We start from the raw sequence: 57156 nt of genomic DNA, 5'->3' as shown, positions 1-57156 counted from the left end.
ATACCTGGCAGCCCGGCGAAACCAAGACCATCACCTTCGCCGCGGGCGACAGCATAGACGCCAGCGGCATCGCCGCCAGCGCGCTGCGGGCGCAGACGCTGAACGGCGCCCTGGTGCTGGACGCCGCCGCGCTGGGCGCCCTCACGCTGCTGGGACCGGGCGGCGCGACGCTGCAGCTGGAGCTGCTGAAAGTCACGCTGTCCGGCGGCGGCCGTCTGCTGTACACCGCCTCCGGCTCGGTCCAGGCCGGCAGCGGCGGCGACTTCCTGCTGGGCGGCGCGCTGGACAACACCCTGTACGGCGGCGCCGGCAACGACATGCTGGACGGCGGTGCCGGCAACGACAAGCTGTATGCCTACGGCGGCAATGACACCGTCTACGGCGGCGCCGGCAACGACACCCTGGACGGCGGCGGCGGCAGCGACAAGCTCGACGGCGGCGACGGCGACGACTATCTGCAAAGCGGCCAGCTGTACGACAGCGCCACCGGCACCTTCTTGACCGACCTGCTGGGCGACGTCCTGAACGGCGGCGCCGGCAAGGACACCATCTTCGGCAGCGAGGGCAACGACGTCATCGACGGCGGCAGCGGCAACGACAAGCTCTACGCGCGCGGCGGCAACGACACCGTGTCCGGCGGCGACGGCGACGATGAAGTCTTCGGCGAAGCGGGCGACGACGTGATGAGCGGCGGCGCCGGCAACGACAAGCTCTACGCCGGCGCCGGCAAGGACACCGTCTCCGGCGGCGACGGCGACGACGAGCTGTGGGGCGAGGACGGCGACGACACCCTGGACGGCGGCGCCGGCGCCAACCTGCTGCTGGGCGGCAGCGGCGACGACACCTACCTCATCCGCAGCCGCTACGACCGCATCCAGGAAACCAGCGGCCAGGACAAGGGCGTGATCTACGCCGACTGGTACAAGACCAACAGCGCCGTGGAGCAATGGAGCTGGGCGCCCGGCGTGCAGAAGCTGCCCTACTGGATAGACGCGCTGACCTACGAAGCGGCCTTCACCACGGCCAACACCGTGCAGCACGTGGTGTACTACAGCTTCGCCCAGGCTGCGGCCAGCTTCTTCACCACAACCGACCTGGACGGCTTCCATCCCTTCAACGCCGAACAGAAAAGCTACGCCCTGCAAGCGATGGCCTACGCCAGCTCGCTGCTCAATGTGCGCTTCGTGGAAACCGCCTCCGCCGACACGCCCTACAGCATCGTGTTCGGCTACAACCGCCAGCCCACCTCGGGCGGCTACGCGGCCAGCATCTACAGCGGGCGCGGGTCGGTGCTGATGGTCGGCAGCACCAAGTGGACCGAGACGCCCGGCACCGACAACGGCAAGGAAATGTGGCGCATCCTGCTGCACGAGCTGGGCCACTCGCTGGGCCTGAAACACCCGTTCGACCTGCCGCCCGCCGTGCTGCCGGCGGCGGAGGACAAGACCAGCGTGTCCGTCATGAGCTACACCGAGGACCGCACCAGCAGCGACAGCTACCACGTCTACGCCCCCTTCGACATCGCCGCGCTGCAAGCGCTGTACGGCGTGGCGCCGCAGGCGCGCGCGGGCGACTCGGTATACGTGCTCGACGCGGGCGCCTCCAGCATGGTGTGGGACGGCGGCGGCAGCGACACCATCGACGGCAGCGCCCTGAAGCAGGACCTCACGCTCTACCTGGAAGCGGGCTACTGGAGCCATATCGGCGCCAAGGCCGCCACCATCACGGCGGCGGGCCAGGTCACCATCAACTTCGGCAGCGATATTGAGAACGGCTTCGGCGGCGCCGGCAACGACCGCCTGGGCGGCAACGCGCTGGACAACCGCCTGGCCGGCGCGGCAGGCAACGACGTGCTGACCGGCGGCGCGGGCAACGACAGGATGGACGGCGGCGCCGGACTGGACACCGCCACCTTCGCCGGCGCGCGCGCCAGCTACACCGTGCAGCGCCAGAACGGCGCGGTGGTGCTGGGCGACAAAACCGGCGCCGACGGCGTCGATACCCTGAGCACCATAGAACGGCTCAAGTTCAGCGACACCATGGTAGCGCTGGACGTGGGCGCGGGCGAGACCGGCGGCCTGGTGTACCGCCTGTACCAAGCCGCCTTCGACCGCCAGCCCGACCTGGTGGGCCTGGGCTATTGGATCGCCATGGCTGACCAGGGCCTGGCCATGCGCGGCATCGCCTCCAGCTTTATCGGCAGCCAGGAATTCGCGGACCGCTACGGCGCCAAGCTGAGCAACGAAACCTTTGTCGCCCAGCTCTACCAGAACGTGCTGCACCGCCCTTACGAACAGGCCGGCTTCGACTACTGGACCGGCGTGCTGAAGCTGGGCGTGACCCGCGAAGACGTGCTGCTGGGCTTCGCCGACAGCGGAGAAAACTATGCCCAGCTCGCCGTCACCATAGGCGACGGCTTCGCCTACACGCCTTACGGCTAAGCGGCCCGGCCGTCCCAAGCGATGGTATTTCACGGCGGTGACAGGCGATGACTATTTTGCATGGTCCGCGCACCCGGCACCGGCCCCGGCGCGTTTTTTCAGAGGGGCCTTATGTTAAAATACCGGCCTCACTGGCATACCGTCGAAGGAAGATTGAACATGGCTGGACACAGCAAATGGGCCAATATCAAGCATAAAAAGGCCGCAACGGACGCGAAACGCGGCAAAATCTGGACCCGCCTGATCAAGGAGATCACGGTCGCGGCGCGCATGGGCGGCGGCGACATCGCCACCAATCCGCGCCTGCGCCTGGCGGTGGACAAGGCGGCCGACGCCAATATGCCCAAGGACAACGTTCAGCGCGCCATCACGCGCGGCACCGGCGGCGAAGACGGCGCCAACTACGAGGAAGTACGCTACGAAGGCTACGGCATAGGCGGCGCCGCCATCATCGTCGACTGCATGACCGACAACCGCGTGCGCACCGTGGCCGAAGTACGCCACGCCTTCAACAAATACGGCGGCAACATGGGCACCGAAGGCTCGGTGGCCTTCATGTTCAAGCACTGCGGCCAGTTCCTGTTCGCGCCCGGCGCGGACGAGGACAAGCTGATGGAAGCGGCGCTGGAAGCCGGCGCCGAAGACGTGGTGGCCGACGAGGAAGGCGGCTTCGAAGTCATCTGCGGCCCGCACGACTTCTCCGCCGTCAAGGACGCGCTGGAAGCGGCCGGCTTCAAGGCCGAAGTGGCCGAGATCATCATGAAGCCCGCCACCGAAACCGTGTTCACCGGCGACGACGCGCTCAAGATGCAAAAGCTGCTCGACGCGCTGGAGAACCTGGACGACGTGCAGGAAGTCTACTCCAACGCCCTGATCGAAGACTGATCGCGGCCTGCAGCATTTCAAGCGGCCGCAGGGCCGCTTTCCCAGTTTTACATTCGGAAACGGTCTTATGAAAATTTTGGTAGTCGGCTCGGGTGGCCGCGAACACGCCCTGGCCTGGAAACTGGCCCAATCGGAACGCGTGCAGATGGTCTACGTTGCCCCCGGCAATGGCGGCACCGCGCTGGACGCGCGCCTGAAAAACATCAACATCACCGACCTGCACGAGCTGGCCGCCTTTGTTGAAAACGAACACATCGCGCTGACCGTGGTCGGCCCGGAAACCCCGCTGGCCGGCGGCATCGTCAACCTGTTCCGCGCGCGCGGCCTGAAAGTGTTCGGCCCCACCCGCGAAGCGGCCCAGCTCGAATCGTCGAAGGACTTCGCCAAGGCCTTCATGCAGCGCCACGGCATTCCCACCGCCGAATACCAGACCTTCTCGGACGTGAAACTGGCCCACGCCTACGTGGACGCCAAGGGCGCGCCCATCGTCATCAAGGCCGACGGCCTGGCCGCCGGCAAGGGCGTGGTCGTGGCGCTGACGCTGGAAGAAGCGCACCAGGCGGTCGACCACATGCTGGCCGACAACCGCTTCGGCGACGCCGGCGCGCGCATCGTGATCGAAGAATTCCTGGCCGGCGAAGAAGCGTCCTTCATCGTCATGTGCGACGGCAAGAACATCCTGCCGCTGGCCACCTCGCAGGACCACAAGCGCCTGCAGGACGCCGACCAGGGCCCCAACACCGGCGGCATGGGCGCGTACTCGCCGGCCCCCATCGTCACCCCGGCCATGCACGCGCGCGTGATGCGCGAAATCATCAACCCCACCATCGCGGGCATGCACAAGGACGGCATTCCCTTCACCGGCTTCCTGTACGCCGGCCTGATGATAGACGCGGCCGGCAACCCGAAGACGCTGGAATTCAACTGCCGCATGGGCGACCCTGAAACCCAGCCCATCATGGCGCGCCTGAAGACCGACCTGCTGGCGGTGATGGAGCACGCCGTCAACGGCACGCTGGACGCGGTGGAACTGGAATGGGACCGCCGCACCGCCGTGGGTGTGGTGCTGGCCGCCGCCGGCTACCCGGACAGCCCGGCCAAGGGCGACATCATCGACGGCATTCCGGCCGAGACGCCGGAATCGGTCACCTTCCACGCCGGCACCGCCGAGGTGGACGGCAAGCTGGTCACCAGCGGCGGCCGCGTGCTGTGCGTGGTCGGCCTGGGCGACAGCATCAAGATGGCGCAAAAGCAGGCCTACGAATCGGTCGACAAGATCCACTTCGACGGCATGCAATACCGCAGCGACATCGGCTGGCGCGGCCTGAAACACTAAGCACCACCACCGGGGTCAGTTCTGTCATCACGTCATGCTCCAGTGCATGACGCGATGACAGAACTGACCCCATGTTACAATCCCGTCCTTCAATTTCTTTTCCCGCCGCCGAATGTCGTCTTCGCCCTCCCCTGCCGCCGTCAAGGATTACCTGCTCGAGCTGCAGAACCGCATCGTGCAGGCGCTGGAGACGCTGGACGGCACGCCTTTCCTGCGCGACGCGTGGGAGCGCCCGGAAGGCGGCGGCGGCATTTCGCGCCTGGTGGAAGAGGGCAATGTGCTGGAACGCGGCGGCTGCAATTTTTCGCACGTGATGGGCGCGGCGCTGCCGCCGTCCGCCGCGGCGGCCCGCCCGGAACTGGGCGGCCGCGCCTGGGAGGCGACCGGGGTGTCGCTGGTGCTGCATCCGCGCAACCCCTACGCGCCCACGGTGCACATGAATGTGCGCTTCTTCAGCACCACGGCGGCCGACGGTTCGCCGGTGTGGTGGTTCGGCGGCGGCATGGACCTGACGCCCTACTACGGCTTCGAAGAGGACGCGCGCCATTTCCACCAGACCTGCGCCAAGGCGCTGGCGCCGTTCGGCGATGAACTGCATCCGCGCTTCAAGCGCTGGTGCGACGAGTATTTTTATCTGAAACACCGCAAGGAAGCGCGCGGCGTGGGCGGCATCTTCTTCGATGACTTCAACGCCGCCGGTTTCGAGCAAAGCTTCGCCATGGTGCGCAGCGTGGGCGACGCCTTCCTGGACGCCTACCTGCCTGTGCTGGTGCGCCGCAAGGACACCCCATACGGTGAACGCGAACGCGACTTCCAGGCCTACCGGCGCGGCCGCTACGTCGAATTCAACCTGGTGTTCGACCGCGGCACCCTGTTCGGCCTGCAGTCGGGCGGGCGCACCGAAGCCATTCTGATGTCGATGCCGCCGGTGGTGAAATGGCGCTACGACTGGCACCCCGAGCCCGGCTCGCCGGAAGCGGCGCTGTACACCGACTTCCTGCCGCACCGCGACTGGCTGGCGTAGTGCACACGGTGCCCGATGCCATGCAGCCCGCACCGGCCCGCCGCATCGCCCTGCTGGGAGGCACATTCGATCCGGTCCATAACGGCCACGTTGCCCTCGGCGCGCATTTCATGCGCTTGCTGCAGGCCGACGAGCTGGTGGTCTTGCCCGCCCTGCCCTGGCAGAAGGCGGCGCTGAAGGCCACGCCGGCCCAGCGCGCCGAGATGGTGGCGCTGGCTTTTGCCGGCCAGCCTTTCCCGGTGACGGTGGATAGACGCGAGCTGGAACGCGGCCAGCCGACGTACACGGTCGACACGCTGCGCGAGCTGCGCGCCGAACTGGGGCCGCAGGCGTCCATCGCTTTCCTGATGGGCGCCGACCAGCTGCAGCGGCTCGACACCTGGCATGACTGGCAGGCGCTGTTCGGGCTGGCCCACCTGTGCGTGGCGGCCCGCCCCGGCTTCCGGCTGGACGCCCTGCCGCCGGCAGTGGCGCAAGAATTCGCCCGGCGCGCGGCTGCGCCGGAGCAAATAGGAAAATCGCCGTCTGGACTGACGTGCATGGCGCCCGATCTGGCGCTGGACATCTCAGCCACCGGTATTCGTGCGGCATTACAACGCGGAACGCGGCCGGCTTTGCCAGCCTTACTTATTCCGCCGGTAGTGCTAGACTATATTGAACAACATAATCTTTACAAAGAATAATGGATATTAAAAAACTGCAAACCCTGGTCGTGGACGCCCTGGAAGACGTTAAAGGCCAGGAAATCGCCCTGTTCGACACCACCCACCTGACCAGCCTGTTCGACCGCATCGCGATCGTCTCCGGCACCTCGAACCGCCAGACCAAAGCGCTGGCCGCCTCGGTGCGCGACAAGGTGAAAGCCGCCGGCGGCGACGTGATCGGCATGGAAGGCGAGGACACCGGTGAATGGGTGCTGGTCGACCTGGGCGACATGATCGTCCACATCATGCAGGCGCCTATCCGCGCTTACTACCGCCTGGAAGAGATCTGGGGCGACAAGCCGGTGAAACTGGGCGCGGCCAAGCGCAAGTCCACCACCGAAGGCGCCGAAGCCGCCGCGCCGAAGAAAGTGTCGGGCCACCTGGCCGCCGGCAAGAAAGAGAAAGCCGCCGAGCCTGTCATCGAGAAGAAGGCCGTGCCTGCCCGCAAGCCTGGCGTGACCAAGGCCAAGCCGAAAGCCGCGCCGGTCGACACCGACGCCGTGGTGAAAAAGCCGCGCAAGAAAGCCGAGCCTGTCGATCCGTCCATCCCGGAAGGCAAAAAAGTGAAAGTGGGCGCCACCAAGTCGCTGACCGCTTCCACCAAGGCCAACCGCGAAGAAAAAGCCAAGGTCGCCAACAAGCTCAAGGCCGCTGCCGAAGCGCCGGCCAAGACCGTGATCAAGCGCCTGAAAAAAGCGGCAGCCGAATAAGGCCGGGGACGCAGTGCAGCTGATTATCGCCGCAGTCGGGCACAAGATGCCGGCCTGGATCGAGTCCGGCTACGCCGAATACACGAAGCGCATGCCGCCCGAGCTGCGCATCGTGCTCAAGGAAATCAAGCCGGTCGAGCGCTCCGGCAGCAAGACCGCCGCCACCGCCATGGCGCTCGAACGCGAGCGCATCGAGGCGGCGCTGCCCAAGTCGGTGCGCATTATCGCGCTCGACGAACGCGGCAAGGACTTGACCAGCGTGGGCCTGTCCCAGCAGCTGGAGCTGTGGCAGCAGGACGGGCGCGACACGGCCTTCCTGATCGGCGGCGCCGACGGGCTGGACCCGGCCCTGAAAGCGCGCGCCGAAGGCTTGATACGCATTTCCAGCATGACGCTGCCCCATGGGATGGTGCGCGTGATGCTGGCCGAGCAGCTCTATCGGGCGTGGACAATTACGCAGAACCACCCTTATCATCGCGTCTAGAACGATGAAAGCACAACATCATGAAACCGGTCGACAAAAAGATCTACCTGGCGTCTAAAAGCCCGAGGCGGCGCGAACTGCTGCGCCAGATCGGCGTCGATTTCGAGCTGCTGCTGCTGCGCAGCGACGGCCCGCGCGGCGCCGACGTGACCGAGGAGGTGCTGCCCGGCGAAAAGGCCTACGACTACGTGGGCCGCGTGGCGGCGGAAAAAGCGGCCTTCGCCTGGAACCTGGTGCAGCGCCGCCATCTGGTCTCGCGCCCGGTGCTGGCGGCCGACACCACGGTCACCGTGGACGGCGCCATCCTGGGCAAGCCGGCCAGCAACGCCGAGGCGGTGGCCATGCTGGAGCAGCTGTCCGGCCGCACCCACCAGGTGATGACGGCCATCGCCGTGCACCACCACAATATCGCGCTGCAGGTCACGCAAGTGTCCGAGGTGCGCTTCGGCACCCTCTCCCCCACCTCCATCCAGGCCTATTGCGCCACGCAGGAGCCTTACGACAAGGCCGGCGGCTACGGCATCCAGGGCCTCGCTTCGCTGTTTGTCGAGCATATCGAAGGCAGCCATTCGGGCATCATGGGCTTGCCGCTGTACGAAACGGCGCAGCTGCTGCGCCAGGCCGGACTGCCGCTGCCCTGACGGCCGGCGCGGCGCTCAGTTCTCCAGCCGGAAGCGGCCCATCACGCGCCGCAGTTCGCCGGTTTTCTCCATGCCGCGCAAGGCCTCGGACAAGCGCCCGGCCTCGTCCGCGTAGGCCGGCCCCAGCCAGATGTAGACCGGGACCTGGTCGATCCGGCTGGCATGCATCTGGGCGCCGAATTGCTCCTCCCCGGGCCATTTGCCGGCCTCGTCGCCGCGCAGCACGCAATAGTCCACCCGGGCCGCCAGCGCCATGCGCAGGCAGGAATCTTCCGAGTTGGTGATCTCGCGGACGGCCGCGCTGCCGGTGCTGAAAGCCAGCGTCTTGTAGCCCCGTACTATGGCCACGCTCTTGCTCTTCAGCTCGGCCCACGACTTGGGCAACGGCGCCTGCAAGGGCGCCACCACGAAGGAGTTGGCGTTGTACAGGTGCGGCTGGACCTGTATGGCCTCCGGAAACGCCTGGCCGAAGGTGGCTGCCCGGTTCGCGTCCCCGTCCCACTGTCCGGCCTTGAACTCGGCCAGCGCCAGCGGCCGCCGCTGCGATGCGCCCGGCGCCGCGTTGCGGGTGGGCTCGCACGGCGCTGCCGCGCTGCCCAGGAGCAAGACGGTGAAGATCAGCAACTTGCGCAAATCTGCCATGCGGGGGACGCCTCCATGAGCCGGCGGGCGGCGGCAACCGTGCCGGCCCGGACCTGTGCGGCCCATGATCACAGAAAATTAACATAAAGAAAAGCCCGGCGGCGGCGCGCCAGGCAAACGCCAGGTTTGCCGTTGCTCCGATGCCGTGTATGATCTTTTCTCAACACAATAGCGGCAACACTCCATGAACGAAGACATCCTCATCAACATCACCCCGCAAGAAACCCGGGTCGCCCTGATACTCCAGGGCGCGGTCCAGGAGCTGCATATCGAGCGCACGCTCACGCGCGGCCTGGCGGGCAACGTCTATTCGGGCAAGGTGGTGCGGGTGCTGCCGGGCATGCAGTCGGCCTTTATCGACATCGGCCTGGAGCGGGCCGCCTTCCTGCACGTGGCCGACATCTGGGAAGCGCGCCCGCACGACGGCCAGAACGCCGCCCCCACGCCGATCGAGAAGATCCTGTTCGACGGCCAGGTGCTGACGGTGCAGGTGATCAAGGACCCGATCGGCACCAAGGGCGCGCGCCTGTCGACCCAGATCTCGATCGCCGGGCGCATGCTGGTCTATCTGCCGCAGGACAACCACATCGGCGTGTCGCAGAAGATCGAGAAGGAGAGCGAGCGCGAGTCGCTGCGCACGCGCCTGCAAGGGCTGCTGCCGGCCGAGGAAAAGGGCGGCTACATCGTGCGCACGCAGGCCGAGGACGCGTCGGACTCCGACCTGGCGGCCGACGTGGACTACCTGCGCAAGACCTGGGGCGCCATCACCCACGGCGCGCGCACCCTGCCCGCCACCAGCCTGCTGCACCAGGACTTGAGCCTGGCCCAGCGCGTGCTGCGCGACTTCGTGCACGACGAAACGGCCAGCATCCAGGTGGACTCGCGCGAGAACTACATCGCGCTGACCGAATTCGGCAAGACCTACACCCCCAGCGTGCTGCCGCGCCTGCAGCACTACACCGGCGAGCGGCCGCTGTTCGACCTGTACGGCGTGGAGGAGGAGATCCTGCGCGCGCTGGGCCGGCGCGTGGACCTGAAATCCGGCGGCTACCTGATCGTCGACCAGACCGAGGCCATGACCACCATCGACGTCAACACCGGCGGCTTCGTGGGCGGGCGCAACTTCGCCGACACCATCTTCAAGACCAACCTGGAAGCGGCGCACGCCATCGCGCGCCAGCTGAGGCTGCGCAACCTGGGCGGCATCATCATCCTCGACTTCATCGACATGGAGAACGCGGAGCACCGCAGCGCGGTGCTGCTGGAGCTGAAAAAGACGCTGGCGCGCGACCGCACCAAGGTGTCGGTGAGCGGCTTCTCGGCGCTGGGGCTGGTGGAGATGACGCGCAAGCGCACGCGCGAATCGCTGGCGCATATCCTGTGCGAGCCCTGCCCGGCCTGCGCCGGCAAGGGCCAGGTCAAGACCTCGCGCACCATCTGCTACGAGATCCTGCGCGAACTGCTGCGCGAAGCCAAGCAGTTCAACCCGCGCGAATTCCGCATCCTCGCCTCGCAGGAAGTGGTGGACCTGTTCCTGGAAGAGGAGTCCCAGCACCTGGCCATGCTGGGCGATTTCATCGGCAAGAAGATCTCGCTGCAGGTGGAGAACTCCTACCACCAGGAGCAGTACGACGTGATCCTGATGTAGCAGCCGCCGTCCGGGGCTATTCGTCCCGCAGCTGGTACTTCTTGACGACGCCACTCCTGTCGAACAGGATGGACAGCTCCTTCCTGTTGTCCGCACTGTTCAGCACCAGATTCAGATACGGCAGCGAGTCGACCATTTTCGACAGGCCGATCTGGTAGAGCCACAGCTCGTAGCCGTTGTCGAAGCGGCTGACCTCCGCAGCGCCGAAGGCGGCGCTGATATCCGCCTTGGTCGACTTGCCGACGGCGATGGACTGCGCAGCGCCTTGCTGCGACAGCGTCCTGACCGTTCCGTTGCCGCTCGATGCGCAGCCGGCCAGCATGGCGGCGAGCGCAAAGCATGCCGCGGCCTGGAATTGTTTTCTCATTGCCTGCGCTCCTGTGTCTGCCCCTGTTCCTGCGCCTGCGCGGGCTGCTCGTCGTCCATATAGTCGAACTGCAGCAGGGTATCGTCCGGCCATCCCTGCTCGTACAGGGCTTTGAACTTCACCATGTACACGCGATCGCGCAGCTGCATCCAGTCTTCATAGTCCGGCATCATCGGAGCTGCAGCGCCGTGCAGCATGGCGGCCGGCATCACGCTGCGCCGCGCGCCGGCCAGCAGGGTGACACTGAACACGGGCCGGTCGGCGAAGTAGTACATATTGATGGGCAGCGTGCGGCACGGGTCCTGCAGCCTGGCCACCATCATGTTGATGGGATGATGGACATAGGCCACCAGGTCGCCGGCCATGGCCACTTTGCATTCGAGCAGCAGGTCGCCCAGGCGGCGCGTGTTGGGCGGCAGGCCCGGACTGCGCACGTCGGCCCGCCAGGCCAGGCTTTTGGCCTGCCGGTTGAAACGCACCATGGCGTCGCCGCCGGCGGCGTCCGCGTCGCGCGGCAATACGAAAGTCTGGTCGGCCGCCAACGGCACCGCGATCCTGCCGCGCGCACCGGCGATCTGCAGCGCCAGCCCTTCCATGGCGACGCCGGCCCGGCGCGGCAGCACCTTGAAGCGCAGGACGGCGGCGGGCGCCAGCGGGCGGTTTTTTTCAAATACGTCCACGCCCGCCAGCATGTCGCGGTAGGACTTCTCGTCCCGGTCCGGGCTGGCGCCGGGCACCGTCACGCTGGGCATGGCCGCATCCTGCGCCGCGCGGGCCGGATGCAGCGCCGCCAGCAGCGCCAGCAGCGCCAGCGCACCGCATACGCCCCAGCGCCCCGCGTTCCCCATGTACCCCACGTACCGCCGCCTGCCTGGTTCAGCTGTCATGTCCGGCCCTTTGCCTGTGCAATTGATAACGCATTCTATGCCGGCCAAGCTTGGGCAAAGCTTAAGGTTCAGCAGTTATACTTTCGGCATGCATATCCTCATCATAGAAGACGATCTCGCGCTGGGCGCGGCGCTGCAGCAGGCCTTGAAGCTGGATGGCATCAGCAGCGAATGGCTGCGCCGCGCAGCCGACGCGCCGCGCGGTTTTGCCGGAGCGGACTGGGACTGCGTGCTGCTCGACCTGACGCTGCCGGACGGCGCCGGCCTGGAGCTGCTGCGCCGCTGGCGGCGCCAGGGCAGCCTGGTGCCGGTCATTATCATCACGGCGCAGTCCGCGCTGGCGGACCGGCTGGCGGGCCTGGACAGCGGCGCCGACGACTTCCTCGTCAAGCCGTTTGCGACGGCCGAACTGGTCTCGCGGCTGCGCGCCGTGCTGCGGCGCTACGCGCAGCAAGCCAGCGACGTCTGGACGGTGGGCGAGCTGCAGCTGGAGCCGAAACGCTACCGGGCCAGGCTGGCGGACGCCGACCTGCATCTGTCGCTGCGCGAATTCCAGCTGGTGCTGGAACTAGCGCGCGAGCCCGGCGTGGTGATACCTAAAGGCGTGCTGGCGCAGCGCCTCGAGCCGCTGGGCGAGGCGCTGGACTTCGGCGCCATCGAAGTGCACATCTCCAACCTGCGGCGCAAGATAGGCGCCCAGCGCATCCGCACCGTGCGCGGTGTCGGCTATATGCTGGCGGCATGAGCTTGCCCTTTCCGTTTTACGGCCGCCGCACCCTGGTTCGGCGCGTCATGCTCGCCTTGCTGGCGGCGTTCTGCCTGGTGTGGATGGTGCTGCTGGCGCAGCAGTTTTCCGCCGAAACCGACAGCGCCGAATTCGACCGCCGCCTGCTCGTGCTGGGCCAGCGCCTCGGCGCCGCGCTGGCGGCGGCCGGCAGCGACGGCGAGGCGCGCGCCGTCACCGCCGCCACCTCCGACCTGGTCAACGACAGCTACCGCGCGCAGGGCGTGCCGGGCGCCGTGCTGATGCAGCTGTACGGCGCCGGCGCCCAACCCTTGTACCTGTCGCCGGAAAGCGCTGGCGCGCAGCTCGCCGCCGCGCCGCAGCAGCTGAGCAGCACCGTGGTGAACGGCCAGCCCTTCCGGCTCTACCAGCAGCAGGCCGGCGGCCGCACTTTGCGCGTGGCCGCGCCTGTCGTCAACCGGGTGTGGATACTGCAGCGCATGGGCGCGGAACTGGCGGGCCAGATGCTGATCGCGCTGCCGCTGGTGCTGCTGCCGCTGTGGCTTGCGGTGCGCAGCGGCCTGCGGCCGCTGCGGCAGCTGTCGCGCCAGATCGCGAGCAAGGGCGCAGGCGATCTGGCTGCGCTCAATGCCGCCCCCGAATACGAGGAACTCAAGCCGCTCGCCGCAGCGCTGGACCAGCTGCTGGCCCAGCTGCGCAGCAAGCTGGCGCGCGAGGCCAGCTTCGTGCACGACGCCGCGCACGAGCTGCGCACGCCGATGGCGGTGATCTCCGCGCAGGCGCACGTGCTGGCGCTCGCGCCGGACGCCGCCCAGCGCGCGGAGGCGGAGCGTCTGCTGGACCAGGCCATTGCGCGCGCTTCCCACCTGGTGCAGCAGATGCTCGACATGGCCACGCTCGAGGGCGGGCCGGAACAGCGTCCACCGCTGGCCATGCTGGACGCCGCCCAGCTGGCGCAGCAAGCCATCGCCGACGTGGCGCCGCTGGCCATCGGGCGCGGCATTGAACTGGCGCTGGAAGCGCCGGACACGCTGATGCATGCGCTGGACCGGCACGCCTTCCTGTCCATCCTGCAGAATCTGCTGCACAACGCGGTGCGCTATGTGCAGGAAGGCGGGCATGTGCTGGTTGAGCTGCGCCGCGCGCACGGCGCGTCCGGCGCGCTGCTGCTGACCGTCACGGACAACGGCCCCGGCATCCCGGACGCGGAAAGGGCGCTGGTGTTCGAGCGCTTCTATCGCCGCGCCGGACAGCATGCGCCGGGCTCGGGACTAGGCCTGGCCATCGTGCGGCAAGCGGCCATGCGGCTGCGCGGCGCCGTCGAACTGGACAAGGCGCCGCACTCCGGCGGCTGCCGCTTCGCCGTCGAGCTGCCTTAGCTGGTCTGGGAGACAGACGAAAAAAGGCCCGCACGCAGCGGGCTTTTCCATTCACTTTGACGCATGGCCCGGCGATCACCCTGGCTATCTGCCAGGTGTCATCGCCACCGCCCGCCCGCGCTATCTGCGCGGTGCCGGCGGTTGATACGAGCCACTGTCCCGCTAAACCATTTTCTCCGGGTTCTGGCTATCTGCCAGGTGTCCAAAGCCGGTTGGAGCGGGACCGCGTAGCAACAATCAGGACAGAACCTGGATGTTGCCGGCCTTTTCGCCTTTAGGACCAACGCTGCGCTCAAACGAGACGCGCTGGTTTTCGGACAGGCTCTTGAAGCCGGTCGACTGGATGTCGCCGAAGTGGGCGAACAGGTCCGCGCCGCCTGCGTCCGGCGTGATGAAGCCGAAGCCTTTAGCGTCGTTGAACCATTTAACGATACCGGTTTGCTGAGTACTCATGATGTATTCCTTTAGTTAAAACAATAGGCAACTTTGCCGTAAGGGCACTTGAAACCAAGAATTAAAACCGAAGGAAAAACTGAACGACCTGGGATAACAGCCATGCGGAATTGGGACCAACAAGATTACGACTTGATGCAAGTACGAGATGCAATATACGCGGCTTTGCACATATCACCTAGCTTTATATTAATTTAATTTTCCCGCGCTGCGCCGGCGGCGAACAGCACGTCGAGCTGCGCGAACAGGTCCGCGAACTGGCGCGAGGCGACACGGCAGGCGTCGCAGCCTTGCAGGTGGTGCGCGAGCTGGCTGTGCTGCGCGGGCGTCAGCGCTTCGTCGCGCGCGCCGCAGACCAGATAGGTGGTTTCGCGGCAGGTCAGTTTTTTTACTTCGTCGTTCATTGCTCTTCTCCCCAGGCCCGCACCGTGCATTCGCGCAGCCGCATGCGCGCGCGGTACAGCACCACGCGCAGATTGCCGCCGCTGATGGCGGCGCCTTGCTCTATTTCTGCCAGCTCCAGGCCCAGGTATTCACGCATCAGGAAGATGCGCGCGGTCTGCTCGGGCAGGCGCGCCATGCACAGCTCCACAATGTCGAGCAGCTGCCGCTGCGAGGCCTGCGTTTCGGCGCACACCGTGTCGATGAACACTTCCGGATGCCAGGCGTCTTCGGCCGTGAACAGGGCGTCGATGCTGAAGCCGTCGGCGTCTTCGGCGGCCGCCGCGTCGTCCAGCGGCGCCATGCGGCGCGCGCGGATGATGTCGATGATCTTGAAGCGCAGGATGCCGGTCAGCCAGCTGCGCACGCTGGCTTTGCCCGCGTAGCCGTCCCAGCCCTTGAGTGCGCCGAGCAGGGTCTCCTGCACGGCATCCTCCGCGTCGGCGGCCGAGGACAGCTGCAGGCGCGCGAGGCGCAGCAGGAAGGGGCGCTCGCGCGCCAGCTCCTGCCAGCCACCGCCTTTGCCGTCCTGCCCGTCCTCGCCGCTTGCCTTCATGCGCTGCGCTCCTTCCTCACTTGCCGCTGCTGCGCCGCGCCAGCGACACGGCGTAGGCCGCCGCGCGCGAACGCAGGATGGGGTCGTCGCTCATGGTGATGGAAGCGGGCAGATTGCCCGGCATGAAGACCACGCCGTCGCACGCGCCCGCGTCGTCCAGCGCCTGCACCGCCAGCGTGCCAAGCGACACCTTGGCGCTGCCCTGCCACGGCAGGCTCGGATCGGACAGGCTGTCGCCGGCGGCGGGCAGCTGGGCGTAGATGGTGTAGGCCACGCCCTCCTTGCCCAGGCGCTCGCGCAGCTCGGCCTGCAGGAACTGGTCCGGCAGGCTCTGTTCCTGTTCCGCGCTCAAGTAGTGCGTGCCGGCCTGCGGCGCCACCACGATGCGGGCGTGCTACTTGGCCTGCCCTTCGCCGCCGAACACGAAGGCGTTGTTGGAGAAGTACGGCGTGGTGGCGTAGGACTGCGGCGCGGCGTGCGCGGCCAGCAGCGCCGGCTGGCGCGCGCCATCAGGATAGGCGGCGTTGTGGGCGGCGATTTTTTGCGCGTCCGGTTTTTTGGTGACGGGATCGGGCACGCGCGCTTCCAGGAAGCTGACGAAGGAAGCCGGCGTGGCGGCGAAGAACACCGGCTCCGACAGCAGCAGCAGGTCGTAGACCTCGCCGCCGCCGCTCAGGCGCTTGGTCAAGCCGCGCACGCTGCGGCTCTTGTCCGACACACCGGGATTGCCGCCGCCAACCGAGAAGCGCAGCTGCGCGGCCACGCTGGACTGGCGGAACAAAGGACTGCCGGCGAAACCGGCGGCGCCGGCGGCCGGGGTGAACACGCCGGTGGCGCAAAAGCCCTTGGCGTGCGAAGCGCGCTTGCCCGCGTGCTTGCCGAAGGTGTTGTTCAATGCGTCGACCAGAGCGGCGGGAGACGGTTCGGCCTGGGCTGGCGTTTGGGCTTGGGCGTGGGCGACGAGCGAGATGGTCATGGCGAGTAAGCTCCTGTGGATAAGCGTGGCGTTCAAAACAGTTCTCCAAAAAAGTGGGGATATGCTGTTAAGTCGCCGCTCACTCGCCGATGTTACAACTATTTTTCAGGCGCCGCGCCTCATGGCGCCACGCCACTTACCCAATCCTCGACCCGCAGGCCCGGCACACGCATAAACTCGCGCCGATTGTTTGTTACGACGATCAAGCCCCGCGAGCGCGCGTGCCCTGCAATCATGCAGTCGTAAGGACCGATAGGAGTACCCAGTTTGGCCAACTCTGCGCGCACTTGCGCCGTATGCGCTGCGGCATCCTGGTTATAGTCGAGCACCTCGAGACGTGCGGCAAACCCTTCCACCACTGCTAAATTCTGCGCAGGGCTCGCAGACTTCTCGGCGCCATAGATTAACTCCATCAACGTGACTGTACTCATGCACATTTCACCGTGGTGCCGAGTGAATTTCTCCCGGACTTCTGCCGGCTTGTGCTTGATGGTGAAAATACAAGTATTCGTGTCCAGAATGAGCTTCAGCATTAAAACGCCTCCCGCTCCTGCTCTGCGGGCTGGCCACGTTCAGCCATAAAGTCATCGCTCACGCCAGGGGCGTCAAACCAGCTATCCCAGCACTCCCCGGCAGGAGAAATGATTCTCGTCCTGCCCAGCACCACGACATCGACCCGCTTCACGTCTTCCGGCAACGCAACAGCTTTAGGCAGACGTATTGCTTGGCTACGATTGCTCTGAAAAACAGCTCCCTGTTCCATACGGCCTCCTCGCATATACGTTTGGCATATACATTGTAGGCCTACATTTTAATCAGTCAATAGCCGCCAGCATGGGCTGCAGGGTCTGCCACACTTGCTGCGGCGCGATCTTTTGCATGCAGTCGTGGTGGCCCAGCGGGCACTCGCGCTGCTTGCACGGCGCGCACTCCAGGCGCAGGGAGATCGACGCGGCCACGTCGGAGAACGGCGGCGCGTGGCCGGGGTCCGTGGGGCCGTAGATGGCCACCACCGGCCGGTTCAGCGCCGAAGCGATGTGCAGCAGGCCGGAGTCGTTGCTGACCACCGCGCTGGCGTGGGCGATCAAGGCCACGGCCTCGGCCAGGCTGGTGGCGCCGGCCAGGTTGTACAGCGCGGCTGCGTTGCCCCCGGCGCCGGCCACCACTTCCGAACACACGTCCTTGTCCTTGGGCGATCCCAGCAGCGCAATCTGCACCTGCGGATGCGCCGCCACGATGGCTTGCGCCAGGCCGGCGAAATGGCTGGCCGGCCAGCGCTTGGCCGAGCCGAATTCGGCGCCGGGGGCGAAGGCCACCAGCGGGCGCTGCGGGTCCAGCCCGGTGCGCGCGCAGGCGGCGGCGATCTGTTCGGCGCTCGCTTGCAGCGCCGGGCGCGGCACCGGCTGCAGGGGCGCCTGCGGCGCGCGCGCCAGCGCCGCGTAGAACGGCACCATGGGGCGCGGCGGCACGTCGTCGCGGTGCATGACGTTGATCAGGCCATAGCGGCTTTCCCCTTTATAGCCCACCCGCTGCGGGATGCCCGCCAGCCAGGGGATCAGCGCGTACTTGAGCGTGTTGGGCAGCACATACGCCGCCGCGTAGCCGCGCCGGCGCAGCTCGCGCGCATAGCGCCAGCGCTCGCGCAGCTGCAGCGGGCCGTGGCGGAACGGGGTTTCCAGCACCTGGTCCACTTCGGCCATCTGGCGCCACACCGGCGCCACCTGGGGCGGCGCCAGCACGTCGATGGGCCGCTCCGGATGGGCCGCGCGCAGCAGCGCCAGCAGCGGCTGCGCCATGACGGCATCGCCTATCCAGTTGGGAGAAATCACCAGCGTGCGCGGCGGCAGCGGCGGCAGCGGCGGTACCTGGCTCATGGCGCTATCCTCTCGTCCTGCGCGTTCAGGCAAAAGCCCATCAGCAGGAACAGCATTTGTACGTAGAACATGGTGCTCAGGATGGACCAGAAGATGACCTCGGTCAGGCCGAAGCTGAAATAGCCGGTCACCAGCAGCATGCCCGCCAGCGCGGGCGCGATGACGGACGGGCTGGCCGACTCGTGGGTTTTCAGTATGCGCAGGAAGAACAGGAAGGGCGCGATCATGGTGAACAGGTAGACCAGCAGGCCGGGGATGCCGCCGTACACCAGCACGTGCATCATGTCGTTATGGAAGTGCTCGGCCTCCAGCACAAAGGGCTGCAGCCGCCCGGCCGCCACTTCCTGCTCCAGCTCCGCGCGGATCTCCTTGTGGGTGGAAATGCGCCACGGGTGCTGCGCGGCCAGCGCCAGCCCGCCCTTCCACAGCTCGAAGCGCACGCCCACATTGGTCAGGCGCACGGTGCCGTCGAAATAGGCCGTCACGTCGTACACGCCCTGCAGCACCCGGCCCCGGGTGCCGGTCTGGTCGATGAAGTAAGTGCTCACCAACAGCACCATCACCAGCGCCGCGAGCGCCTTGGAGACGCGGCTGCGCAGGAAATGGCCGTATTTGATGAACAGCACGGCGGCAAACAGGATGGCGACCCAGCCGCCGCGGGTGCCGGTGGCCACCGAGCCGAGCAGGCCGGCCAGCGCGCCCAGCGCCGGCCACAGCACTTGCCTGCCCTTGAAATCGAGCACCGCCGCCAGGCACATCATGCCCATGCACAGCGCGATATCGCCGAAGGTGATGGAGTTGATCAGGCCGCCGGGCCGGTCTATGCCCAGGCCCCAGCGCTGGTAGCAGATGAACACGGCGCCGCCCACGGTGCCGGCGATCAGGCCGGCCCACAGGGCCTTGCGGCTGGGGCGCAGCGCCAGCACGGCCAGCAGTACGGTGACGCTGAAAAAGATACGGCTGGGTTTCTCCAGTGCGCGCAATTGTATGTCGGGATGCAACAATAGACCCGCCAGCGCGAATGCGAAACTGATACCAAACGCTGTTAAAACCGTCCGAACCTCAGTAAGATGACGCAATAAGCCTGGTTTTGCTGCACGCCAGCAAAGCATGCCGGCCAGCAGGAACAGAAAGCCTACCGTGCTGACACTATTGCGCGTGATTAAGGCCAGGGCCGGCAGCAGGAAAATCAGACTGTGGATGAGATAAGATAGTGCGTTGTCTTGCAGAATGTTTTTTTTTGTAAAAGTATTATTCATTAATGTTTTGTGAGCTTATTCTTGCAAAAATCAGCACAGGCAGCATCCACTTCATGCAACAAGCGTCAAAAATATCCGTCATCATCACGACCTACAACCGGCCCGACGCCCTGGCGGCAGTGCTGGAGGCCTGCTTCTGCCAGGACGATAATCAATTCGAAATCATTATCGCTGATGACGGCTCCACCCACAACACGCGCCAATGCGTGGAGAACCTGAAGCGCCGCTCGCCGGTGCCGCTGCTGCACGTGTGGCAGCCGGATGAGGGCTTCCGCGCCGCGCGCGCGCGCAACCAGGGCATCCTGGCCGCCAGCGGCGACTACATTATTTTCCTGGACGGCGACTGCATGCCGCAGCCCAATTTCATCAGCCAGCACCGCAAGCTGGCCCGGCCGGGCTACCTGGTGACGGGCAGCCGCGTGCTGCTCAGTCCGGGCTACACGCTGCGCCTGCTGGCCGAGCGCCTCAGCCTGCGCGGCCTGACCGTGTGGGACAAGCTCAAGCTGCGCCTGACCGGCGACCTGAACAAATTCCTGCAGACCGTGCTGACGCTGCCCAACTTCGGCCGCGAAAGCCGCCGCTTCAGCTGGCGCCGCATCAAGAGCTGCAACCTGGGCGTGTGGCGCAGCGACCTGACCACCGTGAACGGCTTCGACGAGAGCTTCCAGGGCTGGGGCCATGAGGATTCCGACCTGGTGGTGCGCCTGTTCAATGCCGGCGTGATGCGCAAGGAAGGCGCCTTCGCCACCGAGGTGTACCACCTGTGGCACAAGGAGAATGAGCGCAGCCTGGAGGACCGCAACCGGCATATCGTGCTGCAGCGCGCCGCCGACAAGACCGTGCGCGCGGCGCAGGGGCTGCAGTCGCAGACCCCGGCCAACACGGCGCCGGGGCCGCAAGCCGTGCCGCCCGGCGTGCGGCCTGCCGCGCAGGCCAGCCTGGCCGCCGCCAGCAAGTAAATAAAATAAGTAAGTCCCGGGACCTCAGCCCTGGTCCAGCATGGCGATGCGCACCAAGTCGGCCACATTGCCCACCCCCAGCTTGGCCATGAGCCGCGCCTTGTGCACTTCCACCGTGCGCACGCTGATGCCCAGCTCCGGCGCGATTTCGCGGTTGTGCCGCCCCTCCACCACCAGCTGCATCACTTCCCGCTCGCGCGGCGTCAGCTCGCGCAGCAGCGCCAGGTGGTCGTCGCGCTCGCGGTTCTGGCGGCGCTGCCGCGCTTCCGACGAGAACGCTTCGTCGATGGCGGCCACCAGCTTGGCGTCGTCGAACGGTTTTTCCAGGAAGTCCAGCGCCTGCGCCTTGAAGGCGGCGCGCGCCAGCGCGACGTCGGCGTGGCCGGTGACGATGACGATGGGAATGCGGTTGCCCAGCGCGGCCAGGCGCTGCTGCACTTCCAGCCCGTCCATGCCGCTCATGCGGATGTCGATCAGCAGGCAACCGGCCCAGTCCGGCCGCCAGGCCTGCAGCAGCGCCTCGCCGCTGGCGAACACGGCGGTGCGGTAGCCGCGCACGCCCAGCAGCAGGCCGAGCGCGTCGCGCACGGCCGGGTCGTCGTCGACGATAAATACGGTCAGGTCCAATGCCACGCTATTCTCCAGTTTCGCCTTCCAGCGCCGGGAGTATAAAGCGGAATATGCCGTGTTCGGCCACCTCCGCCCACAATTTCCCGCCGTGCGCTTCAATAATCGCGCGGCTGAGCACCAGCCCCAGGCCCAGGCCGCTGGACTTGGTCGACACAAAGGGCTCGAACAGGCGCCGCGACAGCGCCTCGGACACGCCGGCGCCGCTGTCCTCGACCGTGATGCGCAGGCGCGCGCCGCCCAGCGCCTGCGCCGACAGCGTGATGCGGCGCTGGCCCGGCGCGCAGGCGGCCACCGAGTCGAGCGCGTTGGCCAGCAGGTTGCGCAGCACCAGTTCGACCTGCAGCCGGTCCGCCAGCACCGACACCGGCGGCGCCTGGGCCACCGCCAGCTCCACGCCCTGCTCGCGGCACTGGCTGAAGAACTGCTGCGTGATGGCGGCCAGCAGCGCGCTGGCCGGCACCGGCTCCAGGCGCAGCGCGCCGGTGCGGAAGAAGTCGCGCAGGCGCCGCACCACCTCGGCCGCGCGCACCGATTCGCTCACCATGCGCCCGATGGCGCCTTTCAGCAGCTCGCCGGTCTCGCCGCGCTCGAGCAGGTGCTCGCAGGCCTTGCCGTAGGCCGACAGCGCCGTCATCGGCTGGTTCAGCTCGTGCGCCAGCGCCGCCGCCATTTCACCGGCCGCCGCCAGCCGCAGCGTGTGCTTGAGTTCGTCGGCCACCTGGCGCCGCTCGTCGACCACGATGCCGATAAAGAAGGCCACCAGCGCCAGCACCGCGTCCAGCAGCTGCAGTTCGGCCACTTCGATGTCGACCGCGTTGTTCCAGCGCACCAGGGTGACGATGGCCAGCTGCAGCGTGAACACGATCAGCGCCGCGCCGTACACGCCCTGGCGGGTGGCGGCCCAGATCACCGGCAGGAACAGGAAGTAGAAATGCTTGAATTCGGCCCGCGCAATGTGGCCGAACACGGCCGTGAGCATGCACACGGCCAGCACCAGGTAGCCCAGGGTTTCCCAGCGCCAGGCGGCCGCGCGCAGGCGCGCGCGGCTCTCCTCCCCGGCCAGCATCCAGATCAGCGGCATGGACACCATGATGCCCACCATGTCGCCGATGGCGAAGCGCCACACCGCCAGCGCGCCCTGCCCGGCCGGAATCTGCCCGGCCGAGGACAGCAGCGCCACATAGGCCACGCCGTTCAGCAGGGCGCCGGCCGCCACCGCCACCAGCCAGGTCAGCAGGCGGTCGCGGTTGTCGAACATGGCGCCGTTGCTGAAGTTGCGCCGCAGGCCTTCGCCGATCAGGCCGTAGCCCAGGGTCAGGCTGAGCGCGCCCAGCAAGGTGTACAGCGGCCCGGCCGACATTCCTCTAAACAATATATCGCCCAGCAACAACGCGGCGAACCACGGCAGCGCGGCTTTTTTTCCGTAGCGCAGCCAGTACACCAGGCCCAGCGCCGGGTCCGGATTCCAGGGCGTGATATTGACGCCGTACAGCGGGTCGACATAGGTCAGCCAGTCGAGCAGCAGGTATAGCAACAAGAATAACGGCCCGTGCAAATTTGACCATGCCAATGCCGAGAAGCGCCTCATCGGGCCAAGCTTTCTGCCATGTAAGTGTTTCCCTTAAGCTATTTCGCGAATTGTCAGCGCTTGCGCGCACCGATATATTTCTGATTGTAACGTAGTGTTTCCCCGGCCCAGCCCTCGCCGCCCGCATTTATCACTGAACATCGCACTCTGGAGTACCGAACAACATGCAGGCTATCACCCTCCGCGCCGGGCTGGAACGGAAATCTTTGCCCTCCATGGCCTGTGCGGCCGTCAAGCTGCAAGTGCGCGCACTGGCCCATCCGCTGCTCACGCGCGGCTGGCTGCAGGCGCTCAATTCGCACCACGCGCTGCGCGAGCTGGCGCATATGCAGCCGCGCTTGCTGCACAAAATCTACCGTCCCTACCTGAGCAGCCGGCTGACCCAGCGCCAGCGCCTGGCGGCCCTGGTGTCGCACTACCGTTTCGTGCTCCAGCACGGCCTGGCGCCGGTGGTGGCGCAAGCCACGCGCGGCCGGGTGGAGCTGGCCAGCTTTGCCGGCAAGTCCGGCACCGTCTACCAGATCGACCTGCGCGCCATCGTGCCGATGGAGCGCGAAGGCGAACTGGTGCTCCAGCTGCGCTGCGGCGAGACGCTGGTGTCCTCGGTGGCCTTCTCCTTCCTCGCGGACGGCCACCAGGCCAGCGTGGGCATAGGCTGCCTGCAGGGGCCGCAATGCGGCGACGGCCTGGAGCTGGCGCGCGAGGCCACCCGCGACCTGCACGGCCTGCGCCCGAAAAACCTGCTGGTGCGCCTGGTGCAGCAGCTGGGCTACGCCTACGGCTGCAGCCAGTTGCTGCTGGTGGGCAACGACAACCGCGCCGTGCTGAAGCAGATCCGCAAAGGCCGCGTGCATGCGGACTACAACGCGCTGTGGACGGAGATGGGCGCCCAGCCGCGCAGCGACGGCGACTACGCCCTGGCTTGCGGCCCGCTGACGGCGCCGGTGATGGAGGAGATCGCCTCCAAGAAGCGTTCGGAAGCGCGCAAGCGGCACGAACTGCTGGTGGCCGTGGCGGCCAGCGTGGTGGACGGCATCGGCGCGCCGCAGCCGCAAGGCCAGCAGCAGCCGCTGCGGGAAATCGCACGGGAGCCGGTGCGCGCCGTCGAACTGGAGAGCACACTGGACACGGCGCTGGCGGCGGCCTGAATCGGCGCGGTGCGGTAGAATCGCCGCACCACCACCACAACCTGGGAGCATGCAATGCGACTGGATATCTACCGCCGGGCCGAACACGACGGCCTGTTTTCCTACCTGGCCGTGCCCGAAGGCAAACCCATCCCGCAGGAAGCCATCAATACCGACTGGGAAGCGGCCAGCATGGCGCTGGAAGTGGACGATGGCGCCGAGGCCCTGCCCGACTTCCATATCTCCCAGCCCCACCAGCAGATCGGCGTGAAAGGCTACGCCATCACCGGCCTGAAGGACCTGTAAGGCTTAAACGAAGGGCGTGTACTCGAAGCCGTTCTGGATGGCGCCTATCACCTGGGCGTAATTCTCCGGGCTGTCGCTGAACGAAGCCAGCACGGCGGCCTGCGAGGCCAGGCCCTTGTTGAGCACATTCAGCCAGTAGGCCGCACCGTCCGCGTCCGGCGCGCGATGCAGCACGTTGCTGTACAGCAGGTTGACCAGCGTGGCGTTGCTGGGCGTGGCGCTGCCGTACAGCTTGATGAACTCGGCGCTGGTCATGAAATTGGCGGCCACTTCGCCCAGGCCCACGCCGCGGTCCATCACCCCTATCCAGTAGCCCAGGCCGGGCAAGTCCGGCGCGCGGTTGAAGGCGGCCTGGTAGACGCGGTAAGCCTGCCCGCCCGCGCCGTCGATATCGATGGCGAGGATCTTGTCGGCAAACTTGATGCGCTCGCTCGCCACCAGCAGGTCGGTGCCGCCGGCGCCGGCCAGGTCGGCCACCGTGTAGCCATAGGCGGTTTTCGCCACCGTGTAGCTGCCGCGCGCGCCGCCGTACAGCACGGTGTCCGTGCCGGCCCCGCCGTCGAGGAAATTATTGCCGGCCGTGGCGGCCAGCGTGTCCGCGCCCGCCGTGCCGCTCAGGTTCAGGCTGCTCGCCACCGTAAACACCTGCGCCGCCGACGCCGCCGACACATTGCCGTTCGCATCGGTGGCCTTGGCGGTGACGCTGTAGCTGCCGTTGGCCAGCGCCACCGGCTGGATGCTCCAGCTGCCGTTGGCGGCCGCCGTGCCCACGCCCAGGCTGACGGCGCCGTTGAACAACTCCACCCTGGCTCCCGCTTCGGCGCTGCCGCTGAACAGGGGATGGTTGCCGCTGGCGGCCGCGCCGCCGTCCTTGCTGAACACCAGCACCGGCGCGGCCGGCGCCAGCGAGTCCAGGCTGGACAGCGCCAGCGTGCCGTCGCCGAAGCGCAGCAGTTCGATGTTGCGCAGCGTGTCCACGCCCTCGGCGCCACTGACGCGCCAGTTCAGCGCGTCGAGCTGCACCACGCTGTAGGCCGCGCGCAGGCCGGCATAGATGGCGGTGTCGGTGCCGGCGCCGCCGTCCAGCGTGTCGTTGCCGCCCACGCCTTCGAGCGCGTCGTCGGCGGCGCCGGCGGTCAGCGCGTCGTTCGCGCTGGTGCCGGTGTAGTAGCGCCCGCCCCCGCTCGAGCCCACGCCCAGCAGGCCGCCCAGGCCGTCGCCGCCGTACAGCCATTTCAGCGCGGCCAGGTCGTACTGGCTGTAGCTCGCATACGGCCCGCCGGAATCGGTGTAGGACATCAAGGTGTTGGCCGTGGTGTCGCTGCCGGCCGGCAGCACGATGTCGCCCTCGAAGGGATGCTTGAGCCCCATCATGTGGCCCATCTCGTGCAGCAGCGTTTCCAGGCCCTGGCCGCCGCCCAGGAAGCTGTTCTGGCCGCCCCACTGCACATTGTCCAGGTAGATATAGGCGTTGGCGTTATAGGCCGTGATCACCTCGCCGCTCTTGTAGGAGTAGTTGATGCCCCAACTGCACAGGCCCGAGGTATTGGCGCCGACGATGTCGGCGTAGGCGAAGTGCACCTTGGCCGCCGTGCCGCTGGTGGTTTCCGTGAAGACGATGCCGGTGATGCTGCTCAGGTAGGCCAGCGCCGTGCGCGTGGCGGCCTGCTGCGCAGCCGTGAAGGCCTGCGGCGCGCTCTGGATGCTGCTGTTGCTCGATTGCAGGCCGCTGGCCGTGGAGAAGGTGTAGCTGATGGTGTTGCCGGTGGACGGCGCCAGGTAGTTCCAGGCCGGCCCGTCATCGAGCAAGGCGTCGATGTAGTTCAGGCCGGACAGCGGCGCGGTGGTGACCTCGGTAACGGTAGCCATGCTTCTCTCCTAGTATTCGACCGCCACTTCGCGCGCGCCCAGCACCTGTTCCAGCGACAGCTTGAGCGCGTCCGACGGCGCCACGCGCCACTCCTCGCCCAGCTGCACCACGCAGTCCACGCCCTGCGGCTTGACCCGCATGGCCACCGGCAGGCCGTTGGCGTCGCGGTAAGGGGTGAGCACTTCCTGCAGCTTGGCCGCGCTCACCGTGGTGGGCATGGTCCAGCCGAACTGCTGGCCGAACTGGCTGCGCGCGGCGATGATGTCGTACACCTTCTCGGCCGAGATGCGCAGGCCGCCCGAGAAGCGGTCCTCCGACACCTTGCCCACCACAGCCAGGAATTCGTCGTCCTTGAACATGCGCTTGTTCTCGTCGAACACTTCGCTGTAGACGGTCACTTCCACCACGGCGCTCTTGTCGTCCAGGGTGATGATCCACAGCTTGCCGCGCTGCGTCATCTGCGGGCGCATGCCGGTGATCACGCCGCTCATCATGCGCGGCTCGCGCGACGGCTCGAGGTCGGCCAGCCTGGTGCGCGAGAAGCGGCGCGCTTCCGGCGCGTAGGAATCGAACATGTGGCCGGACAGGTAGAAGCCCAGCGCGGTCTTTTCCTCGGCCAGCTTCTGGCGGTCGGTGAAGGGCGCGCACTTCACGTATTCGGGCGGCGCCACCAGGTCGGAATCGTCGCCGCCGAACAGGCTGACCTGGTTGGCCGCCTTGGCCTCCTGGTCCGCGCATTCCATGGCGAAGGTGACCGTGGCCAGCAGCACGGCGCGGTCCACCTCCAGGCAGTCGAAGGCGCCGCTGCGTATCAGCGCTTCGATGGTGCGGCGGTTGATCTGCTTCTTGTCCACGCGCTTGCAGAAATCGAACAGGCTGACGAAAGGCCCGCCCGCTTCGCGCGCGGCGATGATGGCCTCGATCGCGTTCTGGCCGGCGCCCTTCACGCCGCCCAGGCCGTAGCGGATCTGGGTGACCTTCTTGCCGGTGACCGACGGCGCCTCGCCGTCCGGACGGAAGCGGTAGGACGACTTGTTGATGTCCGGCGGCAGCACCGTCAGGCCGCAGATGTCGATCGAGTCCTCGACCAGGATCTTCACCTTCTCGGTGTCGTCCATGGCCAGCGACATATTGGCCGCCATGAAGGCGGCCGGGTGGTGCGCCTTCAGGTAGGCCGTGTGGTAGGACAGCAGCGCGTAGGCGGCGGCGTGCGACTTGTTGAAGCCGTAGCCGGCGAACTTTTCCATCAAGTCGAAGATCTCGTCGGCCTTCTCGGCCGACAGGCCGTCTTTCGCGGCGCCGGCGCGGAAGATCTCGCGGTGCTCGGCCATCTCTTCGGCTTTTTTCTTGCCCATCGCGCGGCGCAGCATGTCGGCGCCGCCCAGCGAGTAGCCGCCGACGATCTGCGCCATCTGCATCACCTGCTCCTGGTACACCATGATGCCGTAGGTTTCGGACAAAATGGACTCGGTGCGCGGATCGGGATAGTCGAAGCGTTCGCCGTGCTTGCGCTTGCAGAAGTCGGGTATCAGGTCCATCGGGCCGGGACGGTACAGCGCCACCAGCGCGATAATGTCCTCGAAGCGGTCGGGACGCGCGTCCTTCAGCATGCCCTGCATGCCGCGCGACTCCAGCTGGAACACGGCCACGGTCTTGGCCTTGGTCAGCAGATCGTAGGAGGCGCGGTCGTTCAGCGGCAGCTTGGCCAGGTCGAAGTCGGCCTCTTTCGGATCGAGATCCTTGATGTAGTTGACGGCGCGGTCCAGGATGGTGAGCGTGGTCAGGCCCAAAAAGTCGAACTTGACCAGGCCCACGGCCTCCACGTCGTCCTTGTCGTACTGCGACACCACGCCGCCGTCGCCGCCCTGCGTGTACAGCGGGCAGAAGTCGGTCAGCTTGCCCGGCGCGATCAGCACGCCGCCGGCGTGCATGCCGATGTTGCGGGTGATGCCCTCGACCTGCTGCGCCAGGTCCAGCAGCTGGCGCACCTCCTCCTCGTTCTGCTGGCGCTCCTTGAGCATGGGTTCTTCCTCGATCGCCTCCGCGATCGAGACCGGCTTGCCCGGCTTGAACGGGATCAGCTTGGACACGCCGTCGCAGAACATATAGCCGAAGTCCATCACGCGGCCCACGTCGCGGATCGCGCCCTTGGCCGCCATGGTGCCGAAGGTGGCGATCTGCGACACGGCGTGGTGGCCGTACAGGTCCTTCACGTGCTGGATCACGCGGTCGCGGCCTTCCTGGCAGAAGTCAATATCGAAGTCGGGCATCGATACACGTTCGGGGTTCAGGAAACGCTCGAACAGCAGATTATATTTCAGCGGATCCAGGTCGGTGATCAGCAGCGAATACGCCACCAGCGAACCCGCGCCCGAACCCCGGCCCGGCCCCACCGGCACGCCGTTTTCCTTGGCCCACTGGATAAACTCGGCCACGATCAGGAAGTAGCCGGGGAACTTCATGTTGCAGATGGTGTCCGTCTCGAACTTCAGGCGCGCCTCGTAGCGCGGGCGCTCGGCCTCGCGCTTGGCCGGATCGGGGAACAGGTGCTCCAGGCGCATCTCCAGGCCCTTCTTGGACTCGGCCACCAGGAACTCGTCGATGGTCATGCCGGGCGGGGTCGGGAAGTTCGGCAGCTGCGGCTTGCCCAGCGTGAGCGTGACGTTGCAGCGCTTGGCGATCTCCACCGAGTTTTGCAGCGCGGCCGGCAGGTCGGCGAACAGCTCGCCCATCTCGGCCTGCGTGAGGAAGCGCATCTGCTCGTTGTAGCGCTTGACGCGCTTGGCGTTGGCGATCATCTCGCCGTCGGCGATACAGATGCGCGCCTCGTGCGCGATGAATTCGTCCGGCGACATGAACTGCACCGGGTGGGTGGCCACCACCGGCAGGCCCAGCTTGGCCGCCAGCGCCACCGAATGGCGCACCTGGGCTTCCTGGTTGGCCTGGCCGGCGCGCTGGATCTCGACGTAGAAATGGCCGGGGAAGATGGCGGCCCACTTGCGCGCCTGGCGCTCGGCCAGCTCCAGGTTGCCGTTGTCGATGGCGGCGCCGATGTCGCCGTACTGCGCGCCGGACAGGGCGATCAGGCCGTTGTCGGTGCGCTCGTTGGGCAGCAGCTCGTAGGTCTTGTTGGCGCGCTCGGCCAGCCACTCGGTGCGGATCTCGGCGCGGCCCTTGTACTGGTTGGTGAGCCAGGCGGTCGACAGCAGTTCGCACAGCTGCAGGTAGCCCATGCGGTTTTTCGCCAGCAGCAGCAGGCGCGACGGTTTTTCGCGGTTGTCGTCGTTGGTGATCCACACCTCGCAGCCGATCACCGGCTTGATGCCCTTGCCGCGCGCGGCCTTGTAGAACTTGACCATGCCGAACAGGTTGCCCAGGTCGGTGACGGCCAGCGCCGCCTGCTTGTCCTTGGCCACCGCGCCGATCAGGTCATCGATGCGCACCAGGCCGTCGACAATCGAGTATTCCGAGTGCACCCGCAGGTGGACGAAAGCCGGGCCTTGCGGCGGTTGCGCGGCGGCTGCGGCGCCGCCTTCTTGTTCGATTACCATCATGTTCATGCTGCTGCTCGCCAGTGTTCCAATGAGCTGCTATTCTACCGCGCCACAGCCCGCCGCCGCTAACTGAACACTTCGCAGCCGGCGCTGCGCGCAGCATTTCTGCAAGCGCGGATGCGGCACAGCTTATAATAGCGGCTGTTCCGCTTTTTCCTGAAAACGCACCATGCAAGCTCACACCTCCAGCGCGCCCGCAGCAGCCGGCGCAGCAACGGCGACCCCGTATGTCAACATCGCTGCCTACAAATTCATCACGCTCGACAACCTGGAAGACCTGCGCCCGCAGTACCAGGAGCAGTGCGCCCAGCTCAAGCTGAAGGGCACCATCCTGCTGACGCCGGAAGGCATCAATATGTTCCTGTCCGGCCTGCGCGCCGACATCGACCAGTACCTGGCCTGGGTGCGCAGCGACGCCCGCCTGGCGGACCTGGAAGTGAAGGAAAGCTTGTCGAGCGAGCAATCGCACAAGCGCATGCTGGTGAAGATCAAGAAAGAGATCATCACCATGCGCATGCCGCTGATCAAGCCGGAAGAAGGCCGCGCGCCCTTCGTGGAAGCGCACACCCTCAAGCGCTGGCTGGACCAGGGCCATGACGACGCCGGCAAGCCGGTGGTGATGGTCGACACCCGCAACGACTTCGAAGTGGACGTGGGCACCTTCGACAACACGGTGGACTACCGCATCAAGAAATTCACCGAGTTCCCGGAGCTGATCGCGGCGCACAAGGCCGACTTCGACGGCAAGACCGTGGTCACCTTCTGCACCGGCGGCATCCGCTGCGAAAAAGCCGCCATCCATATGCAGAACATCGGCTACGACAACGTCTACCAGCTCGAAGGCGGCATCCTGAAGTACTTCGAGGAAGTGGGCGGCGCGCACTACACCGGCGACTGCTTCGTGTTCGACTACCGCACCGCGCTCAATCCGCAGCTGGAGGCGGTGGAAACCACGCAATGCTTCGCCTGCCGCGCCGTGGTCACGCCGCGCGAGCAGCTGTCCGAGCAGTATGTGTACGGCGTGTCCTGCCCGCACTGCCACGGCAAGCAGGCCGCAGCTTAAGCTGCAACGCGACGGAGCCGGCGGGTTACGCGGCCCTGCCGCTGACCCGCCCTACGCTGCTGTCTTACACACGCGTAGGACGGGTTAGTGGGAGGCGCCGAGCCGGCGCAGCCGCGCGTAACCCGCCATGTCCGCTACGCAGCCGGCTTGTCGCCGTAGCTGCGGCGCAGGCGCAGGAAGGGCTGTTCGATCACGTGGTAGCTGAGCGCTGAGATGGCCCAGGTGGCGCCGTACACCAGCGGGAAGGCCAGCACCGCGTCCAGCGCGCGGCTGCTGGTCCAGTGCGGCAGGCCGATAAAATTGGCCAGCACGGTCAGCGCCGCCATGTGCAGCAGGTAGAAGGAGAAGCTGATCTTGCCGCCATGCTCGAGCACGCGCTCCAGCAAGGCCGGCATGCGGCGCTCCCAGCCCACCCAGCACACGATCAAACAGGTCCAGCCGAACGCTTCCAGCATCGACCAGAAAATCCAGAACTTGTCATGCGAGGCCGGGTCGAAGCGCGATACCGACGCTTCCAGCACGCAGTTGCCATACACCAGCGCCGCCGCCAGCGCCGCCAGCCAGGCGCCGTGGCGGCGCAGCTGCGCCGCGTGGCGGCTCACCACAAATGCGCCCAGCATGCCGATCAGGAACTGGTCGAAGCGCCCCACCAGGGTGCTGAAGAACATCAGCGTGCTCTTCTCGTTGGCGGTGTAGGCGGCCAGCTTGAGGAAGACCATGATGCCCAGCAGCTGCAGCAGATAGCTGGCGCCGCGCTCGAGCGCGAAGCGCGCCAGGAAGGGGAACACCAGGTAGAAGGTGAACTCCACCGAAATACTCCACGCCGCGCCGGTGACCACCGTGTAGGAGGTCGGCGCCAGGCCCAGGTTGGTGGCCAGCACATACAGCAAATCCTGCGGCGCGAACTTGTCGCGGCCGATGGAGGTGGCCAGCACGAACACCACCAGGAACAGCGGCACGATGCGCAGCAGGCGGTTGCGCAGGAAGTCGCGGTAGACGATGTGCTGCTGGCGCTGCGCGATCTGCATGAACAGGAAACCGGACAGGGCGAAGAACAGGCCCACGCCGGTGTGGCCTTCGGTGACCGGCGCCAGCAGCACGTTGTACTGCGGCGCGCCGCCCTGGCGCATGTACTCGTGGTAGTAGTGGAACAGGAAGACGACGGTGACGGCCAGCCAGCGCAGCTGGTCCAGGCGCGGGTTGTAGGGAAGATTGAGAGATTTCATGGCCGCAATCTTACCCTACAACCAAGCCGCGTCACCAGCGGCGGCGGCCTTACTGTATCGAACGCGGCACAGCCAGGCGCAACGCGTTTTCGTAGGCGATGCGGGCGGTGCCGCACAGTGCCAGCCGCGAACGCAAGGCCGCCATCTCCTGGTCCACAAAGCGCAGATTGTTGACTTGCTCCTGCGCTTCCGCGCTCAGCTCCGACACCAGGTAGCTGACGCCATCCACCGTTACTTGCAAAGGCTCGTCCATTGCACGCTCAACGGAAATATCCGGCCATCTCGCGGACATCGCTGGACGACAGCGTGCCCGATGCGGCGCGCAGCTTGAGATAGGACAGAATGTAGGTGTAGCGCGCCTGAGCCAGATCGCGCACGGTCGCGCTCAACTGGCGCTGGGCATCCAGCAGGTCCAGATTGATGCGCACGCCGCCCTTGATGCTTTGCTCGGTTGCCTGCACCAGCAGTTTGCCCGAATCAACCGCCTTCATCAGCGCTTCGATCTTCTTCACGCTGCTTACCAGCGCGTCGTAATCTTTGTTCAGCTCCAGCATGGCCTTGTCGATCTCGGTCTGCAGATCGGCCTTGGCCTTTTCGCGGTTGGCCACGGCCTGGCGGGTGGAAGCGTTCACCGCACCGCCGGCATAGATCGGCACCGTGAGCTGGAAGCCGATGCTGCGCGTGGTGGACGACTGGTTGATGGTATTGATGGTATCCGAATCGGACTTGCCATAGGAGGCGACCGCGTCCAGGCGGGGGAAGTGCCCGGATCGCTGCTTGTTGATCTCCTGCTGGCCGATCTCGACGCCAAGCTTGCGCGCCCGCACTTCATTATTGCTTTCCATAACCAGACGCTGCCAGCCTTCCAGGCCCAGCTTGTCTTCGGGCGGACGATGGAAGGCCGGTGTCAGCGGATCCAGTTCACCCAGACTCACGTCCGCGCCGACGATGGCTTGCAAGCCGAGACGGGTGGCCGCCAAGTTATCCTCCGCCTCCAGCACGGCCGCTTCCGCCACGTCCAGGCGGGCGCGGGTTTCCAGCATATCGGTGCGGGTGCCCTCCCCCTTCTCCAGCATGCGGTCATTGACCTTCATGCGTTCCACATAGGTGTCGCGTTCGCTTTTCGCCAACGCCAGCTGGTCTTGCTTGAACAACACTTCGATATAGGCCCCGACCACGCGCATCGCAGCCTGCTGCGATTCACTCAGGAAGACCGCATCGCTGTACTCGGTTTGCAGCACGCCCTGCTTGTAGCGTGCCAGCGCGTCGAAGTTGATCAGCGTCTGGCGCACTTGCACACTGGAAGAGCGGCTGATGTAGTCCTGGTTAACGGAATGGCCGTTACTCGTGATCTCGCTCTTGGCCTTGCTGCCGCTGTAACTGGCGGAAATGCTGGGCAACAAGCCAGAACGGCCCAGCACGCGGTTTTCCTGGCCGGCTTCTTTGGCATAGTAGGCCGCACGATAGACGCTGTCGTTTTTCAGCGCGGCCTCGTAGGCTTGCATCAAGCCCAGCGCGGCGGCGCCGGAGCTGTGGGCCAGCAAGGCCGCCCCGACGGCCTGCACCAGCAGGCCCCGTTTCGATCGCAAAAAGTGCCGCATTACTCCTCCGACATGGACGTTTTGGCGCGGTCCAGCACCGGTTTCAGCAGGTAGCTCATCATCGTGCGCTCGCCCATTTTCACGAACAGTTCCACCGGCATGCCGGGACGCACTTCCAGCTTATGCTGTTGCATCTCTTTCAGGCCGGCCGGAGTCACCCGGGCCTGCACAGTGTAGTAAGGCTGGCCGGTGTGATCGTCGATCAGGCGGTCCGGCGATACCTTGGTGACTACGCCGGGAATATGCGGCGTGGTGTTGCTGTTGAACGCGGAGAAAATCAGCTCGGTAGGCAAGCCGGCGTGGACTTTATCGACCAGATTGACCGGCAGGCGGCCCTCGACGATCATGACGTCGCCCAGAGGCACCACGTCCATCATGCGGAAGCCCGATTGCACCACGCCGCCTTTGGTAAACACCGCCATGCCGATCACGACGCCGTCCACCGGCGACTTGACTTCGATATTGTCGACCGCATAGCTTTCCGCCTTCAGGCGGCTTTCCAGCGCTTGCGCCTCTTTCTGCACATCGGCCAGCTGCGAACCAATTTCGCGCTGGTACTCGTGGCTGCGCTGAGAGCGTTTGAGCATCATTTCGGCGATCTGGCGCTGGGTACGGCCGATGGCGCCGGCATTCTCGGCCAGCTCACCGTTCAGCTGCACGTAGTTGCGCTCCAGATCCAGCAGCTTGCTGCGCGCCACATAGCCGTCCTTGGCCAGGTCGCGCACATTGTCCAGCTGCTCTTTCAGGTACGCGCCCTGCTGCTGCTTGCTTTCCCGGACCGCCTGGAGCGAATTCAGCTGAAACTTCAAGCCAGCGGCGGTTTCTTCCAGCGCGGCGAGCTCGCTTTGCAGGCCAGTCTGGCGCGCGCTCATCAGTTGCAACTGCAGCGCCATATTGGACGCGACACGCGGGTCGTCCTTCAGGCTGGCCACCACCTCCGGCACGCCGAATGACGACTTGCCGTCGCGCTCGGCAAGCAGGCGCGCCTGCGCGATCGAGGTGGAAATCAACTGCACCTTGGTAATTTCCGCCTGCGCTTTCACCTGGACGCCATTCATGCGCACCAGGACTTGCCCCTGCTTGACGGTGTCGCCTTCCTTGACCAGGATGTCCTCGACGGTGCCGCCGGTCTGGTGCTGGATGGATTTGCGGTTGCCTTCCTTGGCCACGTTGCCCGGCATCGGAACGCCCTTGTCGAGCGGCGCAAAGGTAGCCCACAACAGGAAACCAAGCACGCCCACCAGGACAATAACCCAGCCCAGTTTGCTATAAACGCGCGCATCCGTGTTGACAGTCAGCGGCGCCACATCATGGCTGATGACTTCGGTCGCGGTAGCTTTAGTATCGATCAGTTTCATATTCATTCCTGTTCCGTGGTCGCCTTGCCGCCATCCGCAGCTTGCGCCGCCTGGCTTGCCGCCTGCTCAACGGCGGCTTGTTGCATGGCCGCCTGCTGCGCCTTGGTTTGAGCTTGCTGAGCCTGCGCCTGTTGCGCCAGCGCCTTCTGGTTCTTCTGCAGCGCAGCCAGGACCTGGTCGCTCGGACCAAACATGTCTACCGCGCCGTCGCGCAGCACCAGCAGCTTATTGGTCGCGGCAATCGCGCTGGTGCGGTGCGTGATCAGCACAATGGTTTTGCCGTGCTTGCGCAGGTCGGCAATGGCCTGCACCAGTGCCTGCTCGCCGACGTCGTCCAGGTTGGAGTTCGGTTCATCCAGCACCACCAGGGACGGGTCGCCGTACATGGCGCGCGCCAGGCCCAGTCGCTGGCGCTGGCCGCCCGACAGGCCCGCGCCGCCGTCGCCCAGCAAGGTGTCATAGCCGTCCGGCATATGCAGTATCATGTCGTGGACGCCGGCGCGTTTCGCCGCCAGGACCACCTTCTCCGCGTCGATCTCGCCGAAACGCGCGATGTTGTCGGCGATGGTGCCGCCAAACAGTTCAATATCCTGCGGCAGATAACCAATATGCGGACCCAGTTCAGCCTTGTTCCATTGGTAGATGTCGGCGCCGTCCAGGCGCACCTTGCCGCTGGCCGACGGCCACACGCCCACCAGCAGGCGCGCCAGCGTCGACTTGCCGGAGCCGCTGGGGCCAATTATGCCCAGCACGTCGCCCGGATGAATACCGAAGTTCACGCCTTTCAGCAGCGCGGCCTTGGCGCCGGGCGGGGCGGCAATAACGGCCTCAACCGTCAAGGTGCCCTTGGGTTTTGGCAGTTCCATGCCGGCCGGACGCGCCGGGTTCTTTTCCAGCAGCACCGTCAGGCGCTCGTAGGCGCTGCGCGTGCTGCTCAGGCTTTTCCATACTGCGATCAGCTGCTGCACCGGCTGCGTCGCGCGGCCCAACAGGATGGAGCCGGCAATCATCATACCTGGCGTGATTTTATTTTCGAGCACCAGCAACGCGCCCAGGCCCAGGATCAGCGACTGCATCGACAATTGCACAAACTTGGTGAATGCGCCGATCAGGCCGGCCTTCTCGCTGGCCTCCGCCTGCAGATGAAGGAATTTGCCGTGCAGCTTGAACCAGCGGCTCATCAAGTTGGGCAGCATGCCCATGGACTCGATCACTTCCGCATTGCGCAAATTATTGGTGGCGAGGGAGCTTGATGCAATCGCCATCGAATTCGCCTCCGCCAGCGGTTTGCGGGTCGCGCGCTCATTCACAAAGGCAAGAATCACCAGCACGACTACGCCAACCAGGGCAAACCAGCCCAGCGATGGCTCAAACATAAACATCACGATCAGGTAGAACGGGAACCAGGGCGCATCGAAGAAGGCAAACAGCGCGTTCCCGGTCAAGAATTGGCGCAGGCTGGTCAGGTCGTTCAGGGATTGCCCGGCGTTGCCGCCGGCTTGCTTCAGGTTCTGCTCGAACGCAGCCGTGTAGACACGCCGATTCAGTTCCATGTCGAACTTGGCGCCGACGCGGATCAGAATAAAGCTGCGAATTAACTCCAAGCCACCCAACACGAGATAGGTCCCCAGCAGCATCAGCGTAATCATCAGCAGCGTGATTTCGTTCTTGCTTTGCAGCACGCGGTCATAGACCTGCAGCATGTACAGCGACGGTGCCAGCATCAGCAAGTTGGTGATGGCGCTGAAGACCCCTACCGTATAGAAGGTGCTCTTGAAGCGAAACAGGATCTGCTCGATTTCGCTCTTGGGATTGAGTAGTTTTTTCATGTGATTGACTTGCTAAGTACGGCAGAAAGGCACAGCAACGGCACGTTGCGCCCCTCCGGGAGGGCGGCGCCCGAACTGCGGCAGGCGCGGTGCACACGGCAGCGCGCTCGATTAAAGACGAGACATTATCGCCTAAAACCTCAATGAAATGTGACGTAGATCACATTTTTTGGCATCCGACAGCAAAAAAGCTTGTATCAATTCGTAACCCGCAGCAGCGCAAGGCGCCAGCGCTGCGGATCGGGTTGGCTAGAATTTGAGAATTTCATCCTGCACAGGCGCTTGCAGCGGCGCCAGCGCCTCGTTCAGCGCCCTGGCGTAAGTGCCGCGCGCGGTGCGCAGGACGGCTATCTTGGCCTGCAGGCGATCCAGTTCAGCATCCACGAATTGCAGGCTGCGCAGCTGCTCCTTGGCGGCCTCCGGCAGGGTGTCGAGGTCATACACCTCGTTGTCGATAGTGATAGTAGGCATAGTTGTCTCAATAAAAATAATGACGCTAAAAGCAGGAAGACCCCACTGCCTTGCGGGCAATGAGGTCTTGTTCGACTCTACTTACCACCCGTCGCCGAAGCTCGGGGTGGAAGTATGATCAATTACACCAGGGTCAGGGTCGAAGCAGCACCGCCGCCTTCAGCGAAGGTTGCGCCGCTCAGGTCGATCAGACCAACCAGCTTGACTACGTTGTCGCCAATTGCCAGGTCGGTACCAGCGGTAGCGTGGTTGACGATGTAGGTGTTGCCGCCGTACTGGAACCAGGTGATCTGGTTGTCGGTACCACCAGCAGCGGTAACTGCCAGATCCAGCGCGTTGATCGTACCGCCGAACAGCGCGGTAGCGGTGCTGACGTCGATCTTGGCTGCGGTCCATGCATTGGTGCCACCGATGGTGAAGGTGAACACGTCGCCGGTACCTGCATCGTTGATGGTGGTCTGCACTGGTGCCGAAGCAGCGGTAGCGGTGGTCAGGGTAGCGGACACGATGAAGCTATCCGCGCCAGCACCGCCGGTGATGGTGGAAGCACCGGTATTGGTGGTTACGCGGTCAGCGCCATCGCCCAGGTTCACGGTGTAGGAACCGGTGCCCAAGGTAACGATATCGTTGCCAGCGCCGGTCGACACAGTCACGCCAGCGGCGTTTGCATTAGCCAGGGTCAGGGTGTCAGCACCGGAACCGGTGGTCACAGCCAGCGCTACGCCAGTGCCCAGGGTCACGTTGGCGGTGTTCAGCGTGATGGCGCCGGTTGCTGCACCAGCGTTGATCGCGGTCACACCAGCAGTCGACGAGCCGGAAGAACCGAAGCCAGCGGCGAAGGTCAGGTCCAGGTTCGAAGCGCCGGTCACGGTAACGGTCTTGGCGCTGGAGTCAGCACCCAGAACTACGCTGTTCCAGTTGTTCGCAGCGGAAGTGCCACCCGAAGCGATGTTGAAGTTTTCGATGCCAGCGGCAGCAATCGTACCCATCTTCACGTTAGCAGCGCCGCCGTGAGCAGCAGCCGAGGTAGCAGTGAAGTTGATTGCGAATGCGTCGGCGGTGCCGGAAACGTTCAGCAGCGACAGGGTGTTGACGAAGCCCGAGTTATTACCAACGAAGGTGTCGGTGATGCCGGTTGCGGTCACGTTCTGGTAGGTCGCGGTGGTCGACAGCGAATCCATGGTCAGAGCGGTGATGGTGTTGCCGGTCAGCAGAGCCAGATCCAGGCCGGTGGTGCTGTTCAGCGACAGGTTTTCGAAGTTGATGAACTTCGATGCGTTACCAACGGTGATCAGGTCAGCCGACAGGGTGTCGATGCCTGCGCCGCCGTCGATAACGGTGCCGGTAACAGCAACTGGAGCCTGAGCAGCTACGCCCAGCAGTTTGTCGTCGCCAGCGCCCAGCTGAACTTGCGAACCAGCAGCCAGAACCGAGCTCAGGGTCACGGTGTCGTTGCCTGCGCCTGCATCAACGTTCGCAGCAGCGGTAGCCGAGATAGCGAAGCTATCAGCGCCGGCACCGGTTTTCACGTTCACAGCAGCGGCGTTCAGGGTGCCCAGGGTCAGCGCGCCGGTTGCAGCGGAGCCGTCGATCTTGGTGGTAGCTGCGCCCATTGGAGCCAGGGTCAGAGCACCAGCGCCGGTCAGCGTCAGCGATGCCGCCAGGGTCGAGCCCGACAGATCGATGTTGCTTGCTGCGCTGTTGTTCAGCGTGATCGACGTAGCGTTCGCGTCGGTGATAACGGCGGTAGCAGCAGCGCCAGCCGAGGTCAGGCCAGCACCGGTGCTGTTCACGGTCAGCGCGTGGCCAGCGGTCAGATTGGTGATGGTGGTGGTGCGGGTAGCAGTAACTGCGCCGCCGATGTTCAGCGTAGCGATACCGTTACCGATGATGTCGGCAGCGGTGTCAACGGTGTCCAGGGTGACGGTGGTCAGCGTGGTTTTGGTGTTGTTGCTGATCGAACCAGCAGCAGCCAGGCTACCGCCGGTGACTTTAACGGACGTCAGAACGTCGCCAGTTACCGAAACTGCGCCGGTGCCAGCCTTAACGGTGGCGGTGGTCAGTGCGGTACCAGCCAGGGTCACGGTGTTAGCGCCGGTGGTGGTTGCGGTGATCGATTTGCCGCCGGTGACGCCGATGTTGCCAGCAGCAGCGTTCACAGCTGCGGTTACGCCAGCGCCCAGAACGATGCCGGTCGAAGCAGCGGTGCCCGAAGCGGACAGGCTAACGTCGGTCAGCGCGGTTTGGCCGGACAGGTCCAGGCCGGTCAGGCCGCCGCTGGTGGCAACGTTCAGTTTTTCAACGTTGGTTACGGTCATGCCACCCAGGGTGAACGCAGCGCCGGTCAGGGTCAGCGAATCAGCGATGCTCAGGGTGTCAACGCCGGCGCCGCCGTCGATGGTGTCCAGGCCGCCCAGAACGGTGGCGGTGTTGTACGAAGCGGTGAAGCTGTCTTCGCCGTTTGCGCCAACGAAGTTGTCGATGCCGGTGGTCAGCACGAACGATTTCGCGGTGTAGTTTGCTGGCAGAGCGGCAGCAGCGGTTTGCTGAGCAGCAGCAGCGATCACAGCAGCGGCAGCAGCGGCAGCGGCGGTGTTAGCAGCGGTCAGAGCAGCAGCGGCAGCAGCGTCGTCGGTGGTCGAGACGGTGATTTTGGCAGCAGCGTCGTACTTGGCAGCTTCAGCAACAGCAGCGTCAGCCGATGCTTTTGCTTTGGCAGCAGCGGTAGCTTCAGCAGCGGCAGCAGCGATAGCGGCGTTAGCGGTTGCAGCCGAGTTGGTTGCAGCGATAGCAGCTTTGGTCGCAGCGGAAGCAGCGGTAGCGGCAGCAGCGTCAGCAGCGGCGGTAGCGATAGCAGCCGAGTAGGTCGATGCGGTCTGAACCACAACTACGTTTGCAGCAGCGGTTTTTGCGCTGGCAACAGCAGCAGCAGCGGCAGCGGCGGCGGCGGTAGCGGCAGCGTCGTCCGACACTTGGGTCGAAGCGGCAGCAGCCTTGGTGAAGTCAGCAGCGGCTTTAGCAGCAGCGTCAGCAGCGGCGGTAGCAGCGGCCGAAGCGGTCACAGCGGCGGTCAGCGCGTTGGCTACAGCGGTGCCAGCGGTGGTAGCGGCAGCGTCGTCAGCAGCAGCAGCGGTAGCGGCGGCAGCAGCGGCGGTAGCAGCAGCAGCAGCAGCGGTAGCAGCGGTAGCGGCTTTAGCAGCAACGTCTTGAGCGATGATGACTTTGCCGTTGGCCAGCGAAACAGCAGCAGCGTCGCCGCTAGCGATAGCAGCGGTCAGTGCGGTTTGAGCGGTAACAACAGCTGCGTCAGCAGTGGTCTTGGCGGTAGCAGCGGCGGTCGAAGCGGCAGCAGCGGTCACCGAATCAGCAGCCAGCTTGACTGCGTCGGTTGCAGCAGCTTTGGTGTCGGCAGCGATCTTGGCGGTGTTCGCGGTGGTCACGGCGGTAGCAGCGGCGGTAGCAGCGGCAGCCTTGGTGGCGGCAGCGGTGTTAGCAGCGTCAACAACAGCTTGTGCAGCAACCGAAGCGGCGTACAGTGGGTCAGCAGCAACGGTAACGTTGGTCAGCGCGGTTTTCAGGCCAGCGTCCGAGGTAGCGGCTGCCAGGGTTGCTTCGTCGGTAACGCCCGACAGGTAGGTCTTGGCGGCCAGGTTAGCAGCGGCGCCGTTGTAGGCAGCAACGCCACCTGGTTGCTCTTGGATGTAATCGGTGAACGACGCAGCAGCGGCGGTCTTCGATTGGAAAGCGACCAGGTCGGTGCCTTGTGCGCCTTGGGAGATCTGACGAACAGCAACGGTCAGCGGCATGGTGCCGTTGGTTACCAGGTTAGCCCAGTACAGCAGACCTGGGGTATCAGCGTTGTGGCCGAACAGGTTGATGTAGATCTTGTTGATGATTTGAGCAACGGTTTGGTTAGCGTATTCAGCTTTGTACTCAGCCGAGTCGCCGAACGATTTTGCCACCGCGTCCAGAGTAGCGGATTTGGCTTCCAGTACGCCTTCCCAGTACTGCAGACCAACTGGATCTGCAGGACGGTTGAAGTAAGCAACGTACAGCTTTTGCAGATCAGCAGCGTAAATACCCATTTAAAACTCCTAGTAAGGATTGATTGAAGTTAATTGCATGACTCGCGGTGGCCAAAACAATCTAACGTACCGAATAATCTCAGAAGGTATTGCCCAAGCATGTGACAGCCATCACAAAAATAAGCAATATCCTCCGATAGTTAGTAAATTAACCAATGAAAACTATGCGGCGGGTCATTATCAGAGAAGATTGCGCCCAACGCAAGGATAGACGCGGTTTACCGCGCTTTGCCCGCCGCCATAGGGAATTTGCGGTCTTGACGGGGCTTGCCCGGCAGGCAAAACAGTGGCAGCACGACACGAAAGATTGCAAAAAGGCATCGCACCGAAAGCGCCACAGATGAAATAGTAAGTAATTGTAAAAATTTTGTCGCACACAGAACTGTTGTACGCGCGCATCACACACTGGACAGGCGAAAAAAAACAGCCCGCCAGAGGCGGGCTGTTCGTGTATACAGGGCTACAGGGGCTTATTTCGTGGCGGTAGCCGGCTGCGCAGTCCAGCTCGTGCCGCCGTAGATCGTGCGCCCGGCCATGCGGCGCTGGAACAAGTACGCCGCGGTGCCGCCATTTTCGGTACTGAGCAAGCCGCTGACGGACATATTATTGGGCTGGATGTACAAAGCGTCCCCGACAAAACGTCCGTCGTCGGCCACCTTGCCCGTGGACTGCATCAGCAGGCGCTCCTCCCCGTTGACCAGGTCGAAGTTGGTAGCGAAGGTGCGCTTGTCGAAATTAAAACTCAACGCGCCGTTCTCCAGCGTCGCCGCCAGAGTAGGCAAGGCCGCGTTGTCATGATGAATGAACGCTTCCCCCTGCTTGAGGGCGAAACTGATCCCGCCGCGCTCCGGCACCGGATAGGACTGCCCCTCGGTACGCAGCAGAACGAAGTCTGGATTCTGCGCAATCAGCGTATTGCCCTTCTTCAGTTCCGCAACCAGGTCCAGCTGGCGCTCCTTGTCCAGCAGCGGCTGCCAGCGCCCCCAGACGATCTGGCGCTCAGGCACCGGCGGAACCACCACGGGCGGCGTCACCACGGGCGGCGTCACCACCGGCGGCTCCACCGGCGGCCCGACCACCGGCGGCTGCACAACCGGAGGTTCGACCACGACCGGCGGAGTGACGGCCGGCGGCGTAATCTCGGTCACCGGCGGCACCGTAACCAAAGGTGGGTCGTTTTTTGTACCGCTGCCGTTGGTGGCGATCTGCTGCTGCAGGCTGGCGCTCTTCTGCACATCCAGATTAGGCTGCGGCGGCAGGCTGGCGCCGCCGGAAGGGCCGGCGTGCTTGCCCGGCTCGTCCGGGCGCGGCGGCGCCACGGCGTCCGGCGCCAGGGTGTTGGTTTCCGGCAGCAATTGCGGCGCGGCCTGGCCGCGGCGGATCTGCAGCAGATTGCCCTTTTGCGCGGCGAACAGGTCGCGTGTGGCCTGGCCTTCGCAGGGACCCAGGCCTTCCGGACTGCAGGCGCCGCCAAAGCCGCTCAGCGCAATGCCGCCGGAGTTGACGGTCACGCGGGTGGTGTCGTGGTCGGTGAAGACGGTAAAGTCGGTGCCGCGCACGCCGATGGCGGCCACTGGCGTATTGAAGCGGAAGTTCTGGCGCGCCTTCTTGACCGCGTCGCCGGAGCGGCTGCGCGCCACCCCGTTCAGCAGTTCCAGCTTGATGCGGTTGTTGGACGGCTGTTTCTCGTCTATATAATAGGCGACGATGCGGGCCTGGCTGGACGGGCGCAGAATAAACAGGCCGTTGTCCACCGTTTTGATATAGAGGTAGCCGTCGGCGCCGGTGGTCAGCATATCGCCTTCCTGCACCGCACCGTCCAGCGCGGCGGCCTGCTGCGCCACCTGCGCGCTGCCCGTCACATAGACGATTTTGCCCGCGACTGCCGCGTAGGCGCCGTGGGAGAGTAGTGCAAGGCCGGCAGCGGCCACGAGATGACGTAACATGATATTCCCCTTTTCCATCTTATTATCCGGCACAGCACGCAAGTTGCCGTGATAGCCGTCACATTCTCATGGAAAAGCCCGCCAACTGCGCGAAACGTTACACTTTGTAGCATAGGCAGCCCCACTCGCCTTTCCACAGGGCTAGGCGTTATACTAACGGATTGACCTTCACCCCACCGCAGCCCCTTTGACATCTTCGACGACATCCTGGTCACGGCGCCTGCCGCCCTTGCCGGCCTGGCTGCCGCGCGCGCTGATAGCCGCTGCCGGACTCATGCTGGCGTTGGGCACGCAATGGCTGGCGCCGCCGGGCGCCTCGCTGTTCGCCGACGAGTGGCTGCGCGACCGCTACCTGCGCTGGCAAAGCACGGACGCGCCCGAGCCGCGCGTGCTGGTGGTCGACATCGACGAGGCCAGTATGGCCGAGCTGGGTCCGTGGCCCTGGCCGCGCGCGCGCCTGGCCGACCTGGTGGAAATCCTGCTGACCACCTACGGCGCACGCGGCGTGGCGCTCGACATCGTGCTGCCCAACGCGGCCGACGCCGACGGCGACACCCGCCTCGGCATGCTGGCCCGGCACGCGCCGGTGGTGCTGGCGCAGGCTTTCGACTATGCGCAAAGCCGGCCCTATGCGCTGCGCGAAGGCCGGCTGAGCGGCGCCACCGCGCGCGCCGGCGAAGCCGCGCCGGCCACCGGCTATATCGCCAACCAGGCCGCCTGGGCCGGCGCGCCCAACGTCGGCAATATCGGCTTCATTCCGGACCCGGACGGCGCCCTGCGCCGCCTGCCCCTGCTCACCAGCTACCAAGGCGCGCGCTATCCGGCGCTGAGCCTGGCGCTGATCGACTGCTGCGGCGGCGGCCTGGCCGCGCTGCCGGCCAGCCCGCAGCGCATCGCCTACAAGCGCGACTGGAGCGCCTACACCCTGGTGCAGGCCAGCGACGTGCTGGCCCAGCGCATCGACCCGGCCAGCGCGGCCGGCCGCCTGGTGCTGGTGGGCTCGTCCTCGCTGGGGCTGAGCGACCGCGTGGCCACGCCGCTGGCGGCCAACCGCCCCGGCCTGGGGGTGCAGGCCGCCATGCTGTCCACCCTGCTCGACCTGCAGCAAGGCACGGCGCCCGCGCCGTGGCCGGGCCGCTGGATCGGCAGCCTGTACGGCGCCGCCTGCGTGCTGCTGGCGCTGTGGGCGCTGCCGCGCGTGCCGGCCGCGCTGGGCGTGGGCGTGCTCGCCGCGCTGAGCGCGGCCTGGCTGGCGCTGGCCTATGCCATGAGCCCGCACGATCCCCATTTCTCCACCACCGGCCCGCTGGCCTGCACCCTGTTCCTGCTGGCGGTGGCCGTGCCCTACCACTGGCAGCTCACGCAGCGCAAATCGCGCCACCTGCTCGACACGCTGCGCCAGTACGTGGCGCCGGAAGTGGTGACCGAGCTGCTGCGCAGCGACATCAAAGACCCGCTGGCGCCGGCCCAGCGCGAAGTGACCACCCTGATCGCCGACATGGAAGGCTACACCACCCACGTCGAGGCGCTGCCGGTGGCCGCCGCCGCGCAGCTCACGCGCGAATTCCTGGAATGCCTGACCGGCCCGGTCATGGCCCAGGGCGGCACGCTGGACAAATACACCGGCGACGGCCTGGTGGCGTTCTGGGGCGCGCCGCTGCCCAATGCCGAGCATGCCGACCTGGCGCTGGACGCGGCGGCCGACATCGTCGAGCGCGTCCAGCAATACAACCGGCAGCGCGCGCTCCACGGCTTTGCGCCGCTGCGGGTGCGCATCGGCATCGACAGCGGCACCGCCTTCGCGGGCGACTTCGGCACCGGCTCGCGCAGCATCTATACAGCGGTGGGCGACAGCGTGAACACCGCCTCGCGCCTGGAGCAGGCCGCGCGCGACCTGCCGCACGACATTATCATCGGCGCCGGCACCGTGGCGCAGGCGCGCCGCCACCGCTTCCTGCTGCTGGGAGAACGCGTACTGCGCGGGAAAGAAAAAACCACCATCTTGTACACCCTTGAACCCGCCATGACCCACGCCGCCTTGCCGGCCGCCGAGGAGCAGCCCGCATGAGGCGCCCGGCTTCCACCCTGGCCGCGCTGGCGCTGCTGCTGGCCTGCGGCGCCGCCACGGCACAGCAGCAGCAAGACCAGCCCGGCGCGGAATCGGCTGCGCCGGCCAGCCCGTCCGCCGCTGCGGCGGAAACGCCGCCCGTGCCGGCCCCGGCGCCGGAGCAGCTGCCGCCGGTGCCGGCCGTGACCAAACAGCTCTACGAGGACGCGCTGCAATCCATCGCCGAGGGCCGCAAGCAGGACGCCAACCAGGCGCTGCGGCGCGTGATCGAGCAGGAGCCGCAGCATGCCGGCGCCTGGCTGGACCTGGCGCTGATCCAGTGCAGCCTGGGCCGCCCGGACGAGGCCGAGCGCATGTTCCGCACCATCGAGGAGCGCTTCGCGCCGCCGCCCGGCATCGTCGAGCTGATACGCGAAGCGCGCGCCATCGGCTGCGAGCAGTGGACCCCGCTCAGCCAATACAGCCTGACCGTCTCGCGCGGCATCGACCAGAACGTCAACCAGGGCTCGACCCGGGTGCTCAGTCCGGAGTACACGCTGTCGCCCGAGTTCCAGCCGCAGCACGACCAGTACACCATGCTGTCGGGCGACTATATGCGCGACCTGACGCCGAACGGCACCGTCGGCTTCGTCCAGTTCCAGCAGCGCCGCAACGACACCCTGCGCCAGTACGACAGCGGCGCCCTGTTCGCCGGCGCCGAAACGCTGTGGCGCTGGGACGGCTGGACCCTGCGCAGCACCGTGCTGGCCGGCTTCATCTCGCTGGGCGGCGAGTTCTACCAGCGCCAGTACCAGCTGCTGGCGCGCGTGGGGCCGCCGCTCAAGCTGCCCTACGGCTTCACGCTGCACCTGCAGGGCAGCGTGGGGCGCAACAGCTACGTGACGCTGGACACCTTCGACGCCAACACCGGCGAGCTGCGCGCCCAGTTCAGCCGCCGCAAGAACGACAGCGTGTTCAGCGCCAGCATCGGCGCGGCGACCGACCGCGCCACCGGCGCGCGCCCCGGCGGCGACCGCCACGGCGCCAACGCCGCCCTGAACTGGCAGCGCAAGTACGGCGCCGGGCTCACCGCCGAGGCCGGCTACACGCTGCAGCACTGGCGCGGCAGCGCGCCCTATGCGCCGGGCGTGATCGACCAGGTGCGCACGCAGGACACGCACACGCTGCGCGCCGCGCTCACCTATCCGGTCACGCGCCAGCAAAACCTGATCCTGGAAGTGCGGCAAGTCATCAACAAGGAAAATATTCCCATCTTTCAGTACAATAACCGCCAATTGCAATTGAGCTGGCAGTGGCAGGGTCTGTGAATGGTTCACCGGCGCGCGCGCAGCGCGTAGTGAAACGGATAAGCGCATGATGTGGGAAATGGCGGTTTTTATCGGCTTCAGCCTGGCCCTGGTGGCGGGCTGCCTGGTGCCCAACCAGTGGCTGCCGTCGCGCTTGCCGAACGACAAGCTGATGCATTTCGGCGCCTATGCCGGGCTGGCCCTGCTGGCGGTGCGCATCGCGCCGCCCGCCAGCGCGGCGCTGTGGCTGGCGGGCCTGCTGCTGGCCGGCTGGCTGATCGAATGCCTGCAGCAGCTGGTGCCGGGGCGCGGCTTCTCGTGGCGCGACATGGCCGCCAATGCGGCCGGCGTGGCGGCGGGGGCCTTGTGCGCGGCGGCCTTCGCCTCCATCTGAGCTAGAATGACGCTGTCACCCACTGAACGAAACGCATGAATACCACCAGCCCGCCCGCCAGTACGCCGCCGCAGCCCGCCCCGGGCACGGAAGCGGCGCCGACCGAGCGCAATTTGCAGATCCACCTGCGCAAGATTCCGCTGCTGGCCGAACTGTCCGACGAGGAGATCATCCGCGTGAAGGCGGATCTGCGCGTGCGCCAGTACAACAAGCGCGACGTGGTGCTGCACAAGGGCGGCCATGGCGACGGGCTGATGTTCCTGCTGGCCGGCCAGCTGCAGGTGGTCGACATTACCGAGGATGGCCGCGCCATCGGCCTGCGCATCCTGGTGCCGGGCGACTTCTTCGGCGAAATCGCCCTGATCAACAACACCACCCGCTCGGCCTCGGTGGTGGCCATGACGGACGCGCTGGTGGCCTTCCTGCCGGCCCCCACCGCCATGCACCTGTTTTCGCATTCGCCGTCCGTGGCGCGCCAGATGCTGCAGCACCTGGCACAGAAAATCCAGCGCGACTCCGAATTCCGCGCCCTGCTCAGCATCAACAACACGGCCAAGCGCATCTACACCTACCTGGTGCTGATGCAGAAGAAGCAGCCCGACGGCACGGTGGTGGAAAACCTGCCCACCCACCAGGATATTGCCAATATGATCAACACCAGCCGCGAGACCGTCACCCGGGCGCTGCTCACGCTGGTGCAGCAGGGCATCGTCCAGAAAGAGCCGCACCGGCTGGTGATCAAAAACCCCGAGGCGCTGCAAAAGCTGGTGCAGAGCTAGCTCCTTTCTTTGTGACAACGTGTTACAACTGTAGCAAGGGGCTTGGGACGGTAGGCTATAATGCCGCTCTTGACCAATCCCCGCCGCCCTGCCGTCCGCGCAGCGCGGCCCAATTCACGATGATGCTAATTATTGCCCGTCCCGGCCGGAGGGCGGCATGAGTTTGATGTTGCGCGCCCTGTGGTCCTACCGCGGCTTTGTGCTGGGCAGTGTCCGGCGCGAGTTCCAGTCCAAATACCGCAACACCATGCTGGGCGCGGCCTGGACCGTGCTCAGCCCGCTGGCCATGATACTGGTGTACACGCTGATCTTCTCGCAAGTGATGCAGAGCAAGCTGCCGGGCAACAGCACCGAGTACGGCTACAGCATCTACCTGTGCGCCGGCGTGCTGGCCTGGGGGCTGTTCTCGGAAATCGTCACGCGCGCCCAGAACATGTTCCTGGAGCAGGCCAACCTGCTCAAGAAAATCAGCTTCCCGCGCACCAGCCTGCCCGTCATCGTGGTGCTCAACGCGCTGGTCAACTTCGGCATTATCTTCGGCCTGTTCACCGCCTTCCTGCTGCTGTCGGGCCAGTTCCCGGGCGCCGTCTTCCTGCTGCTGATACCGGTGCTGCTGCTGCTGGTCATGCTGGCCATCGGCCTGGGCCTGGTGCTGGGCGTGCTCAATGTGTTCTTCCGCGACGTGGGCCAGTTCTTCACCATCTTTATCCAGTTCTGGTTCTGGTTCACGCCCATCGTCTACCCGGCCAGCATTTTGCCGGCCGAGGTGCGCGGCCTGCTGGCCTGGAACCCGATGGCGGCCGTGATCCAGGCCTGCCAGACCATCCTGGTGGCGGGCCAGGCGCCGGACTGGGCCAGCATGCTGCCGGCGCTGGCGCTGGCGCTGGCGCTGTGCCTGCTCGGCATGAAATTGTTCCGCAAGCGCGCGGGTGAAATGGTGGATGAACTCTGATGGGCTCGATAACAGTCAGCAACCTGGGCAAGGCCTACAAACAATATCCCACGCGCTGGTCGCGCCTGGGCGAGTGGCTGCTGCCCTTCCGCGGCGTGCGCCACAAGCTCAAGTGGATCCTGCAGGACATTAATTTCCACGTCGCGCCCGGCGAGGCCGTGGGCCTGATCGGCATCAACGGCGCCGGCAAGAGCACGCTGCTCAAGCTGATCACCGGCACCACCCAGCCCACCACGGGCGGCGTGGCCATGCAGGGCCGCGTAGCGGCGCTGCTGGAGCTGGGCATGGGCTTCCATCCCGACTTCACCGGCCGCCAGAACGTCTACATGGCCGGCCAGCTGATCGGCATGACGGTGGCCGAGATCACCGCGCTGATGCCCGACATCGAGGCCTTCGCCGAGATCGGCGACTATATGGACCAGCCGGTGCGGGTGTACTCCAGCGGCATGCAGATGCGCGTGGCCTTTTCCGTGGCCACCGCGCGCCGGCCCGACATCCTCATCGTCGACGAGGCGCTGTCGGTGGGCGACACCTATTTCCAGCACAAGAGCTTCGAGCGCATCCGCCAGTACCGCCGCCAGGGCACCACGCTGCTGCTGGTGTCGCACGACAAGCAGGCCATCCAGTCGGTGTGCGACCGCGCCATCCTGCTCGACGCCGGCCGCCTGGCCCGCAGCGGGCCGCCGGAGGAAATCATGGACTATTACAACGCCATGATCGCCGAACGCGAGAACGCCGGCGGCACGCTGCGCCTGGCCGAGCGCGCCGACGGCAAGGTGCAGACCATTTCCGGCACCGGCGAGGCCAGCGTGGCCGAGATCGCGCTGCTGGACGCGCAGGGCCAGCCGGTCGAAGTGGTCGACGTGGGCGCCGACTGCGCGCTGCGCGTGACGGTGCGCGCGCGCGACGCCATCCCGCGCATGGTGCTGGGCTATATGATCAAGGACAGGCTGGGCCAGTGCATGTACGGCACCAACACCCACCTGAAAGAGATGGCGCTGGACAACGTCGCGCCCGGCGAGACCGTGGTGTTCGAGTTCCGCTTCCCGATGAATTTGGGGCCGGGCACGTATTCCGTGGCCACCGCCATCGTCAGCACCGACACCCATCTGGTCAACAACTACGAATGGCGCGACCTGGCGCTGGTATTTACCGTGATGAATATGCGCCGCCCCCACTTCGAGGGCACGGCCTGGATAGACCCGACCATAACGATCAGCCGCCCATGACCTTTCTGACCTACGCCCAGAACTTCGAAGACGTGCTGCTGTGGCGCGCGCTCGGCCACATCAAGAACGGCTTCTACATCGACGCCGGCGCCAACGACCCCGAGCTGCACTCGGTCACCAAGGCCTTTTACGACGCCGGCTGGTGGGGCATCAACATCGAACCGATGCCGTCCTACCAGGCCCAGTTCGTCGCGGCGCGTCCGCGCGACATCAACCTGGCGGTGGCGGTGGGCGCGCAAGCGGGCCAGATCACGCTGTACGACACGCCGGACATCAACGGCTGGGCCTCCACCGACAGCGCGGTGGCCGAGGCGCACCGCAAGGACGGCGTGGCGGTGCAGGAAGTGACCGTGCCGCTGCGCACGCTGAGCGACATCTGCGCCGAGCATGTGCGCGGCGACATCCACTTCCTGAAGATCGACGTGGAAGGCTTCGAGGGCGAAGTGCTGCGCGGCATGGATTTCAAGCGCTGGCGCCCGTGGGTGCTGGCCATCGAGGCCACCATGCCCAACAGCCGCGAGACCAACCACGGCACCTGGGAACACCTGGTGACCGGGGCCGGCTACCGCTACGCCTATTTCGACGGCCTGAACCGCTACTACGTGGCCGACGAGCATGCCGAACTGCTGGACGTGCTCAACATCCAGGCCAATGTGTTCGACGGCTTCATCAGCCACCACCTGGACAAGGCCTGGAAGCGCCAGGAGGAGCTGGGCCTGCTGGCCCAGCAAGCCCAGGCCAGCGCCGCCGAGAACGCGCAGCTGAGCGAAGCGGCGCACGCCGAACTGCGCGTGGCGCAGGAACAGACGGCGCGCGCCCACCAGCAGGCCGAACAAGCCATCGCCCGCGCCGACGAGGCGGTGTGGCGGGCCGACACCGCCATCGCCAGCGTCAACCAGGCACTGGCGCTGGCCGGCGAGCAGGCGGCGCAGTCCGCCCAGCGCGCCGACGCCGCCGTTGCCGCCTCATTGCGGGCGATCGACGCAGCCGCCGAAGCAAGCGCGCGCGCCCACCATTTCGAAGTCGCCTCGCACCATGCCGGCCAGGAAATCCTGCGCCTGCAGGGCCTGCTGACCCAAGCCGCCGAACAGGCCGCGCAACAGTACGCCGCGCAGCAAGCGGCCGCCATCGCGCTGCACATGCAGCTGGCCCAACTGCAGCAGCACGCACAGGCCATGGAACGCAGCTGGCGCTGGCGCTTCGGCATGCCGGCGGGGGTGCTGCAGATCCAGGGCGGACGCCTGAAACGCGCGCTGCGCCCGGCGCTGCGCAGCGTGATCGAACGCATGAAGCGCAGCGAAGGCATGCGCCGCCTGCTGCTGCCGCTGGTGTGGCGCTTCCCGCGCCTGGCCGAGCGCGTGCTGGCCACCCTGCGCCCGCCCGCGCCGCCGGCACCGCCGGCTATCCCGGCCATGCCGCCCATGCCGCCCATGCCGAGCGCGCACCCGCCCGGCGCGGCCGCATCCGCCGAGCCGGCCGCTGCGCCCGTGACGCCGGCCGTGTCCGCCGAACTGGCCGGCCTGCCGCTGTCGGTACGCGCCGTGCTGGCCGATCTCGGCCAGGCCATCCGCCACTCCAACAACTGAACCCCATGCGCCTCGTTATCGATCTTCAAGCCTGCCAGCATGGCAGCCGCGGCAACTGCGCCGCCACCACCGCACTGGTGCAGGCGCTGGCCGCCAGCGCCGGCCAGCACGAACTCTGGGTGGCGCTGCATGCGCAGGCGCCCGGCCAGGAAACCCTGCGCCACGCGCTGGGCGGCAGCGTGCCGGCCGGCCGCATCCGCAGCTACAGCCTGCCCGCCGTCGATGCCGGCAGCCCGCGCAGCGCATGGCAGGCCGAAGCGGCCGCGCTGGTGCGCGGCAATTTCCTGCAGGCGCTGGGCGCCGACCTGGTGTACGCACCCGGCGGCGCCGAGACCGAGGCCGATGGCGCCGCCGGCAAGGCGCCGCTGCAACTGGGCGGCGCCTTGCCATCCGGCGCGCCGGAGGCGGCAGCGCTGGCGCTGTGGCGCCAGTTCGAAGCAGCGCGCGCCGCTGCGGACACGGCCACGAAATCCGCTCCGCCCGCCCGCCCGCGCCTGGCCTATCTGTCGCCGCTGCCGCCGGAAAAATCCGGCATCGCCGACTACAGCGTCAGCGTGGTCAACGAACTGGCGCAGTGGTACGAGATCGACATCGTGGCCGAGCAGGCCAGCATAGAACCCGGCCTGCTGCAGGGCGAATTCCCGCTGCGCGACGTGGCCTGGTTCGAGCGGCACGCGCACGAGTTCGACCGCATCGTCTACCACTTCGGCAACAACCACATGCACCGCTATATGTTCGAGCTGCTGCAGCGCCATCCCGGCGTGGTGGTGCTGCATGACTTCTTCCTGTCCGGCGTGGTGGACCAGATCGAGCGCGGCGGCTACCGCGCCGGCGCCTTCTACCAGGCGCTGTACGACTCGCACGGCTACGGCGCGCTGCTGCGCCAGGAGCAAACCAGCCGCAACGACACCATCTGGGCCTATCCGGCCAACAAGGCGGTGCTGGACCACGCGGCCGGCATCATCGTGCACTCGCCCTACGCGGCCGCCCTGGCCGAGCAATGGTACGGCCCCGGCGCCGCCGAAGGCTGGCGCGTGCTGCCGCTGCCGCGCGTGCCGCTGGGCGGCCTGGAGCAGGAATACAGCCGCGCCGCCGCGCGCGAACGCCTGGGCCTGGCCGAGGACGACTTTATCGTGTGCACCTTCGGCATGATGGGCGCGACCAAGCTGAACGACGAACTGATCGACGCCTTCCTGGCCTCGCCGCTGGCGCAGGACCCGCACTGCCGCCTGGTGTTCGTGGGCGAGAACAATGTCTTCGAATACGGCCAGGCGGTGGACGCCAAGATCGCCGCCAGCGGCCTGGCCGAGCGCATCGCCATCACCGGCTTCGTCACGCCCGAGCTGTACGCCAGCTACGCGGCGGCGGCCGACATCGCGGTGCAGCTGCGCAGCATGACGCGCGGCGAAACCTCGGCCGCCATCCTGGACTGCCTGCTGTACGGCGCGCCCACCATCATCAACGCGCACGGCGCGGCGGTGGACCTGCCGGACGAGGTGCTGGTCAAGCTGCCGGACCAGTTCGCCGTAAGCGAACTGAGCGACGCGCTGGCGCGCCTGCACGGCGACGCCGCCCTGCGCGCCAGCCTGAGCCGCGCGGCGGCCAGCCACACGCGCACCCACCATACGCCCAGCCACGCCGGCCCGCTGTACCGCGAGGCCATCGAGCACTATGCGCAGCACCATCCGCGCCAGCACTACCGCAAGCTGCTGGGCGCGCTGGGCGCCATTGATGCTGGCGCCGCCGGCACCGATACCAAGGCCCTGCCCGGCAAGGACGAGCTGCTGCAGGCGGCGCACGCGATCGCCTTCAACCAGCCGCCGTCGTCGCCGCGCCAGCTCTTCGTCGACATCTCGGCCCTGGCCGACACCGACCTGAAGACCGGCATCCAGCGCGTGGTGCGCAGCGTGCTGCACGCGCTGATGGTGAACCCGCCGGCCGGCTACCGCATCGAGCCGGTGTACGGCTGCGGTGGCAACCAGCCCTACCGCTACGCGCGCCGCTTCACGCTGGACATGGTGGGCGTGGGCGAGCACCTGAAACTGGAAGACGCGCCCATCGAGGCGCGGCACGGCGACCTGTTCCTCGGCCTCGACCTGTTTACCAACGGCACCGCGCAAAACCGCGAACTGCTGCAGCAGATGCGCGAGCGCGGCACGCAAGTGTATTTCGTCATCTACGACGTGCTGCCCATGCTGCATCCGCACTGGTTCCCCTTCGGCACCGAGGAATACTTCGGCCACTACCTGGACGCCATCACCCACTCCTCGGACGGCGTGGTGTGCATCTCGCGCGCCGTGGCCGACGAGCTGGCGCAATGGAAGGCGCAGCGCGAAAACCTGCGCGCCACGCCGCTGCAGGTGGGCTATTTCCACCTCGGCGCCGACATCGACGCCAGCAAGCCGAGCTTCGGCCTGCCGGACAACGCCGACACCGTGTTCGCCGCCGTGGCGGCCCGCCCCAGCGTGCTGATGGTGGGCACGGTGGAGCCGCGCAAGGGCCACGGCCAGGCGCTGGCGGCCTTCGACCGGCTGTGGAAAGACGGCGTGGACGCCAACCTCATCATCGTCGGCAAGGAAGGCTGGATGGTCGAGAAGGTGGCCAAGCTGCTGCGCAAGCATCCGGAATGCGAGCAGCGCCTGTTCTGGCTGGCCGGCGTGTCCGACGAAATGCTGCTCAAGCTGTACCAGAGCTGCAGCGGCCTGCTGGCCGCCTCCGAGGGCGAAGGCTTCGGCCTGCCGCTGATCGAAGCGGCCCAGCACGGCATTCCCATCCTGGCGCGCGACATCCCGGTGTTCCGCGAAGTGTGCGGTACCCATGCGCACTACTTCGAGGACGGCGCGCCCAAGCCGCTGGCGGCCGCCCTGAAACAGTGGCTGGACCTGCTGCGCGCCGGCACCGCGCCGGCCTCGACCGGCATGCCGTGGCTGAACTGGGAGCAAAGCGCGCAGCAGTTGCTGGACGCCATCGTCGGCCAGCGCTGGTACCGCGCGCTGCCTGCCGGGACGCCCGGCGACATGAACAAATGATAAGATGGCCGGCGCGGCGCCGGCCCTAGCCCCACACTTCCACAGACTTGAATTGGAAACCGACATGCAACAAATTAACAACCTCTCGACCCGTTTGACCCAGCACCAAACCCAGATCAAGGCCGCCATGGACCGCGTCATCGCCAGCGGCTGGCTGGTGCTGGGCCCGGAAGTGAAGCGCTTCGAGCAAGACTTCGCCGCCTGGCTGGGCGCGTCGCACTGCGTCAGCCTGGCCAACGGCACCGACGCCATTGAACTGGCGCTCAAGGCGCTGGGCGTGCAGCCGGGCGAGCGCGTGGCCACCGTGGCCAACGCCGGCATGTACACCACGCTGGCCATGCTGGCCGCCGGCGCCGAACCCTTCTTCATGGACGTGGACCTGGACACCCGCGGCGCCACCCTGGCCGAAGTGACGCGCGCGCTGGACGCGGGCGTGAAAGCGGTGGTGGTGACCCACTTGTACGGCCTGGCGCTGCCGGAAATCAAGGCCATGGCGGCGCTGTGCGCCGCGCGCGGCGTGCCGCTGCTGGAAGACTGCGCGCAGGCGCATGGCGCCACCGTGGACGGCCAGCGCGTGGGCACTTTCGGCGACGCCTCCACCTTCAGCTTCTACCCGACCAAGAACCTGGGCGCGCTGGGCGACGGCGGCGCCGTCGTCACCAGCCGCGCCGACGTGGCCGCCACCGTGGGCATGCTGCGCCAGTACGGCTGGACCGCCAAGTACAAGGTGGAACTGCCGGCCGCGCGCAACAGCCGCCTGGACGAGCTGCAAGCGGCCATCCTGAGCGAATTCCTGCCGCTGCTGGACGCGGCCAACGCGCGCCGCCGCGACATCGCCGCGCGCTACCGCGCCGGCATCGTGCACGCGCAGGTGCAGACCCCGGCCGACGCCGGCGCCGCCTCCGTGGCCCACCTGTACGTGGTGCGCAGCCCGGACCGCGACGCGCTGCGCGAGCACCTGAAGGCCAAGGCCATCGGCTCCGACGTGCACTACCCGATTCCCGACTACGCGCAGCCGGTGCTGGGCGCGCGCTTTGCCGGCGTCAAGCTGGCCAACACCGAAACGCTGGCGCGCGAAATCCTGACGCTGCCGTGCTACCCGGAAATGACCGACGCCGAAGTGGACGCGGTGATCGCCGCCGTCAACAGCTGGCAGGCATAAGCGGCATGGGCAGCATGAAGTTTTCCGTAGTCATCCCGGTCTACAAGAACGAGGAGTCGATCCCGCGCCTGCTGGCCGCCGTGCAAGGCATGAACCAGGCGCTGGACGGCCAGCTCGAAGCCGTGTTCGTGGTGGACGGCAGCCCGGACCAGTCCTTCGCGCTGCTGCGCGACGCCCTGCCCACGCTGCCCTTCGCGGCCCAGCTGCTGGCGCACTCGCGCAATTTCGGCTCCTTCCCCGGCATCCGCACCGGCCTGCAAGCGGCGCGCGGCGACTACTACGCGGTGATGGCGGCCGACCTGCAGGAGCCGCCCGAGCTGGTGGTGGAGTTCTTCCAGTCGCTGGAGCGCGACGAGTGCGACGTGGCCATCGGCACCCGCACCACGCGCGAGGACCCGCTGCGCTCGCGCCTGGCGTCCGGCCTGTTCTGGGGCATGTACCGCCGCCTGGTAGTGCACGACATGCCCGAGGGCGGCGTGGACGTGTTCGGCTGCAACCGGCAATTCCGCGACCAGCTGCTGCAGCTTGAGGAATCGCGCTCCTCGCTGATCGCGCTGATCTTCTGGCTGGGCTACCGCCGCAAGCTGGTGGCCTATGCGCGCCAGGTGCGCCAGGAAGGCAAGTCGGCCTGGACCTTCAGCAAGAAGCTGGACTACATGATGGACAGCATCTTCGCCTTCACCGACTATCCGATCCGCATGCTGATACGCATGGGCGCCATCGGTTCCATGCTGTCGATCGGCCTGGGCCTGCTGGTGGCCGCCGCGCGCCTGAGCGGCGCCATCGAAGTGCCCGGCTATGCCGCCACCATGCTGGTGGTGCTGCTGTTCGGCACGCTGAACCTGCTGGGCCTGGGGCTGGTGGGCACCTACGCCTGGCGCGGCTACGAAAACAGCAAGCAGCGTCCGCTGGCCGTGGTGGCCGCGCGCCTGGCGCACGATCCCGCGCCGCAGCGCACGGCAGTGGCGGGCGCCGCCGCCGCGTCGGCCGCGCCCACCGGAGTGTCCGCATGAGTTTGCACCTGAATGACAAGACCGGCTTTTACTCGCAGTTCAGCTTCCTGAGCCGCACGCCCGAGCTGCTGGGCGCGGAATGGCTGGCCGAGCTGGAGGCCGAAGTGGGCGCCGGCAAGGCCCAGGTGCACGAGGGCGCGCCCGGCGTGCGCCTGGTGTACCGCCAGCTGCCCTGGGACAGTAATTTCTTCGGCATCGCCACCTACCGCGTCGACTACACCTCGGCCGCGCCCGGCACGCCGTTCAGCGCGCTCGAACAGGCCTTCGCCTCGCTGCGCGCCCATCTGGCGGCGCAGTCGCCGGCCTGCTACCTGTTCACCGAAGTGCCGGCCGAGGACACCGCCGCCATCGCCGGCATGAGCGGCGCCGGCTGGCGCCTGATCGAAACCCGCGTGACCGGTTTCAGCGACGAGCTGGGCCGCTACACGGCGGAACAGATGGCCGCCGTGCGCAGCGCCACCGAGGCCGACATCGCCGAGCTGCGCGCCACCTCGGTCAACGCCCTGAACCGCTACGACCGCTTCCACGCGGACGATTTTTTCACGCCGCAGCAGGCCGAGGCCATGCTGGCCACCTTCGCCGAAAATTCCGTG

The 57156-nt window shown here is 66.3% G+C and carries 50 protein-coding genes (2 of these 50 only partly in view); 26 read left to right on the top strand and 24 right to left on the bottom strand.

Features of this window, described 5'->3' with window-relative positions; translation table 11 throughout:
- From AC07S4_RS13425 to AC07S4_RS13390, 8 genes are all read left to right on the top strand, one after another.
- Positions 1-2441, top strand: the 3' portion of a protein-coding gene (locus AC07S4_RS13425; RefSeq protein ID WP_494987120.1) for a DUF4214 domain-containing protein. It extends 10 nt beyond the left edge of the window; the window shows 2441 of its 2451 coding nt (coding positions 11-2451); the start codon falls outside the window, past its left edge; it ends in the stop codon at positions 2439-2441.
- Between the two features lie 159 nt (positions 2442-2600).
- Positions 2601-3326 carry a YebC/PmpR family DNA-binding transcriptional regulator gene (locus AC07S4_RS13420; RefSeq protein ID WP_494987119.1) on the top strand — a complete coding sequence of 242 codons (726 nt, stop codon included), beginning with the start codon at positions 2601-2603 and terminating at the stop codon, positions 3324-3326.
- Between the two features lie 67 nt (positions 3327-3393).
- Complete coding sequence (purD, locus tag AC07S4_RS13415) at positions 3394-4662, top strand: phosphoribosylamine--glycine ligase (protein ID WP_494987118.1); 1269 nt, start codon at positions 3394-3396, stop codon at positions 4660-4662.
- A gap of 112 nt (positions 4663-4774) precedes the next feature.
- The gene (gene hemF / locus AC07S4_RS13410; protein WP_494987117.1) at positions 4775-5686 is read left to right on the top strand and encodes an oxygen-dependent coproporphyrinogen oxidase; all 912 of its coding nucleotides are present in this window, start codon (positions 4775-4777) and stop codon (positions 5684-5686) included.
- Between the two features lie 20 nt (positions 5687-5706).
- Positions 5707-6369, top strand: a complete 663-nt coding sequence (locus AC07S4_RS13405) for a nicotinate-nucleotide adenylyltransferase (protein WP_161074076.1) — start codon at positions 5707-5709, stop codon at positions 6367-6369.
- Complete coding sequence (gene rsfS / locus AC07S4_RS13400; protein WP_494987116.1) at positions 6369-7100, top strand: ribosome silencing factor; 732 nt, start codon at positions 6369-6371, stop codon at positions 7098-7100. The genes AC07S4_RS13405 and rsfS overlap by 1 nt, the downstream gene beginning before the upstream one ends.
- A gap of 13 nt (positions 7101-7113) precedes the next feature.
- Complete coding sequence (gene rlmH, locus AC07S4_RS13395; protein WP_161074074.1) at positions 7114-7584, top strand: 23S rRNA (pseudouridine(1915)-N(3))-methyltransferase RlmH; 471 nt, start codon at positions 7114-7116, stop codon at positions 7582-7584.
- A 20-nt stretch (positions 7585-7604) separates the two neighbouring features.
- Positions 7605-8225 (top strand): Maf family protein, encoded by a 621-nt coding sequence (locus AC07S4_RS13390; protein WP_494987115.1) that lies wholly within the window; start codon positions 7605-7607, stop codon positions 8223-8225.
- 15 nt (positions 8226-8240) lie between these two features.
- Here the strand turns inward: AC07S4_RS13390 and AC07S4_RS13385 are convergent, their stop codons facing one another.
- The gene (locus tag AC07S4_RS13385; RefSeq protein WP_494987114.1) at positions 8241-8867 is read right to left on the bottom strand and encodes a hypothetical protein; all 627 of its coding nucleotides are present in this window, start codon (positions 8865-8867) and stop codon (positions 8241-8243) included.
- Positions 8868-9051: 184 nt separating this feature from the next.
- Between AC07S4_RS13385 and rng the strand changes: the two genes are divergently transcribed.
- The gene (rng, locus tag AC07S4_RS13380) at positions 9052-10515 is read left to right on the top strand and encodes a ribonuclease G (protein WP_494987113.1); all 1464 of its coding nucleotides are present in this window, start codon (positions 9052-9054) and stop codon (positions 10513-10515) included.
- A gap of 16 nt (positions 10516-10531) precedes the next feature.
- On the opposite strand, the gene AC07S4_RS13375 is transcribed toward rng, so the two are convergent.
- Together AC07S4_RS13375 and AC07S4_RS13370 are read right to left on the bottom strand one after the other, a co-directional pair.
- Positions 10532-10882, bottom strand: coding sequence for a hypothetical protein (locus tag AC07S4_RS13375; protein ID WP_494987112.1), 351 nt, complete (start codon positions 10880-10882; stop codon positions 10532-10534).
- Positions 10879-11739 carry a hypothetical protein gene (locus AC07S4_RS13370; RefSeq protein ID WP_494987111.1) on the bottom strand — a complete coding sequence of 287 codons (861 nt, stop codon included), beginning with the start codon at positions 11737-11739 and terminating at the stop codon, positions 10879-10881. Before AC07S4_RS13370 ends, AC07S4_RS13375 begins: the two co-directional genes overlap by 4 nt.
- Positions 11740-11857: 118 nt before the next feature.
- On the opposite strand from AC07S4_RS13370, the gene AC07S4_RS13365 reads away from it, so the two are divergent.
- Together AC07S4_RS13365 and AC07S4_RS13360 are read left to right on the top strand one after the other, a co-directional pair.
- The gene (locus AC07S4_RS13365) at positions 11858-12514 is read left to right on the top strand and encodes a response regulator (RefSeq protein ID WP_494987110.1); all 657 of its coding nucleotides are present in this window, start codon (positions 11858-11860) and stop codon (positions 12512-12514) included.
- Positions 12511-13893 carry a sensor histidine kinase gene (locus AC07S4_RS13360; protein WP_494987109.1) on the top strand — a complete coding sequence of 461 codons (1383 nt, stop codon included), beginning with the start codon at positions 12511-12513 and terminating at the stop codon, positions 13891-13893. Before AC07S4_RS13365 ends, AC07S4_RS13360 begins: the two co-directional genes overlap by 4 nt.
- A gap of 237 nt (positions 13894-14130) precedes the next feature.
- Here AC07S4_RS13360 and AC07S4_RS13355 read toward each other — a convergent pair whose 3' ends face one another.
- From AC07S4_RS13355 to AC07S4_RS13315, 9 genes are all read right to left on the bottom strand, one after another.
- Positions 14131-14346, bottom strand: a complete 216-nt coding sequence (locus tag AC07S4_RS13355) for a cold-shock protein (protein ID WP_494987108.1) — start codon at positions 14344-14346, stop codon at positions 14131-14133.
- Between the two features lie 194 nt (positions 14347-14540).
- Complete coding sequence (locus AC07S4_RS13350) at positions 14541-14750, bottom strand: zf-HC2 domain-containing protein (protein ID WP_494987107.1); 210 nt, start codon at positions 14748-14750, stop codon at positions 14541-14543.
- The gene (locus AC07S4_RS13345) at positions 14747-15343 is read right to left on the bottom strand and encodes a sigma-70 family RNA polymerase sigma factor (protein ID WP_494987106.1); all 597 of its coding nucleotides are present in this window, start codon (positions 15341-15343) and stop codon (positions 14747-14749) included. Before AC07S4_RS13345 ends, AC07S4_RS13350 begins: the two co-directional genes overlap by 4 nt.
- Positions 15344-15359: 16 nt before the next feature.
- Positions 15360-15695, bottom strand: coding sequence for a catalase family protein (locus AC07S4_RS13340; RefSeq protein ID WP_494987105.1), 336 nt, complete (start codon positions 15693-15695; stop codon positions 15360-15362).
- Positions 15696-15737: 42 nt separating this feature from the next.
- Complete coding sequence (locus tag AC07S4_RS13335; protein WP_494987104.1) at positions 15738-16319, bottom strand: catalase; 582 nt, start codon at positions 16317-16319, stop codon at positions 15738-15740.
- A gap of 119 nt (positions 16320-16438) precedes the next feature.
- On the bottom strand, positions 16439-16852 hold the full coding sequence (vapC, locus tag AC07S4_RS13330) for a type II toxin-antitoxin system tRNA(fMet)-specific endonuclease VapC (RefSeq protein WP_494987103.1): 414 nt from the start codon (positions 16850-16852) through the stop codon (positions 16439-16441).
- The gene (vapB, locus tag AC07S4_RS13325) at positions 16852-17082 is read right to left on the bottom strand and encodes a type II toxin-antitoxin system VapB family antitoxin (protein WP_494987102.1); all 231 of its coding nucleotides are present in this window, start codon (positions 17080-17082) and stop codon (positions 16852-16854) included. Before vapB ends, vapC begins: the two co-directional genes overlap by 1 nt.
- A 52-nt stretch (positions 17083-17134) precedes the next feature.
- Entirely contained in the window at positions 17135-18193 is a 1059-nt protein-coding gene (gene waaF / locus AC07S4_RS13320) for a lipopolysaccharide heptosyltransferase II (RefSeq protein ID WP_494987101.1), read from the bottom strand.
- The gene (locus AC07S4_RS13315; RefSeq protein ID WP_494987100.1) at positions 18190-19197 is read right to left on the bottom strand and encodes an O-antigen ligase family protein; all 1008 of its coding nucleotides are present in this window, start codon (positions 19195-19197) and stop codon (positions 18190-18192) included. Before AC07S4_RS13315 ends, waaF begins: the two co-directional genes overlap by 4 nt.
- A gap of 308 nt (positions 19198-19505) precedes the next feature.
- Between AC07S4_RS13315 and AC07S4_RS13310 the strand changes: the two genes are divergently transcribed.
- The gene (locus tag AC07S4_RS13310) at positions 19506-20411 is read left to right on the top strand and encodes a glycosyltransferase family 2 protein (protein ID WP_494987099.1); all 906 of its coding nucleotides are present in this window, start codon (positions 19506-19508) and stop codon (positions 20409-20411) included.
- Between the two features lie 24 nt (positions 20412-20435).
- On the opposite strand, the gene AC07S4_RS13305 is transcribed toward AC07S4_RS13310, so the two are convergent.
- Positions 20436-21044, bottom strand: coding sequence for a response regulator transcription factor (locus AC07S4_RS13305; RefSeq protein WP_494987098.1), 609 nt, complete (start codon positions 21042-21044; stop codon positions 20436-20438).
- Position 21045: 1 nt separating this feature from the next.
- Positions 21046-22578 (bottom strand): ATP-binding protein, encoded by a 1533-nt coding sequence (locus AC07S4_RS13300; RefSeq protein WP_494987097.1) that lies wholly within the window; start codon positions 22576-22578, stop codon positions 21046-21048.
- A 215-nt stretch (positions 22579-22793) separates the two neighbouring features.
- Here AC07S4_RS13300 and AC07S4_RS13295 point away from each other — a divergent pair, with 215 nt between their 5' ends.
- Together AC07S4_RS13295 and AC07S4_RS13290 are read left to right on the top strand one after the other, a co-directional pair.
- Positions 22794-23777: a VirK/YbjX family protein gene (locus tag AC07S4_RS13295; RefSeq protein WP_494987096.1), complete on the top strand. Its 984-nt coding sequence runs from the start codon at positions 22794-22796 to the stop codon at positions 23775-23777.
- Positions 23778-23831: 54 nt separating this feature from the next.
- Positions 23832-24062 (top strand): DUF6139 family protein, encoded by a 231-nt coding sequence (locus AC07S4_RS13290; protein ID WP_161074058.1) that lies wholly within the window; start codon positions 23832-23834, stop codon positions 24060-24062.
- A 3-nt stretch (positions 24063-24065) separates the two neighbouring features.
- Here AC07S4_RS13290 and AC07S4_RS13285 read toward each other — a convergent pair whose 3' ends face one another.
- Together AC07S4_RS13285 and dnaE are read right to left on the bottom strand one after the other, a co-directional pair.
- The gene (locus AC07S4_RS13285) at positions 24066-25931 is read right to left on the bottom strand and encodes a DUF4214 domain-containing protein (RefSeq protein WP_494987095.1); all 1866 of its coding nucleotides are present in this window, start codon (positions 25929-25931) and stop codon (positions 24066-24068) included.
- Positions 25932-25940: 9 nt separating this feature from the next.
- Positions 25941-29486: a DNA polymerase III subunit alpha gene (gene dnaE, locus AC07S4_RS13280; RefSeq protein ID WP_494987146.1), complete on the bottom strand. Its 3546-nt coding sequence runs from the start codon at positions 29484-29486 to the stop codon at positions 25941-25943.
- A gap of 169 nt (positions 29487-29655) precedes the next feature.
- Here dnaE and AC07S4_RS13275 point away from each other — a divergent pair, with 169 nt between their 5' ends.
- Positions 29656-30549: a sulfurtransferase gene (locus AC07S4_RS13275; protein WP_494987094.1), complete on the top strand. Its 894-nt coding sequence runs from the start codon at positions 29656-29658 to the stop codon at positions 30547-30549.
- Between the two features lie 134 nt (positions 30550-30683).
- On the opposite strand, the gene AC07S4_RS13270 is transcribed toward AC07S4_RS13275, so the two are convergent.
- From AC07S4_RS13270 to AC07S4_RS13235, 8 genes are all read right to left on the bottom strand, one after another.
- Positions 30684-31775, bottom strand: a complete 1092-nt coding sequence (locus AC07S4_RS13270) for an acyltransferase family protein (protein WP_494987093.1) — start codon at positions 31773-31775, stop codon at positions 30684-30686.
- Positions 31776-31824: 49 nt separating this feature from the next.
- On the bottom strand, positions 31825-32028 hold the full coding sequence (locus AC07S4_RS13265; RefSeq protein WP_494987092.1) for a DUF6447 family protein: 204 nt from the start codon (positions 32026-32028) through the stop codon (positions 31825-31827).
- Between the two features lie 7 nt (positions 32029-32035).
- On the bottom strand, positions 32036-33364 hold the full coding sequence (locus AC07S4_RS13260) for a TolC family outer membrane protein (protein ID WP_494987091.1): 1329 nt from the start codon (positions 33362-33364) through the stop codon (positions 32036-32038).
- 11 nt (positions 33365-33375) lie between these two features.
- A complete protein-coding gene (locus AC07S4_RS13255; RefSeq protein ID WP_494987090.1) occupies positions 33376-34734 on the bottom strand; it encodes an HlyD family type I secretion periplasmic adaptor subunit in 1359 nt (452 codons plus the stop codon).
- A 2-nt stretch (positions 34735-34736) separates the two neighbouring features.
- On the bottom strand, positions 34737-36563 hold the full coding sequence (locus AC07S4_RS13250) for a type I secretion system permease/ATPase (protein ID WP_494987089.1): 1827 nt from the start codon (positions 36561-36563) through the stop codon (positions 34737-34739).
- Between the two features lie 249 nt (positions 36564-36812).
- Positions 36813-37034, bottom strand: a complete 222-nt coding sequence (locus AC07S4_RS13245; protein ID WP_494987088.1) for a DUF6447 family protein — start codon at positions 37032-37034, stop codon at positions 36813-36815.
- Between the two features lie 122 nt (positions 37035-37156).
- Positions 37157-41119: a DUF4214 domain-containing protein gene (locus AC07S4_RS13240; RefSeq protein ID WP_494987087.1), complete on the bottom strand. Its 3963-nt coding sequence runs from the start codon at positions 41117-41119 to the stop codon at positions 37157-37159.
- 470 nt (positions 41120-41589) lie between these two features.
- Complete coding sequence (locus AC07S4_RS13235; protein ID WP_494987086.1) at positions 41590-43065, bottom strand: FecR family protein; 1476 nt, start codon at positions 43063-43065, stop codon at positions 41590-41592.
- A 187-nt stretch (positions 43066-43252) separates the two neighbouring features.
- On the opposite strand from AC07S4_RS13235, the gene AC07S4_RS13230 reads away from it, so the two are divergent.
- From AC07S4_RS13230 to AC07S4_RS13180, 11 genes are all read left to right on the top strand, one after another.
- Positions 43253-45133, top strand: a complete 1881-nt coding sequence (locus AC07S4_RS13230) for a CHASE2 domain-containing protein (RefSeq protein WP_494987085.1) — start codon at positions 43253-43255, stop codon at positions 45131-45133.
- Positions 45130-46440 carry a tetratricopeptide repeat protein gene (locus AC07S4_RS13225; protein ID WP_494987084.1) on the top strand — a complete coding sequence of 437 codons (1311 nt, stop codon included), beginning with the start codon at positions 45130-45132 and terminating at the stop codon, positions 46438-46440. Before AC07S4_RS13230 ends, AC07S4_RS13225 begins: the two co-directional genes overlap by 4 nt.
- Before the next feature lie 46 nt (positions 46441-46486).
- Positions 46487-46813 (top strand): VanZ family protein, encoded by a 327-nt coding sequence (locus tag AC07S4_RS13220; protein WP_494987083.1) that lies wholly within the window; start codon positions 46487-46489, stop codon positions 46811-46813.
- Positions 46814-46848: 35 nt separating this feature from the next.
- Positions 46849-47592, top strand: a complete 744-nt coding sequence (locus AC07S4_RS13215) for a Crp/Fnr family transcriptional regulator (RefSeq protein ID WP_494987082.1) — start codon at positions 46849-46851, stop codon at positions 47590-47592.
- 157 nt (positions 47593-47749) lie between these two features.
- Positions 47750-48544: an ABC transporter permease gene (locus AC07S4_RS13210; protein ID WP_494987081.1), complete on the top strand. Its 795-nt coding sequence runs from the start codon at positions 47750-47752 to the stop codon at positions 48542-48544.
- The gene (locus AC07S4_RS13205) at positions 48544-49773 is read left to right on the top strand and encodes an ABC transporter ATP-binding protein (RefSeq protein ID WP_494987080.1); all 1230 of its coding nucleotides are present in this window, start codon (positions 48544-48546) and stop codon (positions 49771-49773) included. The genes AC07S4_RS13210 and AC07S4_RS13205 overlap by 1 nt, the downstream gene beginning before the upstream one ends.
- Positions 49770-51359, top strand: coding sequence for an FkbM family methyltransferase (locus AC07S4_RS13200; protein WP_494987079.1), 1590 nt, complete (start codon positions 49770-49772; stop codon positions 51357-51359). Before AC07S4_RS13205 ends, AC07S4_RS13200 begins: the two co-directional genes overlap by 4 nt.
- Before the next feature lie 5 nt (positions 51360-51364).
- A complete protein-coding gene (locus tag AC07S4_RS13195; RefSeq protein ID WP_494987078.1) occupies positions 51365-54388 on the top strand; it encodes a glycosyltransferase in 3024 nt (1007 codons plus the stop codon).
- 64 nt (positions 54389-54452) lie between these two features.
- Positions 54453-55550 carry a DegT/DnrJ/EryC1/StrS family aminotransferase gene (locus tag AC07S4_RS13190; protein ID WP_494987077.1) on the top strand — a complete coding sequence of 366 codons (1098 nt, stop codon included), beginning with the start codon at positions 54453-54455 and terminating at the stop codon, positions 55548-55550.
- A gap of 14 nt (positions 55551-55564) precedes the next feature.
- Positions 55565-56563 (top strand): glycosyltransferase family 2 protein, encoded by a 999-nt coding sequence (locus AC07S4_RS13185; protein ID WP_494987076.1) that lies wholly within the window; start codon positions 55565-55567, stop codon positions 56561-56563.
- Positions 56560-57156, top strand: the 5' portion of a protein-coding gene (locus AC07S4_RS13180) for a GNAT family protein (protein ID WP_494987075.1). The gene runs 312 nt beyond the window's last position; 597 of the gene's 909 nt are visible here — the first part of the coding sequence; the start codon lies at positions 56560-56562; the stop codon falls past the right edge of the window. Before AC07S4_RS13185 ends, AC07S4_RS13180 begins: the two co-directional genes overlap by 4 nt.

This window comes from Pseudoduganella sp. GW821-FHT05F09 (assembly GCF_059419605.1).
This window is presented reverse-complemented; position numbering and strand designations above follow the sequence as displayed.

What these genes read in the sequence shown, in the direction of transcription:
- AC07S4_RS13250 (WP_494987089.1), bottom strand. Translation starts at nt 36,563, where the DNA reads ATGAAAAAACTACTCAATCCCAAGAGCGAAATCGAGCAGATCCTGTTT.
- vapC (WP_494987103.1), bottom strand. Translation starts at nt 16,852, where the DNA reads ATGCTGAAGCTCATTCTGGACACGAATACTTGTATTTTCACCATCAAG.
- purD (WP_494987118.1), top strand. Translation starts at nt 3,394, where the DNA reads ATGAAAATTTTGGTAGTCGGCTCGGGTGGCCGCGAACACGCCCTGGCC.
- AC07S4_RS13185 (WP_494987076.1), top strand. Translation starts at nt 55,565, where the DNA reads ATGAAGTTTTCCGTAGTCATCCCGGTCTACAAGAACGAGGAGTCGATC.
- AC07S4_RS13285 (WP_494987095.1), bottom strand. Translation starts at nt 25,931, where the DNA reads ATGGCTACCGTTACCGAGGTCACCACCGCGCCGCTGTCCGGCCTGAAC.
- AC07S4_RS13355 (WP_494987108.1), bottom strand. Translation starts at nt 14,346, where the DNA reads ATGAGTACTCAGCAAACCGGTATCGTTAAATGGTTCAACGACGCTAAA.
- AC07S4_RS13335 (WP_494987104.1), bottom strand. Translation starts at nt 16,319, where the DNA reads ATGACCATCTCGCTCGTCGCCCACGCCCAAGCCCAAACGCCAGCCCAG.
- AC07S4_RS13200 (WP_494987079.1), top strand. Translation starts at nt 49,770, where the DNA reads ATGACCTTTCTGACCTACGCCCAGAACTTCGAAGACGTGCTGCTGTGG.
- AC07S4_RS13270 (WP_494987093.1), bottom strand. Translation starts at nt 31,775, where the DNA reads ATGAAATCTCTCAATCTTCCCTACAACCCGCGCCTGGACCAGCTGCGC.
- vapB (WP_494987102.1), bottom strand. Translation starts at nt 17,082, where the DNA reads ATGGAACAGGGAGCTGTTTTTCAGAGCAATCGTAGCCAAGCAATACGT.
- AC07S4_RS13245 (WP_494987088.1), bottom strand. Translation starts at nt 37,034, where the DNA reads ATGCCTACTATCACTATCGACAACGAGGTGTATGACCTCGACACCCTG.
- dnaE (WP_494987146.1), bottom strand. Translation starts at nt 29,486, where the DNA reads ATGATGGTAATCGAACAAGAAGGCGGCGCCGCAGCCGCCGCGCAACCG.
- AC07S4_RS13190 (WP_494987077.1), top strand. Translation starts at nt 54,453, where the DNA reads ATGCAACAAATTAACAACCTCTCGACCCGTTTGACCCAGCACCAAACC.
- AC07S4_RS13375 (WP_494987112.1), bottom strand. Translation starts at nt 10,882, where the DNA reads ATGAGAAAACAATTCCAGGCCGCGGCATGCTTTGCGCTCGCCGCCATG.
- AC07S4_RS13405 (WP_161074076.1), top strand. Translation starts at nt 5,707, where the DNA reads ATGCAGCCCGCACCGGCCCGCCGCATCGCCCTGCTGGGAGGCACATTC.
- AC07S4_RS13360 (WP_494987109.1), top strand. Translation starts at nt 12,511, where the DNA reads ATGAGCTTGCCCTTTCCGTTTTACGGCCGCCGCACCCTGGTTCGGCGC.
- AC07S4_RS13345 (WP_494987106.1), bottom strand. Translation starts at nt 15,343, where the DNA reads ATGAAGGCAAGCGGCGAGGACGGGCAGGACGGCAAAGGCGGTGGCTGG.
- AC07S4_RS13275 (WP_494987094.1), top strand. Translation starts at nt 29,656, where the DNA reads ATGCAAGCTCACACCTCCAGCGCGCCCGCAGCAGCCGGCGCAGCAACG.
- AC07S4_RS13385 (WP_494987114.1), bottom strand. Translation starts at nt 8,867, where the DNA reads ATGGCAGATTTGCGCAAGTTGCTGATCTTCACCGTCTTGCTCCTGGGC.
- AC07S4_RS13195 (WP_494987078.1), top strand. Translation starts at nt 51,365, where the DNA reads ATGCGCCTCGTTATCGATCTTCAAGCCTGCCAGCATGGCAGCCGCGGC.
- AC07S4_RS13220 (WP_494987083.1), top strand. Translation starts at nt 46,487, where the DNA reads ATGATGTGGGAAATGGCGGTTTTTATCGGCTTCAGCCTGGCCCTGGTG.
- AC07S4_RS13225 (WP_494987084.1), top strand. Translation starts at nt 45,130, where the DNA reads ATGAGGCGCCCGGCTTCCACCCTGGCCGCGCTGGCGCTGCTGCTGGCC.
- rsfS (WP_494987116.1), top strand. Translation starts at nt 6,369, where the DNA reads ATGGATATTAAAAAACTGCAAACCCTGGTCGTGGACGCCCTGGAAGAC.
- waaF (WP_494987101.1), bottom strand. Translation starts at nt 18,193, where the DNA reads ATGAGCCAGGTACCGCCGCTGCCGCCGCTGCCGCCGCGCACGCTGGTG.
- AC07S4_RS13390 (WP_494987115.1), top strand. Translation starts at nt 7,605, where the DNA reads ATGAAACCGGTCGACAAAAAGATCTACCTGGCGTCTAAAAGCCCGAGG.
- AC07S4_RS13205 (WP_494987080.1), top strand. Translation starts at nt 48,544, where the DNA reads ATGGGCTCGATAACAGTCAGCAACCTGGGCAAGGCCTACAAACAATAT.
- AC07S4_RS13350 (WP_494987107.1), bottom strand. Translation starts at nt 14,750, where the DNA reads ATGAACGACGAAGTAAAAAAACTGACCTGCCGCGAAACCACCTATCTG.
- AC07S4_RS13290 (WP_161074058.1), top strand. Translation starts at nt 23,832, where the DNA reads ATGCGACTGGATATCTACCGCCGGGCCGAACACGACGGCCTGTTTTCC.
- AC07S4_RS13365 (WP_494987110.1), top strand. Translation starts at nt 11,858, where the DNA reads ATGCATATCCTCATCATAGAAGACGATCTCGCGCTGGGCGCGGCGCTG.
- AC07S4_RS13310 (WP_494987099.1), top strand. Translation starts at nt 19,506, where the DNA reads ATGCAACAAGCGTCAAAAATATCCGTCATCATCACGACCTACAACCGG.
- AC07S4_RS13295 (WP_494987096.1), top strand. Translation starts at nt 22,794, where the DNA reads ATGCAGGCTATCACCCTCCGCGCCGGGCTGGAACGGAAATCTTTGCCC.
- rng (WP_494987113.1), top strand. Translation starts at nt 9,052, where the DNA reads ATGAACGAAGACATCCTCATCAACATCACCCCGCAAGAAACCCGGGTC.
- AC07S4_RS13255 (WP_494987090.1), bottom strand. Translation starts at nt 34,734, where the DNA reads ATGAAACTGATCGATACTAAAGCTACCGCGACCGAAGTCATCAGCCAT.
- AC07S4_RS13235 (WP_494987086.1), bottom strand. Translation starts at nt 43,065, where the DNA reads ATGTTACGTCATCTCGTGGCCGCTGCCGGCCTTGCACTACTCTCCCAC.
- AC07S4_RS13215 (WP_494987082.1), top strand. Translation starts at nt 46,849, where the DNA reads ATGAATACCACCAGCCCGCCCGCCAGTACGCCGCCGCAGCCCGCCCCG.
- AC07S4_RS13210 (WP_494987081.1), top strand. Translation starts at nt 47,750, where the DNA reads ATGAGTTTGATGTTGCGCGCCCTGTGGTCCTACCGCGGCTTTGTGCTG.
- AC07S4_RS13420 (WP_494987119.1), top strand. Translation starts at nt 2,601, where the DNA reads ATGGCTGGACACAGCAAATGGGCCAATATCAAGCATAAAAAGGCCGCA.
- AC07S4_RS13265 (WP_494987092.1), bottom strand. Translation starts at nt 32,028, where the DNA reads ATGGACGAGCCTTTGCAAGTAACGGTGGATGGCGTCAGCTACCTGGTG.
- AC07S4_RS13240 (WP_494987087.1), bottom strand. Translation starts at nt 41,119, where the DNA reads ATGGGTATTTACGCTGCTGATCTGCAAAAGCTGTACGTTGCTTACTTC.
- hemF (WP_494987117.1), top strand. Translation starts at nt 4,775, where the DNA reads ATGTCGTCTTCGCCCTCCCCTGCCGCCGTCAAGGATTACCTGCTCGAG.